The 57,671-nt window shown below is 57.5% G+C and carries 46 protein-coding genes, 4 tRNA genes and 2 rRNA genes (2 of these 52 only partly in view); 34 read left to right on the top strand and 18 right to left on the bottom strand.

Annotated features, from left to right (window positions below):
* The 16 genes from rlmE to LRO94_RS24375 all read left to right on the top strand — a co-directional run.
* Window positions 1-337, top strand: the 3' portion of a protein-coding gene (gene rlmE, locus LRO94_RS24450; RefSeq protein WP_003235041.1) for a 23S rRNA (uridine(2552)-2'-O)-methyltransferase RlmE. It extends 314 nt beyond the left edge of the window; only the last 337 of its 651 coding nucleotides appear in the window; its start codon lies off the left edge, out of view; its stop codon occupies window positions 335-337.
* A gap of 200 nt (window positions 338-537) precedes the next feature.
* Window positions 538-2,448 carry an ATP-dependent zinc metalloprotease FtsH gene (gene ftsH / locus LRO94_RS24445; protein WP_027605365.1) on the top strand — a complete coding sequence of 637 codons (1,911 nt, stop codon included), beginning with the start codon at window positions 538-540 and terminating at the stop codon, window positions 2,446-2,448.
* Window positions 2,449-2,456: 8 nt separating this feature from the next.
* Complete coding sequence (gene folP / locus LRO94_RS24440; protein WP_032884716.1) at window positions 2,457-3,308, top strand: dihydropteroate synthase; 852 nt, start codon at window positions 2,457-2,459, stop codon at window positions 3,306-3,308.
* A 16-nt stretch (window positions 3,309-3,324) separates the two neighbouring features.
* The gene (glmM, locus tag LRO94_RS24435; RefSeq protein WP_032884717.1) at window positions 3,325-4,662 is read left to right on the top strand and encodes a phosphoglucosamine mutase; all 1,338 of its coding nucleotides are present in this window, start codon (window positions 3,325-3,327) and stop codon (window positions 4,660-4,662) included.
* A 66-nt stretch (window positions 4,663-4,728) separates the two neighbouring features.
* Complete coding sequence (gene tpiA, locus LRO94_RS24430; protein ID WP_179179865.1) at window positions 4,729-5,484, top strand: triose-phosphate isomerase; 756 nt, start codon at window positions 4,729-4,731, stop codon at window positions 5,482-5,484.
* Between the two features lie 4 nt (window positions 5,485-5,488).
* Window positions 5,489-5,872, top strand: coding sequence for a preprotein translocase subunit SecG (secG, locus tag LRO94_RS24425; RefSeq protein WP_010206600.1), 384 nt, complete (start codon window positions 5,489-5,491; stop codon window positions 5,870-5,872).
* A 22-nt stretch (window positions 5,873-5,894) separates the two neighbouring features.
* Window positions 5,895-5,980, top strand: a tRNA-Leu gene (locus tag LRO94_RS24420).
* Between the two features lie 96 nt (window positions 5,981-6,076).
* Window positions 6,077-6,153, top strand: a tRNA-Met gene (locus LRO94_RS24415).
* Between the two features lie 140 nt (window positions 6,154-6,293).
* Window positions 6,294-6,752 (top strand): ribosome maturation factor RimP, encoded by a 459-nt coding sequence (rimP, locus tag LRO94_RS24410; protein WP_032884784.1) that lies wholly within the window; start codon window positions 6,294-6,296, stop codon window positions 6,750-6,752.
* 47 nt (window positions 6,753-6,799) lie between these two features.
* Window positions 6,800-8,281, top strand: a complete 1,482-nt coding sequence (gene nusA, locus LRO94_RS24405; RefSeq protein WP_003212187.1) for a transcription termination factor NusA — start codon at window positions 6,800-6,802, stop codon at window positions 8,279-8,281.
* Between the two features lie 27 nt (window positions 8,282-8,308).
* Window positions 8,309-10,834: a translation initiation factor IF-2 gene (gene infB / locus LRO94_RS24400; RefSeq protein WP_032884720.1), complete on the top strand. Its 2,526-nt coding sequence runs from the start codon at window positions 8,309-8,311 to the stop codon at window positions 10,832-10,834.
* A 159-nt stretch (window positions 10,835-10,993) separates the two neighbouring features.
* A complete protein-coding gene (gene rbfA / locus LRO94_RS24395; RefSeq protein ID WP_003176137.1) occupies window positions 10,994-11,389 on the top strand; it encodes a 30S ribosome-binding factor RbfA in 396 nt (131 codons plus the stop codon).
* A 3-nt stretch (window positions 11,390-11,392) separates the two neighbouring features.
* Window positions 11,393-12,310, top strand: a complete 918-nt coding sequence (truB, locus tag LRO94_RS24390; protein WP_032884721.1) for a tRNA pseudouridine(55) synthase TruB — start codon at window positions 11,393-11,395, stop codon at window positions 12,308-12,310.
* A gap of 115 nt (window positions 12,311-12,425) precedes the next feature.
* Window positions 12,426-12,695 (top strand): 30S ribosomal protein S15, encoded by a 270-nt coding sequence (rpsO, locus tag LRO94_RS24385; RefSeq protein ID WP_003177875.1) that lies wholly within the window; start codon window positions 12,426-12,428, stop codon window positions 12,693-12,695.
* Between the two features lie 196 nt (window positions 12,696-12,891).
* Window positions 12,892-14,997, top strand: a complete 2,106-nt coding sequence (gene pnp, locus LRO94_RS24380) for a polyribonucleotide nucleotidyltransferase (RefSeq protein ID WP_032884722.1) — start codon at window positions 12,892-12,894, stop codon at window positions 14,995-14,997.
* Window positions 14,998-15,291: 294 nt separating this feature from the next.
* The gene (locus LRO94_RS24375) at window positions 15,292-15,912 is read left to right on the top strand and encodes a BON domain-containing protein (RefSeq protein ID WP_032884723.1); all 621 of its coding nucleotides are present in this window, start codon (window positions 15,292-15,294) and stop codon (window positions 15,910-15,912) included.
* A gap of 154 nt (window positions 15,913-16,066) precedes the next feature.
* Here LRO94_RS24375 and LRO94_RS24370 read toward each other — a convergent pair whose 3' ends face one another.
* The 14 genes from LRO94_RS24370 to dksA form a co-directional block, all read right to left on the bottom strand.
* Entirely contained in the window at window positions 16,067-19,000 is a 2,934-nt protein-coding gene (locus tag LRO94_RS24370; RefSeq protein WP_095186252.1) for a DUF748 domain-containing protein, read from the bottom strand.
* An 87-nt stretch (window positions 19,001-19,087) separates the two neighbouring features.
* Window positions 19,088-20,104: a class I SAM-dependent rRNA methyltransferase gene (locus LRO94_RS24365; protein WP_032884726.1), complete on the bottom strand. Its 1,017-nt coding sequence runs from the start codon at window positions 20,102-20,104 to the stop codon at window positions 19,088-19,090.
* 55 nt (window positions 20,105-20,159) lie between these two features.
* The gene (locus tag LRO94_RS24360; protein ID WP_179179866.1) at window positions 20,160-21,029 is read right to left on the bottom strand and encodes an oxygenase MpaB family protein; all 870 of its coding nucleotides are present in this window, start codon (window positions 21,027-21,029) and stop codon (window positions 20,160-20,162) included.
* A gap of 16 nt (window positions 21,030-21,045) precedes the next feature.
* A complete protein-coding gene (gene acs, locus LRO94_RS24355) occupies window positions 21,046-22,983 on the bottom strand; it encodes an acetate--CoA ligase (protein ID WP_179179867.1) in 1,938 nt (645 codons plus the stop codon).
* Between the two features lie 105 nt (window positions 22,984-23,088).
* Window positions 23,089-24,753 carry a glucose-6-phosphate isomerase gene (pgi, locus tag LRO94_RS24350; RefSeq protein WP_095186254.1) on the bottom strand — a complete coding sequence of 555 codons (1,665 nt, stop codon included), beginning with the start codon at window positions 24,751-24,753 and terminating at the stop codon, window positions 23,089-23,091.
* 224 nt (window positions 24,754-24,977) lie between these two features.
* Window positions 24,978-25,829 carry a pantoate--beta-alanine ligase gene (panC, locus tag LRO94_RS24345; RefSeq protein WP_122681706.1) on the bottom strand — a complete coding sequence of 284 codons (852 nt, stop codon included), beginning with the start codon at window positions 25,827-25,829 and terminating at the stop codon, window positions 24,978-24,980.
* Window positions 25,826-26,626, bottom strand: a complete 801-nt coding sequence (gene panB, locus LRO94_RS24340; protein ID WP_032884735.1) for a 3-methyl-2-oxobutanoate hydroxymethyltransferase — start codon at window positions 26,624-26,626, stop codon at window positions 25,826-25,828. The genes panC and panB overlap by 4 nt, the downstream gene beginning before the upstream one ends.
* A 245-nt stretch (window positions 26,627-26,871) precedes the next feature.
* A complete protein-coding gene (gene folK / locus LRO94_RS24335; RefSeq protein ID WP_032884736.1) occupies window positions 26,872-27,351 on the bottom strand; it encodes a 2-amino-4-hydroxy-6-hydroxymethyldihydropteridine diphosphokinase in 480 nt (159 codons plus the stop codon).
* 2 nt (window positions 27,352-27,353) lie between these two features.
* Window positions 27,354-28,754 carry a polynucleotide adenylyltransferase PcnB gene (locus LRO94_RS24330; protein WP_032884738.1) on the bottom strand — a complete coding sequence of 467 codons (1,401 nt, stop codon included), beginning with the start codon at window positions 28,752-28,754 and terminating at the stop codon, window positions 27,354-27,356.
* Window positions 28,755-29,451: 697 nt separating this feature from the next.
* A complete protein-coding gene (locus LRO94_RS24325; RefSeq protein WP_032884739.1) occupies window positions 29,452-30,882 on the bottom strand; it encodes a sigma-54-dependent transcriptional regulator in 1,431 nt (476 codons plus the stop codon).
* 22 nt (window positions 30,883-30,904) lie between these two features.
* Entirely contained in the window at window positions 30,905-33,859 is a 2,955-nt protein-coding gene (locus LRO94_RS24320; protein ID WP_163033263.1) for a sensor histidine kinase, read from the bottom strand.
* Window positions 33,843-34,019 (bottom strand): hypothetical protein, encoded by a 177-nt coding sequence (locus LRO94_RS24315; RefSeq protein WP_003176118.1) that lies wholly within the window; start codon window positions 34,017-34,019, stop codon window positions 33,843-33,845. The genes LRO94_RS24320 and LRO94_RS24315 overlap by 17 nt, the downstream gene beginning before the upstream one ends.
* Before the next feature lie 62 nt (window positions 34,020-34,081).
* A complete protein-coding gene (gene gluQRS / locus LRO94_RS24310) occupies window positions 34,082-34,969 on the bottom strand; it encodes a tRNA glutamyl-Q(34) synthetase GluQRS (protein ID WP_032884742.1) in 888 nt (295 codons plus the stop codon).
* 83 nt (window positions 34,970-35,052) lie between these two features.
* A complete protein-coding gene (dksA, locus tag LRO94_RS24305; protein WP_032884743.1) occupies window positions 35,053-35,496 on the bottom strand; it encodes an RNA polymerase-binding protein DksA in 444 nt (147 codons plus the stop codon).
* A 318-nt stretch (window positions 35,497-35,814) separates the two neighbouring features.
* Here dksA and LRO94_RS24300 point away from each other — a divergent pair, with 318 nt between their 5' ends.
* Together LRO94_RS24300 and sfsA are read left to right on the top strand one after the other, a co-directional pair.
* Window positions 35,815-36,987, top strand: coding sequence for a pyridoxal phosphate-dependent aminotransferase (locus LRO94_RS24300; protein WP_032884745.1), 1,173 nt, complete (start codon window positions 35,815-35,817; stop codon window positions 36,985-36,987).
* A complete protein-coding gene (sfsA, locus tag LRO94_RS24295) occupies window positions 36,987-37,697 on the top strand; it encodes a DNA/RNA nuclease SfsA (RefSeq protein WP_032884747.1) in 711 nt (236 codons plus the stop codon). The genes LRO94_RS24300 and sfsA overlap by 1 nt, the downstream gene beginning before the upstream one ends.
* On the opposite strand, the gene LRO94_RS24290 is transcribed toward sfsA, so the two are convergent.
* A complete protein-coding gene (locus LRO94_RS24290) occupies window positions 37,694-38,011 on the bottom strand; it encodes a Rieske (2Fe-2S) protein (protein ID WP_032884749.1) in 318 nt (105 codons plus the stop codon). The two genes, sfsA and LRO94_RS24290, sit on opposite strands and share 4 nt — an antisense overlap.
* A gap of 155 nt (window positions 38,012-38,166) precedes the next feature.
* Between LRO94_RS24290 and LRO94_RS24285 the strand changes: the two genes are divergently transcribed.
* The 3 genes from LRO94_RS24285 to LRO94_RS24275 are packed head-to-tail and all read left to right on the top strand — an operon-like array spanning window position 38,167 to window position 40,846.
* Complete coding sequence (locus LRO94_RS24285) at window positions 38,167-39,045, top strand: heme/hemin ABC transporter substrate-binding protein (protein WP_032884750.1); 879 nt, start codon at window positions 38,167-38,169, stop codon at window positions 39,043-39,045.
* Between the two features lie 50 nt (window positions 39,046-39,095).
* Window positions 39,096-40,079 carry a FecCD family ABC transporter permease gene (locus LRO94_RS24280; RefSeq protein WP_163034915.1) on the top strand — a complete coding sequence of 328 codons (984 nt, stop codon included), beginning with the start codon at window positions 39,096-39,098 and terminating at the stop codon, window positions 40,077-40,079.
* On the top strand, window positions 40,079-40,846 hold the full coding sequence (locus LRO94_RS24275) for a heme ABC transporter ATP-binding protein (RefSeq protein WP_179179868.1): 768 nt from the start codon (window positions 40,079-40,081) through the stop codon (window positions 40,844-40,846). The genes LRO94_RS24280 and LRO94_RS24275 overlap by 1 nt, the downstream gene beginning before the upstream one ends.
* A gap of 244 nt (window positions 40,847-41,090) precedes the next feature.
* Here LRO94_RS24275 and LRO94_RS24270 read toward each other — a convergent pair whose 3' ends face one another.
* From LRO94_RS24270 to LRO94_RS24260, 3 genes are all read right to left on the bottom strand, one after another.
* A complete protein-coding gene (locus tag LRO94_RS24270; RefSeq protein ID WP_032884753.1) occupies window positions 41,091-41,363 on the bottom strand; it encodes a TfoX/Sxy family protein in 273 nt (90 codons plus the stop codon).
* Window positions 41,364-41,565: 202 nt separating this feature from the next.
* The gene (locus LRO94_RS24265) at window positions 41,566-41,910 is read right to left on the bottom strand and encodes a pentapeptide repeat-containing protein (RefSeq protein ID WP_032884754.1); all 345 of its coding nucleotides are present in this window, start codon (window positions 41,908-41,910) and stop codon (window positions 41,566-41,568) included.
* A gap of 93 nt (window positions 41,911-42,003) precedes the next feature.
* Complete coding sequence (locus tag LRO94_RS24260; RefSeq protein WP_032884755.1) at window positions 42,004-43,560, bottom strand: bifunctional aminoglycoside phosphotransferase/ATP-binding protein; 1,557 nt, start codon at window positions 43,558-43,560, stop codon at window positions 42,004-42,006.
* A gap of 118 nt (window positions 43,561-43,678) precedes the next feature.
* Between LRO94_RS24260 and mrcB the strand changes: the two genes are divergently transcribed.
* The 13 genes from mrcB to LRO94_RS24195 form a co-directional block, all read left to right on the top strand.
* Complete coding sequence (gene mrcB / locus LRO94_RS24255) at window positions 43,679-46,003, top strand: penicillin-binding protein 1B (RefSeq protein ID WP_032884756.1); 2,325 nt, start codon at window positions 43,679-43,681, stop codon at window positions 46,001-46,003.
* Between the two features lie 16 nt (window positions 46,004-46,019).
* Window positions 46,020-46,769, top strand: a complete 750-nt coding sequence (locus LRO94_RS24250) for a tetratricopeptide repeat protein (RefSeq protein ID WP_179179869.1) — start codon at window positions 46,020-46,022, stop codon at window positions 46,767-46,769.
* Window positions 46,769-47,098 carry a YqcC family protein gene (locus LRO94_RS24245; protein ID WP_032884758.1) on the top strand — a complete coding sequence of 110 codons (330 nt, stop codon included), beginning with the start codon at window positions 46,769-46,771 and terminating at the stop codon, window positions 47,096-47,098. The genes LRO94_RS24250 and LRO94_RS24245 overlap by 1 nt, the downstream gene beginning before the upstream one ends.
* 431 nt (window positions 47,099-47,529) lie before the next feature.
* Window positions 47,530-49,254 carry an acetolactate synthase 3 large subunit gene (locus tag LRO94_RS24240; protein ID WP_032884785.1) on the top strand — a complete coding sequence of 575 codons (1,725 nt, stop codon included), beginning with the start codon at window positions 47,530-47,532 and terminating at the stop codon, window positions 49,252-49,254.
* 2 nt (window positions 49,255-49,256) lie between these two features.
* Window positions 49,257-49,748: an acetolactate synthase small subunit gene (gene ilvN, locus LRO94_RS24235; RefSeq protein ID WP_003176102.1), complete on the top strand. Its 492-nt coding sequence runs from the start codon at window positions 49,257-49,259 to the stop codon at window positions 49,746-49,748.
* A gap of 47 nt (window positions 49,749-49,795) precedes the next feature.
* A complete protein-coding gene (gene ilvC / locus LRO94_RS24230) occupies window positions 49,796-50,812 on the top strand; it encodes a ketol-acid reductoisomerase (protein ID WP_003194132.1) in 1,017 nt (338 codons plus the stop codon).
* A 143-nt stretch (window positions 50,813-50,955) separates the two neighbouring features.
* Complete coding sequence (gene pssA, locus LRO94_RS24225) at window positions 50,956-51,813, top strand: CDP-diacylglycerol--serine O-phosphatidyltransferase (protein WP_032884759.1); 858 nt, start codon at window positions 50,956-50,958, stop codon at window positions 51,811-51,813.
* Window positions 51,814-51,876: 63 nt separating this feature from the next.
* On the top strand, window positions 51,877-52,890 hold the full coding sequence (gene msrP, locus LRO94_RS24220; RefSeq protein ID WP_032884761.1) for a protein-methionine-sulfoxide reductase catalytic subunit MsrP: 1,014 nt from the start codon (window positions 51,877-51,879) through the stop codon (window positions 52,888-52,890).
* The gene (msrQ, locus tag LRO94_RS24215; RefSeq protein WP_032884763.1) at window positions 52,890-53,510 is read left to right on the top strand and encodes a protein-methionine-sulfoxide reductase heme-binding subunit MsrQ; all 621 of its coding nucleotides are present in this window, start codon (window positions 52,890-52,892) and stop codon (window positions 53,508-53,510) included. Before msrP ends, msrQ begins: the two co-directional genes overlap by 1 nt.
* Window positions 53,511-53,998: 488 nt before the next feature.
* Window positions 53,999-55,535, top strand: a 16S ribosomal RNA gene (locus tag LRO94_RS24210).
* An 83-nt stretch (window positions 55,536-55,618) separates the two neighbouring features.
* Window positions 55,619-55,695, top strand: a tRNA-Ile gene (locus LRO94_RS24205).
* A gap of 30 nt (window positions 55,696-55,725) precedes the next feature.
* Window positions 55,726-55,801 (top strand) — tRNA-Ala (locus LRO94_RS24200).
* A gap of 247 nt (window positions 55,802-56,048) precedes the next feature.
* Window positions 56,049-57,671 (top strand): 23S ribosomal RNA (locus LRO94_RS24195) (it continues 1,269 nt past the right edge of the window).
* Together the 16S and 23S rRNA genes with 2 tRNA genes alongside form the textbook arrangement of a ribosomal RNA operon.

The following is a 57,671-nucleotide window of genomic DNA, read 5'->3' as shown; positions in this document are numbered from 1 at the left end:
GATTCTGGAGGCCGTGGGAAATTCGCAGGTAGACCTTGTGATTTCCGACATGGCCCCCAATATGAGTGGATTACCGGCCGTCGATATGCCGCGGGCCATGTTCCTCTGTGAATTGGCACTGGATTTGGCGGGCCGGGTGTTGCGTCCGGGCGGTGATTTCCTTGTGAAAGTCTTCCAGGGCGAAGGTTTTGACGAGTATCACAAGAACATTCGCAAGCTGTTCGACAAGGTGCAGACGCGAAAGCCGGACTCTTCCCGTGACCGGTCTCGCGAGCAATATCTGTTGTGCCGCGGGTTCCGCGGGGTTGAAGGTGCGGCGAGCGAAGAGCGTTTTTGATTTATTCGAGGAGGGCGATAGGTTTTTTTATGTCGCTTTCGTCACGAAGCTTTACGAATATTATGTAGTCAAAGTTTCACAAAGGGTTACAGACGGCGCCTGCCAGAGTTGTAGGTAATGTAGTAAGTTAGGCCGGTGAATATCATGCGAAGCGCGCGCCAGTAGCGGAGCTTGCTTCAGAGGGTAGTTAATTGAACGATATGGCAAAGAATCTGATCCTGTGGTTGATCATCGCGGCTGTCCTCGTGACGGTGATGAACAACTTCTCCAGTCCTAACGAGCCGCAGACCCTCAACTATTCCGACTTCATCCAGCAAGTTAAGGATGGCAAGGTCGAGCGCGTAGCGGTTGATGGCTACGTGATCACCGGCAAACGCAACGATGGCGATAGCTTCAAGACCATTCGTCCGGCAATCCAGGACAACGGTCTGATCGGTGACCTGGTGGATAACCACGTGGTTGTCGAAGGCAAGCAGCCTGAGCAGCAGAGCATTTGGACTCAACTCCTGGTGGCAAGCTTCCCGATCCTGGTGATCATTGCCGTGTTCATGTTCTTCATGCGCCAGATGCAGGGCGGTGCGGGGGGCAAGGGCGGGCCGATGAGCTTCGGCAAGAGCAAGGCGCGCCTGCTCTCTGAGGATCAGGTGAAGACCACCCTGGCTGACGTAGCAGGTTGCGATGAGGCGAAGGAAGAAGTCGGCGAGTTGGTGGAGTTCTTACGCGATCCAGGCAAATTTCAGCGCCTTGGTGGTCGTATTCCTCGCGGCGTGCTGATGGTCGGCCCTCCAGGTACCGGTAAAACCTTGCTGGCCAAGGCGATTGCTGGCGAAGCCAAGGTGCCGTTCTTCACGATTTCCGGTTCTGACTTCGTTGAAATGTTCGTTGGTGTCGGCGCCAGCCGCGTTCGCGATATGTTTGAACAGGCCAAGAAGCACGCGCCATGCATCATCTTTATCGATGAAATCGACGCCGTTGGTCGCCATCGTGGGGCCGGCATGGGTGGTGGCCACGATGAGCGTGAGCAGACTCTCAACCAGCTGCTGGTCGAGATGGATGGTTTTGAGATGAATGACGGCATTATCGTGATAGCCGCAACCAACCGTCCAGACGTGCTTGACCCTGCACTGCTTCGTCCGGGTCGCTTCGACCGTCAGGTTGTGGTTGGTCTGCCGGACATTCGTGGTCGTGAACAGATTCTGAAAGTGCACATGCGCAAAGTCCCAATGGGTGACGACGTAGCTCCGGCTGTGATTGCCCGTGGTACTCCAGGCTTCTCCGGTGCTGACTTGGCCAACCTGGTGAACGAGGCTTCGCTGTTTGCAGCCCGTACCGGCAAGCGCATTGTTGAAATGAAAGAGTTCGAACTGGCGAAAGATAAGATCATGATGGGCGCTGAGCGCAAATCCATGGTCATGTCCGAAAAAGAGAAGCAGAACACTGCTTATCACGAAGCGGGTCACGCCATTGTGGGGCGTGTCGTGCCTGAGCATGATCCAGTCTACAAAGTGTCGATCATTCCTCGTGGTCGCGCCTTGGGTGTCACCATGTTCCTGCCGGAAGAGGATCGTTACAGTCTCTCCAAGCGTGCGTTGATCAGTCAGATCTGCTCTCTGTACGGCGGTCGAATCGCTGAAGAGATGACATTGGGCTTCGACGGCGTGACCACTGGGGCTTCCAACGACATCATGCGCGCCAGTCAGATTGCGCGAAACATGGTGACCAAGTGGGGCTTGTCGGAAAAGCTCGGTCCTTTGATGTACGCCGAGGAAGAAGGTGAAGTATTCCTGGGTCGTGGCGGCGGTGGTCAAAACGCCAGTTTCTCCGGTGAGACAGCCAAGCTGATTGACTCCGAGGTGCGCAGTATCATTGACCAGTGCTATGGCACGGCCAAACAAATCCTGACCGATAATCGCGACAAGCTCGATGCAATGGCTGATGCATTGATGAAGTACGAGACCATCGATGCAGACCAGATCGACGACATTATGGCCGGTCGTGCACCTCGTGAGCCTCGTGATTGGGAAGGTGGTTCGGGTACTTCGGGCACCCCGCCTGTGGTTCAGAACGAGCGCCCTGAAACCCCAATCGGTGGCCCGGCAGCTGACCACTAAGGTTTGAAATGACTTTTGCTTCGTCCTCCCCCCGGTTGCCTTGCGGCAACCGGGTTCTTGATTTGGCCCATACACATGTTATGGGCATTCTTAATGTAACCCCTGACTCCTTTTCCGATGGTGGCCGCTTCAGCCAACTTGATGCTGCACTGCGTCACGCAGAAGCCATGGTGGCGGCCGGCGCGACCTTGATTGATGTCGGTGGTGAATCAACTCGGCCTGGTGCTCGCGTTGTTTCTCCTCTGGAAGAGTTGGAGCGCGTGGCGCCGATTGTCGAGCGCATCGCTCGAGAGTTGGATGTGATTATTTCGGTTGATACTTCCACCCCGGCCGTGATGCGTGAGACTGCGCGATTAGGTGCCGGCTTGATCAACGATGTGCGGTCCCTGCAGCGCGACGGCGCTCTGGATGCAGCTGCGGCTACCGGTTTGCCGGTGTGTTTGATGCATATGCTGGGTGAGCCCGGCAATATGCAGGACAGTCCGCACTATGATGACCTGGTTGGTGAGGTGAGTGGTTTTCTCTCAGAACGCGTTGCCCAATGCGCTGCGGTAGGTATTGCGCCGGAAAGGATCATCCTTGATCCGGGGTTTGGTTTCGCCAAGACCCTGCAACACAATTTAAGTTTGTTCAAACACATGGAGTCCTTGCATGCCCTTGGTCGGCCCCTGTTGGTCGGTGTATCGCGCAAGAGCATGATAGGGCTGGCATTGAGCCGTCCGGTGGGTGAGCGGTTGTATGGTGGCCTCGCACTGGCGGCACTTGCAGTGACCAAAGGCGCACGCATCTTGCGTGTGCATGACGTTGCAGAAACCGTGGATGTGGTGCGCATGATTGCCGCTGTAGAATCTGCCGAATAAGAATGATGGAGCACTTATGACAAAAAAATACTTTGGCACCGACGGGATCCGTGGTCGGGTCGGCGAGTTTCCGATTACTCCAGATTTCATGCTCAAGCTGGGTTGGGCGGCAGGCATGGCGTTCCGCAGCATGGGCGCATGCCGCATCCTGGTGGGCAAGGACACCCGGATTTCCGGGTACATGTTTGAGTCTGCGCTAGAGGCTGGCTTGTCCGCCGCAGGTGCTGATGTGATGTTGCTGGGCCCGATGCCGACTCCGGCGATCGCTTACCTGACGCGTACGTTTCACGCTGAAGCAGGTATTGTGATCAGCGCCTCGCACAACCCTCATGACGACAATGGCATCAAGTTTTTCTCGGGGCAGGGCACCAAATTGCCGGACGAGATTGAGTTGATGATCGAAGAGCTGTTGGATGCGCCGATGACCGTGGTCGAGTCCAGCAAGCTGGGCAAGGTGTCGCGGATCAATGACGCATCCGGTCGTTATATCGAGTTCTGCAAGAGCAGTGTGCCAACCAGTACCAACTTTGCCGGCCTGAAGGTTGTCGTCGACTGCGCCCATGGTGCGACCTACAAAGTCGCGCCAAGCGTATTTAAGGAGCTGGGCGCAGACGTGACTGTGCTGTCGGCTCAGCCCAACGGACTGAACATCAACGAGAACTGCGGCTCGACCCATATGGAGCAGCTGCAAGCTGCTGTCCTGGCCGAGCATGCCGACCTCGGTATTGCCTTCGACGGTGACGGCGACCGCGTGCTGATGGTTGACCACACGGGTGCCGTGGTCGATGGCGATGATCTGTTGTTTATCATTGCCCGCGACCTGCATGAGCGCAACAAGCTGCAAGGCGGTGTCGTCGGTACGCTGATGAGCAATCTTGGGCTTGAGCTTGCGTTGGCAGACCTGGGTATTCCTTTTGTTCGCGCCAATGTCGGTGACCGATATGTGATCGCCGAGCTGCTGGAGCGTAACTGGCAGGTAGGTGGTGAGAACTCCGGGCACGTGGTGTGCTTCCAGCACACCACCACCGGTGACGCGATTATTGCTGCGTTGCAGGTGCTATTGGCTTTGCGTCGCCGCGAAGAGAGCCTGGCTCAGGCTCGTCAGGCTTTGCGCAAATGCCCGCAAGTATTGCTTAACGTGCGTTTCGCAGGTGGAGAAAACCCGATCGACCACCCTGCTGTCAAAGAGGCTTGCGAGCGCGCGACCCTGGCAATGGCTGGTCGTGGACGGGTATTGCTACGTAAGTCCGGCACAGAGCCTTTGGTGCGCGTTATGGTCGAAGGTGACGATGAAATACAGGTTCGCGGCCACGCCGAAGACCTGGCAAAACTGGTAACTGAAGTTTGCGCCTGAATTCGGCTTGCCAGTGATGATGTGGTTGGGTAACATCTGCGCCCACTTTGACCGACGAGGTACAGCATGCGTCGCACTATGGTAGCTGGTAACTGGAAGATGCACGGTACCCGCGCCAGTGTCGCTGAGCTGATCAATGGCCTTCGTCACTTGGCCTTGCCTAGCGGTGTTGACATCGCGGTGTTCCCGCCTTGCTTGCATATCACCCAAGTGGTTGATGGCTTGAAAGGTAAGTCGATTCAGGTCGGCTCGCAGAATTCTGCGGTGGAAGCCATGCAAGGTGCGTTGACCGGTGAGATTGCACCGAGTCAGCTGGTTGATGCGGGTTGTTCCTATGTGCTTGTTGGGCACTCCGAGCGCCGTCAGATGATGGGCGAGCGTGATGGAACACTCAATCGCAAGTTCGCAGCTGCACAGGCTTGTGGCTTGATTCCGGTGCTGTGTATTGGGGAGACCCTTGAGCAGCGTGAATCTGGCAAGACTCTTGAGGTTGTCTCGCGTCAGCTTGGCAGCATCATCGAGGAGCTGGGTGTTGGTGCTTTCGCAAAGGCGGTAATTGCTTACGAGCCGGTCTGGGCCATTGGCACCGGGCTGACTGCTACACCGCAACAGGCGCAGGATGTGCACGCAGCCATCCGTGCGCAGTTAGCGGCAGAGAATTCTGAAATCGCACGAGGTGTGCGGCTTCTATACGGCGGCAGCGTGAAGGCGGCCAATGCGGTCGAACTGTTCGGCATGCCGGATATCGATGGGGGGCTCATTGGTGGAGCTTCCCTGAATGCAGATGAGTTCGGTGCGATTTGTCGCGCCGCGGGAAACTGAAAAAATGCTGGAAACAGTCGTAGTCGTTTTTCATCTGTTGGCAGCCCTGGGCGTAGTTGCCCTGGTTTTGTTGCAACAGGGTAAAGGTGCGGATGCTGGTGCGTCTTTTGGTGCAGGTGCTTCAAATACTGTATTCGGAAGCCAAGGTTCCTCTACCTTTCTTAGTAAGTTTACTGCTATACTTGCCGCCGGTTTCTTCATAACCAGCTTAGGGTTAGGTTACTTTGCTAAAGAGAAAGCTCATGTGCTGACTCAAGTAGGTTTGCCAAACCCAGCAGTGTTGGAAGTACCAAAAGCAAAACCGGCTTCTGATGATGTCCCGGTGCTTCAAGAGCAAAAGTCGGCTACTCCAGCGACTGACGTACCTCCAGCTCAAGAGCAGAAGTAAGAAGGGTTGTAAGCGCTGTATTGCCGAGGTGGTGGAATTGGTAGACACGCAACCTTGAGGTGGTTGTGCCCATAGGGTGTAGGGGTTCGAGTCCCCTTCTCGGTACCAATTATCAGGAGAGCCCGCTGTTGCGGGCTTTCTTGTAGGTGGAAGGTTACATTGACCCTGTAAGGGATCGGTCGTATACTTCCGCCCCAGCTTTGTCGCGGGGTGGAGCAGTCTGGTAGCTCGTCGGGCTCATAACCCGAAGGTCGTCGGTTCAAATCCGGCCCCCGCAACCAGTTTTAGCGGAGCCCCTTTTAAGGGGCTTTTTGTTAGCTGGACACTTTCAACGCCGCTGTTCGACGGCGTTTCAAGGATGGGCGTTTCGCCCATTTTTTTATTTTGCACAGCATGCACATACATGCACGAGGGGGTTCAGGTGTCGAGCAAGCTAGAAGAGTTGCAGGCCTTGTTGGCCCCGGTGGTCGTGGCCCTAGGCTATGAATGCTGGGGTGTTGAGTTTTCGGCTCAAGGTCGCCACTCAATGTTGCGCGTTTATATCGATAAAGAGGGCGGTGTGCTGGTGGACGATTGTGCCATTGTCAGCCGTCAGATCAGCGGTGTGCTGGATGTTGAAGATCCAATTTCCGTTGAATACACCCTCGAAGTTTCCTCGCCAGGCATGGAACGCCCACTGTTCACTATTGATCAGTTTGCAAAATTTGCCGGTGAACAAGTGAAGATCAAGCTGCGATCTCCTTTTGAAGGACGACGCAACTTTCAGGGCCTTCTGCGCGGTGTAGAAGAACAGGATGTCGTGGTGCAGGTAGAAGACCATGAGTTCCTGTTGCCGATCGATATGATCGACAAGGCCAACATTATTCCCAGTTTTGACTGAGACGCGGATCCCGCGGATCCAATGGCTTGCGAAAGGCGAGGCGTACGATGAGCAAAGAAGTACTGCTGGTTGTTGAGTCGGTATCCAATGAAAAGGGCGTACCGGCAAACGTGATTTTTGAAGCGCTGGAGTTGGCTCTGGCCACTGCTACCAAAAAGCGTTTTGAAGACGAAGTTGATCTGCGTGTGGAAATTAACCGCCACACCGGTGCCTATGAGACTTTCCGTCGCTGGACGGTCGTCGAAGAAGCCGATCTTGATGATCCGGCCATCGAAACCTGGCCAAGCAAGGTTGCCGAAACGCACCCAGGCGCCCAGGTTGGTGATGTCGTCGAAGAAAAGATCGAGTCCATCGAGTTCGGCCGCATTGCTGCACAGACCGCCAAGCAGGTCATCGTGCAGAAGGTTCGTGAAGCCGAGCGCGCTCAAGTCGTTGACGCCTATCGCGAGCGGCTGGGAGAAATTATCTCCGGCACTGTGAAAAAAGTTACCCGCGACAATGTGATCGTCGATCTGGGCAACAACGCCGAAGCGTTGCTGGCCCGCGAAGACATCATCTCTCGCGAAACCTTCCGTGTCGGCGTGCGTTTGCGTGCGCTGCTCAAGGAAATCCGCACCGAGAACCGTGGCCCTCAGTTGATCCTGTCGCGTACCGCGCCGGAAATGCTGATCGAGCTGTTCCGTATCGAAGTGCCGGAAATCGCCGAAGGCCTGATCGAAGTCATGGCTGCGTCCCGCGACCCGGGTTCGCGCGCCAAGATCGCGGTCCGTTCCAAGGACAAACGCATCGACCCGCAAGGCGCTTGCATCGGTATGCGCGGTTCGCGCGTCCAGGCAGTGTCGGGCGAATTGGGCGGTGAGCGTGTGGACATCGTCCTGTGGGACGATAACCCGGCGCAGTTCGTGATCAACGCCATGTCGCCTGCTGAAGTGGCGGCAATTATCGTTGACGAAGATGCCCATGCAATGGACATCGCCGTTGGCGCAGACAATCTGGCTCAGGCCATTGGTCGTGGTGGTCAGAACGTGCGTCTGGCCAGCCAATTGACCGGCTGGACCCTGAACGTGATGACCGAATCGGACATCCAGGCTAAGCAGCAAGCTGAAACCGGTGACATCCTGCGCAACTTCATTGACGAGTTGGAAGTCGACGAAGACCTGGCACAGGTGCTGGTAGATGAAGGCTTCACCAGCCTGGAAGAGATTGCCTACGTACCGTTGGAAGAAATGCTCAACATCGACGGCTTTGACGAAGACACCGTCAACGAGCTTCGCGCTCGGGCCAAGGATCGTTTGTTGACTAAAGCCATCGCTACTGAGGAAAAGCTGGCAGACGCCCATCCGGCCGAAGACCTACTCTCGCTTGAGGGTATGGACAAGGATTTGGCGATGGAACTGGCGGTGCGCGGCGTAATTACCCGCGAAGACCTGGCCGAGCAGTCTATTGACGATCTGCTCGACATCGACGGCATTGACGATGATCGTGCCGGCAAGTTGATCATGGCCGCCCGAGCCCATTGGTTCGAGTAATTAGGCGCGGCCTGAGGAGAGAAGTGCATGACGCAAGTCACGGTGAAACAACTGGCCGATGAGGTCAAAACACCGGTAGAGCGCCTGTTGCAGCAGATGCGTGAGGCAGGTCTGCCGCACACCGCCGCCGATGAAGGTGTGAGCGATAGTGAGAAGCAGTCTTTGCTGACTCACTTGAAGAGCAGCCACAAGGCGAAAGTGGAAGAACCGCGCAAGATTACATTGCAGCGCAAAACCACCAGCACCCTGCGTGTTGCTGGTAGCAAGAGCATCAGCGTTGAAGTACGCAAGAAGAAAGTCTTCGTACAGCGCAGCCCGGAAGAAATTGAAGCCGAGCGCAAGCGTGAACTGGATGAACGTCGCGCAGTAGATAATGCTGCTCGTCAGAAGGCTGAAGAAGAATCCAAGCGTCGCGCCGAAGAAGAAGCGCGTCGCCAGCCTGCTGCTGCGCAAACTGCTTCGGCTGATGCGGTCGCCGCGCCTAGCGCTCCTGTGGAAGCTGTGCGCGAGGCCGCTCCGGTTGCCGCTGCACCAGCACCTGCTGCTGATGCCCGTAAGCGTGAGGAACCTCGTCGTCCGGACAAACCACGTGCCGACGATAACAATCGTCGCGGTGGTGGTGGCGATGGCGAGCGCAAAAACGCTCCGCATCGTGCTTCGGTCAAAGAGAAAGCGCCTGCTCCACGCGTTGCTCCACGTACTACCGACGAAGAAAGCGATGGCTTCCGTCGCGGTGGTCGCGGCAAGGCCAAGCTGAAGAAGCGCAACGCCCACGGTTTCCAGAGCCCAACCGGTCCTGTCGTGCGTGATGTGCAGATTGGCGAGACCATCACTGTTGGCGATCTTGCCAATCAGATGTCGGTCAAGGCTGCTGAAATCATCAAGTTCATGTTCAAACTGGGTACTCCAGCGACCATCAACCAGGTGCTTGATCAGGAAACTGCTCAACTGGTAGCCGAAGAACTGGGCCACAAAGTGACCCTGGTCAGCGACACCGCCCTGGAAGATTCCCTGGCAGAATCCCTGAAGTTTGAAGGTGAGACGTTCTCCCGTGCGCCAGTCGTGACCGTAATGGGTCACGTTGACCATGGTAAGACTTCGCTACTCGACTACATTCGTCGTGCCAAGGTAGCTGCTGGCGAAGCCGGTGGTATCACTCAGCACATCGGTGCGTACCACGTTGAAACCGAGCGCGGCATGGTCACCTTCCTCGACACCCCAGGTCACGCCGCGTTTACCGCAATGCGTGCCCGTGGTGCTAAGGCGACTGACATCGTGATCCTGGTTGTTGCAGCGGACGACGGCGTGATGCCGCAGACCATTGAAGCTGTCCAGCACGCAAAAGCCGCTGGTGTTCCTCTGGTTGTTGCCGTGAACAAGATCGACAAGCCGGGCGCCGATCTCGATCGCATCCGCAGCGAACTGTCGGTTCACGGCGTGACCTCTGAAGAGTGGGGCGGTGATACGCCATTCGTTTCGGTTTCGGCGAAAGTCGGTACTGGCGTGGACGAACTGCTCGAAGCGGTCCTGCTGCAAGCTGAAGTACTCGAACTGAAAGCAACTCCATCGGCCCCTGGTCGTGGCGTTGTGGTTGAATCGCGTCTCGACAAAGGTCGTGGCCCGGTTGCGACCGTGCTGGTTCAAGACGGTACCCTGCGCCAAGGCGATATGGTGCTGGTCGGTTCGAACTATGGCCGTGTACGTGCCATGCTCGACGAGAACGGCAAGCCAATCAAAGAAGCGGGTCCTTCCATCCCTGTCGAGATCCTCGGCCTGGATGGTACCCCGGACGCTGGCGACGAGATGAGCGTGCTGTCCGACGAGAAGAAAGCCCGTGAAGTGGCTCTGTTCCGTCAAGGCAAGTTCCGTGAAGTCAAACTGGCTCGCGCTCACGCTGGCAAGCTGGAAAACATCTTCGAGAACATGGGCCAGGCAGAGAAGAAGACGCTTAATATCGTCCTTAAATCTGACGTTCGTGGTTCTCTCGAAGCGTTGAACGGCGCCTTGAATGGCCTGGGTAACGATGAAGTGCAAGTGCGTGTTGTCGGTGGCGGTGTCGGTGGTATCACCGAATCCGACGCCAACCTGGCACTGGCTTCCAACGCTGTACTGTTCGGTTTCAACGTGCGTGCTGATGCTGGCGCACGGAAGATCGTCGAGCAGGAAGGCCTGGACATGCGTTACTACAACGTCATCTACGACATCATCGAAGACGTCAAGAAAGCCCTTACCGGCATGCTTGGCAGTGACGTTCGGGAGAATATCCTGGGTATCGCCGAGGTACGTGACGTGTTCCGTTCGCCGAAATTCGGCGCGATCGCCGGTTGCATGGTTGTCGAAGGCACTGTGTACCGTAACCGTCCAATCCGTGTACTGCGTGAAGACATCGTTATCTTCGAAGGTGAGCTGGAATCCCTGCGCCGCTTCAAGGATGACGCTTCTGAAGTACGTGCCGGCATGGAATGCGGTATTGGCGTCAAGAGCTACAACGACGTCAAGGCTGGCGACAAGATCGAAGTCTACGAGAAGGTTCAGGTTGCTCGCAGCCTCTAACTCGCGCACTTCCGGAGCCACGCCGCGTGTGGGCATGCAAATGCCTCGCGCAGCGTACGGACTCTAAACGCAACGCCCGGTCTGGCTTTTGTCAGGCCGGGCGTTTGCCGCTTTCAGACCCCATGGGTTTCACCGTGTGGCAGTAACAGGTAACAAGACATGGCAAAAGAATACAGCCGTACCCAACGTATCGGCGATCAAATGCAGCGCGAGCTGGCCCAACTGATCCGTCGCGAAGTCAAAGACCCGCGCGTTGGCCTGGTCACCATCACCGCTGTTGAGGTGAGCCGTGACGTGGGTCACGCCAAGATTTTCATCACCGTGATGGGCCAGGACAACAGCGAAGAAATCGCACAAAGCATCAAAGTGCTCAACTCGGCTGCCGGCTTCCTGCGCATGCAGTTGGCCCGCGAAATGAAGCTGCGCAGTGTTCCGCAGTTGCACTTCCACTACGACGAAAGCGTCGTGCGTGGCGCGCACTTGTCTGCATTGATCGAGCGCGCCGTGGCTGAAGACAGCCAGCATCCGTCCACACCTGAAGACGCCAAGGAGTAAGCGGTGGCTCAGGTCAAACGTATCCGTCGCAACGTCAGCGGCATCATTCTGCTTGATAAGCCCATTGGCTTTACGTCCAATGCGGCGTTGCAGAAGGTCCGCTGGCTGCTCAATGCCGAGAAGGCCGGGCATACCGGTAGCCTCGACCCACTGGCCACCGGCGTACTGCCGCTGTGCTTTGGCGAAGCGACCAAGTTCTCGCAATACCTGCTTGATTCCGATAAGGGTTACGAAACCCTGATGCAACTGGGCAAGACCACCACCACGGCGGATGCTGAAGGTGATGTTTTACAGGTTCGCGACGTGACCGTTGGTCGTGCTGATATCGAAGCCGCTTTGCCCGCTTTTCGTGGGCAAATCAGTCAGATACCGCCGATGTACTCGGCTCTCAAGCGTGACGGGCAGCCACTTTACAAGCTGGCACGTGCCGGCGAAGTAGTGGAGCGTGAACCGCGTTCTGTTACTATTGCGCGCTTGGAATTGCTCGCTTGTGAGGGTGAAACCGCACGACTGGCCGTGGACTGCAGCAAAGGCACCTATATCCGTACCCTGGTGGAAGATATTGGTGAACAGCTCGGTTGCGGCGCGTACGTAGCAGAACTGCGACGCACTCAGGCCGGACCTTTCAGCCTGGCCCAGACGGTTACGCTGGAAGAGTTGGAAGCGGTACACGCCGAAGGCGGCAATGAAGCGGTTGATCGCTTCCTGATGCCATCGGACAGTGGTTTGCTGGATTGGCCATTGCTGCACTTCTCGGAGCACAGCGCGTTCTACTGGCTTAACGGCCAGCCGGTACGTGCCCCGGATGCCCCTAAGTTCGGCATGGTGCGAGTACAGGATCATAACGGTCGCTTTATCGGTATCGGTGAAGTGAGCGAAGACGGGCGCATCGCGCCACGTAGACTGATTCGGTCAGAATGACCGAACGAGTGTGGCTGTTAACAGGCACGGTCAACACTCATTTTTAGATACAGGGATTTGTCCCTGGCCTGTTGAGACTGCCCTTTGGGTGGTTTCCTGAAAAAAGGATTGCCTCATGGCTCTCGACGTTCAAGAAAAAGCACAAATCGTTGCTGACTATCAGCAAGCTGTTGGTGACACTGGTTCGCCAGAAGTGCAAGTTGCACTGCTGACCCACAACATCAACAAGCTGCAAGGTCACTTCAAGGCCAACGGTAAAGATCACCACTCCCGTCGTGGTCTGATCCGCATGGTAAACCAGCGTCGTAAGCTGCTGGATTACCTGAAAGGCAAGGATCTGGGTCGTTATCAGACTCTGATCGGTCGCCTGGGTCTGCGTCGCTAATAAGCGATTGCGCTAGAGGTTGGTTGTCTGCCGTGTGTCAGTGGGATTCCCGCTGGCCCATGGTAGGCTCCCAGCCTCAAGTTTTATCTGGATACACGTTTTACCCCCTGGACAAGGGTTGGGCCGATTCCCGACATTGCCCAAGAATTTCGTAAGAAAACAAGTTCCCCAAGAGCCACAAAGAAGGTAGGACACCGTGAACCCGGTTATCAAAAAATTCCAGTTCGGTCAGTCGACCGTTACCCTTGAGACAGGCCGTATCGCCCGTCAAGCCTCCGGCGCAGTGCTGGTTACCGTTGATGACGACGTCACCGTATTGGTGACCGTTGTTGGCGCCAAGACCGCTGACCCGAGCAAAGGCTTCTTCCCTCTTTCTGTTCACTACCAGGAAAAGACTTACGCTGCCGGTAAGATCCCTGGCGGTTTCTTCAAGCGTGAAGGCCGTCCTTCCGAGAAAGAAACCCTGACTTCCCGACTGATCGACCGTCCGATCCGTCCGCTGTTCCCAGAAGGCTTCATGAACGAAGTGCAGGTTGTTTGCACCGTCGTTTCCACCAGCAAGAAAACCGATCCGGACGTCGCTGCGATGATCGGTACTTCGGCTGCCCTGGCTATCTCCGGCATTCCTTTCGATGGCCCTATCGGCGCTGCCCGCGTTGCTTTCCACGAGAGCACCGGCTACCTGCTCAACCCAACTTACGAGCAACTGAAAGCATCGAGCCTTGACATGGTCGTTGCCGGTACTTCGGAAGCCGTATTGATGGTTGAATCGGAAGCTAAAGAGCTGACCGAAGACCAGATGCTGGGTGCTGTACTGTTTGCTCACGACGAATTCCAGGTTGTGATCAACGCCGTTAAAGAACTGGCTGCTGAAGCCGCCAAGCCTACTTGGGCCTGGGCTCCGCAAGCCGAAGCTACCGAACTGCTGGGCGCTATCCGCTCCGAGTTCGGCGCCGCCATTTCCGACGCCTACACCATCACCGTCAAGGCCGACCGTTACGCTCGCCTGGGCGAGCTGAAGGACCAGGTTGTTGCCAAGCTTTCGGGCGAAGAAGGTCAGCCATCTTCCAGCGAAGTCAAAGCTGCATTCGGTGAAATCGAATACCGCACCGTTCGCGAGAACATCGTTAACGGCAAGCCACGTATCGACGGTCGCGACACTCGCACTGTGCGTCCGCTGAATATCGAAGTTGGTGTTCTGCCGAAAACTCACGGTTCGGCATTGTTCACCCGTGGCGAAACTCAGGCTCTGGTAGTCGCGACCCTGGGTACTGCCCGTGACGCACAACTGCTGGACACCCTGGAAGGCGAGAAAAAAGACCCGTTCATGCTGCACTACAACTTCCCTCCGTTCTCGGTGGGCGAGTGTGGTCGTATGGGCGGCGCTGGTCGTCGCGAAATCGGTCACGGCCGTTTGGCGCGTCGTTCGGTTCAGGCCATGCTGCCTGCTGCTGACGTGTTCCCTTACACCATCCGTGTTGTGTCGGAAATCACCGAGTCCAACGGTTCCAGCTCCATGGCTTCCGTTTGTGGTGCTTCCCTGGCACTGATGGACGCTGGTGTGCCGATGAAGGCACCGGTTGCCGGTATCGCCATGGGTCTGGTTAAAGAAGGCGAGAAGTTCGCCATCCTGACCGACATCCTGGGTGACGAAGACCACTTGGGCGACATGGACTTCAAAGTAGCCGGTACCGCTAAAGGTGTTACCGCGCTGCAGATGGACATCAAGATCAAAGGCATCACCGAAGAAATCATGGAGATCGCTCTGGGCCAAGCCCTGGAAGCGCGCCTGAACATCCTCGGCCAGATGAACCAGATCATTGGTCAGTCTCGCACCGAGCTGTCGGAAAATGCTCCGACCATGATCGCGATGAAAATCGACACCGACAAAATCCGTGATGTTATCGGTAAAGGTGGCGCGACCATCCGTGCGATCTGCGAAGAAACCAAGGCTTCGATCGATATCGAAGACGACGGTTCGATCAAGATCTTCGGCGAAACCAAGGAAGCGGCTGAGGCAGCACGTCAGCGCGTTCTGGGTATCACAGCTGAGGCCGAGATCGGCAAGATCTACGTCGGTAAGGTTGAGCGCATCGTCGACTTCGGCGCATTCGTCAACATCCTGCCGGGCAAAGACGGTCTGGTTCACATCTCCATGTTGAGCGACGCTCGTGTTGAGAAAGTGACCGACATTCTGAAAGAAGGTCAGGAAGTGGAAGTGCTGGTGCTGGACGTGGACAACCGCGGCCGCATCAAGCTGTCCATCAAGGACGTAGCAGCAGCCAAGGCTTCGGGCGTTTAATTACCCCTGGCTTATGCTGAAAGAAAGGACCCTTCGGGGTCCTTTTTTTATGGGCGAGGGAAAGTGAAGTGAAATCAGCCGTTTAGCCCACTGCAAAAGCCGCAACTTGCATGCAGGCATGATGGGCTTCATGCAAGTTGCACGATTCCGGAAATTAGCATTATTGTTAAGTTGTTGTTTTATAAGGATTTAATTTATGGCTTCGACTTGGCACACTGCCTGCAATATCCCTGTTAACGCTGCAGCATCAAGGTTTACGTACTGCAGACTTTTAATAAAACAGGAGTTACTCGTATGAAGAAGTTCGCTCTCGCTACTGCTACCGCTCTGACTCTGGCCATGGGTGCTAACGTAGCCTTTGCTCAGACTTCCCAAGCCCCTATGACGTTGGCGGCTGGCGAAGCTACCAAGGCTAAGGAAAGCGTTTCGGATACTTGGATCACCACCAAAGTTAAATCCGACCTGCTGACCGAGAAGGGCATTCCTGGTTCGGACATCAAGGTTGAAACCAACAAAGGCGTGGTTTCCCTGTCCTCGACAGTCGCTATCTCTGACGCACAGAAAGCTACTGCTGTCTCGATCACCAAAAAGATCAAAGGCGTGACCGCTGTTTCCGCTGATGGCCTGATGGCTGGCGGTGCTACCAAAGCAGACGGTATCGATAAAACCAAAGGCGCCGCTCATGACGCCAAAGAAACCACCAGCGACACTTGGATCACCACCAAGGTAAAAGCTGACCTGGTTACCGAGAAAGGTATTCCTGGCACCGACATCAAAGTCGAAACCAACAAAGGCGTTGTTTCCCTGTCGTCGACTGTAGCTGTTACCGACGCACAGAAAGCCACCGCCGTAGCAATCACCAAGAAAATCAAAGGCGTTAAAGCTGTATCGGCCGATGGCCTGAAAGCAGAGTAACGCTCGACAGTTCGTTTGAATTAAGCGGCGGCCACGAGTGAGTTAGATATCCACTCAAATGCACCTCTAAGGTTCATGCGACTGACCATATGGATGTGGTCATTACAGGCCCCGGCACTTGTGTCGGGGCCTGTTCTATTTCTGGTGCCGGTGGTTATTCAGCATCCAGATGCATAGGCGTTACAACGCGACCATCTTTCTCCGCCTGTCCCAGGTGGGCATCAATGAAGTACACGCGGTCGTCTTCCAACTGGCCCTTATCCACCAAGTAGTCCTTGATGGTGCTTGCGCGGTCCTGACCGAGTTGGCGCAGTAGCACGTCGCTGTTGCTCCAGAACTTGATCACGCCGTCACGCAGCTTGGCCGTGCGGTCATCGCGGCTCAGGTCTTTCCACTCCGCCGGCGGCTGTTGTTTCACGCGGATGCGGTAGATGCCTTCGAGCAATGGCGCTTTTTCGCTTTCCGGGACTTCCAGCAAGGACGCCTGGGCCGGAACCTTGTCGCCACGGCGCTGCAGGATTTTGTAATAGTTGTACTGGTATTCACGTTCCAGACGTTGCGCTGCGAGGAAGGGGCCATCGCTGCTGGCAGCGGCCGTGCCTTCAATTTCCAGGCGTAGGGCAGGGCGTTCCTTCAGCGCTTTAGCCAGGGTGTTTAGCGCGCTTTCGGCGTCTTTGTTCAACTCACTTGAGCCGGCAGCGAAGGACACGTTGCTCAGATCTTCCGCTCCGCCGCCGGTGACCAGCCCGCCGATGAACTTGAACGGTGCGGTCGCTGCACGCACCACCAGGTTACGCAGGGTCTGCCACACAATCGGCATCACGCTGAATTGCGGGTTATTCAGGTCACCGGTCACCGGCAGTTCGATGGAGATCTTGCCGTCAGTGTCTTTAAGCAGGGCGATTGCCAAGCGAATCGGCAAGTCCACGGCATCGGCGCTGTCGACTTTCTCACCCAGTTGCAGTTGCTCGACCACCACTTTGTTCTCGGCCTTCAGCTGGCCCTTGGTGATCACATAGTGCAGGTCGAGGTTGAGGCGTCCCTTGCGGATACGGAAACCCGCGAACTTACCTGAGTAGGGCGTCAGGGTCGTCAGCTCGACACGCTTGAAGCTGGTGGCGATATCCAGCGCCGCCATCGGATCGAACGGGTTCACGCTGCCTTTGATCGTCACTGGCGCGTAACGGTCCACCTTGCCCTTGATGTCGACGCTGGCTGGTTTGGCCTGACGGCTGTCAATCGTGCCGATCTGCCCGTTGAGCTGTTGGATGGCTGTGGCGAAGTTGGGTGTCAGGCTGAAGTCGGCAAAGTTGGCCGAGCCATCGTTGATTGCAATCTGCCCGATACGAATGCCCAGGGGTTTATCTTTGCTCGCCGCAGGCTTGGGGGCCGACTTGGCGCCACTGTCGGCCGGCTGCGGGATCAGCAGGTCATCGACGTTGGTGGTGCGGTCATCGTTGATCATGAACCGCGCATATGGCTGCAGCAGGTTGACCTTGTCGATCGACAGGCTGTCGCCGTGCTGGTAGTTCAGGCCCTCGACGACCAGACGCTGCCATTTCAGGAAGTCACGTGTCTTGAGGGTGTCCAGGGTATGCAACTGGTCGACCTGCGCTCGGCCGGTAATCTGCAGCGCCAGGGGCTCGGTGCTCTTCAGGTTCACGTCGAGGTCACTGCCGAGCATGCCGCTACGCAGCTCCAAACGGATAAATGGGCTGATATAAGACTGGGCAACCCGTAGGTCAATATCTTTGGTGGTGACCTTCAGCTTGGCGCTGACTGGGTTGAGGTTGACCACGCCCGTTGCCTGAATCTTGCCTTGCTTGCCCAGGCCGCTGTCGACCTTGAGGTTAAAGGGGCTCTGGTTGAGGCTGTCGAAATTCTGTACATCCACATTCAACGGGCCCAGCTCCAGCGCTACCGCAGGTTTGGCCTGACGGTCGGCCAGATGTACTTGATAGTTGCGCAGTTGCACGTCTTTGAGCAGCACTTGCCAAGGCTTGCTTGGCGCAGTCGGTGCAGGCTTTGGAGAGTCGGCTGTAGCTGGCGCAGTGGCAGGCTCCGGCGCCTTGGCTGGTTTGCTCGGTTGGCTGGCGAACAGTTTCTGCCAGTCCAATTGCCCATCGGCCTCACGAGCAGCCCAGGTCTCCAGCTTATTACTGCGGATCTTGCCGACCACCACTTGCTGCTTGGCGAGGTCCACTGTGGTCTCGCTGACGTCCAGGCGTTCCAGGCGCACCAGTGGGCGGCCATCCGGTGCCTTTAAGGCGAACGGCGCGATGCTGGCGGCGGTGTTGGTCAAGTTCAGTTCGGTTTCTTTGGCCAGGCTGAATTTGTAGTCGGTGCTGAAATTGAGCACACCGTCTTCGAGTACCAGGGGGAGCGCGTCACGCACATATGGCCACCAGGCTTTCATCTTGCCGTCAGTGACCTTTAGCGTACCTTCGGACGTGATCGGCACCAGGCTGAAGTTGCCTTTCCAATCAATTTGACCACCTTCAGGGCCTGCCGCGACCAGGGTCATATCGGCGTTGTCTTCAGGCAAGGTGCTGAGGTTTTTCAGCTCGAAGTCGAGTTTGTTGTAGAGAAATTCGATAGGTTCGCTGGGGCGCAGATCTTGAAAGTGCACATAGCCGCCTGCCAGCTTGATGCTGTCGATACGCAGTGGGAACGGCTTGGCATTGGGGTCGGCAGGGGAGGGTTCGCTTGCAGGGAGCTTGAACAACTGCGCCAGGTTCAATTGGCCAGACTTGTCGAACAGCAGCTCCGTCTTGGGCTGATCCATTTGCACATCGGCCAAATGCAGTGCCCGGGTCCACAGGCTGTCAATCTGCAGATTGGCGTAAAGGCGCTCGAAGCCCACCTGTTCCTTGCCGGGTTCGCCAATCTTCAAGCCCCATGCGGTGACTTCCAGGCTGAAGGGATTGAGTTCAATGCGCTCAAGCCGCGCCGGCACCGTGGCGTAATGGGCCAATTGTTGGTTGGCAACGCGAAGGGCGATGCCCGGCAGAATCAAAAAGCCCAGCAAACTGTACAGGGCAAGGGCGGTCAACAAGGCGCCAGTGGCGCGAATCAATCCTTTGGGCATGGGGCGGCGCCATCTATATCGAACAGGAGTGCCTTGGAGTATGGCACGGGTTTTCGGTTCCGAAGAGCCGGGGCGTTGGGACGCTTCCTACAGCTGGAGTATCAGCGTTTTCAAGGGGGGCTGCTGATCCTGTGAGGGAAAATCCGCACCCGGCGTCATGATTTGCCAGTCGCGCACTGGGCGACCGGCTTTCTCCGCGCATCGCAGGACCTGCTCGCGCCAATCCTCCATGCTGACCTTTGCCAAGTTGTTACAGCAGATCAGCACACCGTTGTCGGCAGTCGCGAGAAGTGCGGGCTTGAGCAGGCTCTGGTAGTCGCGCAACAGGTCGACGGTGCCGAACGCGCTCTTGGCCCAGGCCGGAGGATCGAGCAGCACCAAGTCATATTGGCGCTGTTCAAGACGCGGGTAGCTCGGCAGTTTCTGCCCGCGCCGCTGGGTGATCGGCAGGCCGGCCAGTTGGCGAATCGCCGGAAAGTAGTCCGACTGCACGAACTCCATGCTCGGCAACTGTGGGTTGAGCTGGCCGTTTTCACGCCCGACCGCCAGGTTGCCTTCAGCGAAGTCCAAATTGCACACCTCACGCGCGCCGCCAGCGGCGGCGCTCAGGCCCACGCCGCAGGTGTAGGCAAACAGGTTCAGTACGCTTTTACCGGCGCTGTGATCTTTGACCCAGCCGCGGGTATTGCGCAGATCGAGGAACAGCAACGGATCCTGCCCGGCATGGCGCCCGCGAACACGGTAATTGAGGCCCCATTCGTGCCCGACCATGTCTTCCAGTGCTGCGGGTTCGGCTCGGTATACCGTGTCTTCGCGGTCGATCCGCGAATTGCCGCGGGAGCGGTCGTTGTACACGAGCAGCAACTCCAGGCCCAGGTACTGGTTAATCAGTTGATGCAGGTCCAGTAGGTCTGTGGTTTCCAGCGACTGGTGGAAGCTTTGCACCAGCAACTGCGGGCCATAACGGTCAATGGTCAGGCCGCCGGCGCCCTCCTGGCTGCCGTGGAACAGGCGATAGCAATCGGTGCCCTGGGCATGCAGCTCGTTGATCAGGTCTTGGCGATGATCGAGGGCGGCGCGCAGCGCCTGATTCAAGGGAGACATGGAGCGCGCCTGGCTGTAAATGAGGGCGCGAAGTTTAACAGCTATGGTGCCTTGCCTACACCAACCCCATCCGCCTGTGTGCCCGTTGCACCGAGCCATTGCGCATCGCCCAGCGCAATAACGGCGCGCTACGCTTGACCCCTGCACGGATCATCTGGCGTTGCAGCGGGTTCTGATGCTGATCGAGCATGGTGCTGGCCCAGTCTGGCAGCAGATCGATCCCGGCCTGCATCATCAAGACGCCAAACGGCTTGGCTAAAGTACTGGGCGAGGGGGCGTTCAGCAGCAGGCGCAGTACTTCGCGGCTGCGTTCGTCACACAGCAATTGCGGACGGATACGCTCCAGATAATCGGAAATTTCCTGCCGCGAGCGCGGTACATGCCGCGCCCCCAAGCGCTCCGCCACCAGGGCGATTTCGCTGTAGTAACGATCTTGATCGCGGCTCGACAGAGTCGGGTTGCGATAGCGCAAGTGAGCGGCCATAAAGTTGCTCACCTCGGCTACATGCACCCAAGTCAGTAGTTCGGGGTCGCTCGCCGCATAAGGCCGTCCATCCGGCGCATGCCCGACCACCTGCAGGTGGATGGTACGCACTTTTTCGATCAGCCAGTCGGCGTCTTTGCGCGAACCAAAGGTAGTACCTGAAATGAACTGCGAGGTACGCCGCAGGCGCCCGAGCATGTCCTGGCGAAAGTTCGAATGGTCCCAAACGCCGGCCAGGGCCAGTGGGTGCAAGGCTTGCAGCATCAATGCGCTGATGCCGCCGATCAGCATGCTGCTGAAGTCACCATGGACTTGCCAACTGACCGAGTCTGGCCCGAACAGGCCGGGATCGCCCTTGGGGTTTTCCAGGTCCAGTTGCCCCAGTGACAAGCCGGTGAGGCTCATCAGCTGGGTTTCGATACGGCTGCGGATAAATTCCATGGCGGCTCAGGTTTTCCTAGCGGTTCAGGCGTTTGTCGATCAGGCCGTCCACGACGCTGGGGTCGGCCAGGGTCGAGGTATCACCAAGACTGTCGAGTTCGTTGCAGGCGATCTTGCGCAAGATCCGGCGCATGATCTTGCCTGATCGGGTTTTCGGCAGGGCCGGTGCCCATTGGATCAGTTCCGGCTTGGCAAAGCTGCCGATTTCCTTGCTGACCAGCTCAAGCAGGTGTTTTTTCAGCGCATCGCTGGGTTCCACACCGTTCATGGGCGTGACGAAGGCGTAGATGCCCTGGCCCTTGACGTCGTGGGGGTAGCCCACCACAGCGGCCTCGGCCACTTGGTCATGCAACACCAGCGCACTTTCCACCTCGGCGGTACCGATACGGTGGCCGGACACGTTGATCACATCGTCGATACGCCCGGTGATCCAGTAGTCGCCGTCTTCATCGCGGCGCGCGCCATCTCCGGTGAAGTAGTAACCGGGGTAGGGTTTGAAATAGGTATCAATCATGCGCTGCGGGTCGCCGTACACGCTGCGGATCTGCCCCGGCCAGCTTGACTTAATGGCGAGTACGCCGCTGCCGGCACCGGTGATGACCTTGCCTTGCTCATCCAGCAACACCGGTTGCACACCAAACATCGGTTGGGTCGCGCAGCCCGGCTTGATCCGCTGGGCGCTGACTAACGGGCTGAGCATGATGCCGCCGGTCTCGGTCTGCCACCAGGTATCCACAATCGGGCAGCGTTGTTCGCCCACGGCGTTGAAGTACCAGTCCCAGGCTTCCGGGTTGATCGGCTCGCCCACGCTGCCCAATAAACGCAGGCTGGCGCGGGAGGTGCTTTCCAGTGGTCCGTGGCCCTCACGCATCAACGCGCGCAAGGCTGTCGGCGCGGTGTAGAAAATATTCACCTGGTGTTTATCGATCACCTGCCAGAACCGCGAGCTGTCCGGGTAGCTCGGCACACCCTCGAACATCAGCGAGGTCGCGCCATTGGCCAGCGGGCCATACACGATATAGCTATGGCCGGTGACCCAGCCTACATCGGCGGTGCACCAGAACACCTCGCCGTCACGGTAATCGAGTACGTACTTGAACGTCATCGCTGCCTGCAGCAGATAACCGCCGGTGGTGTGCAGCACGCCCTTGGGTTTACCGGTGCTACCGGAGGTGTAGAGGATGAACAGCGGGTCTTCGGCGTCCATCGGCTCTGGCGGGCAATCGTCGCTCGCAGCGTCAACGGCCTGCTGGTATTTGAGGTCGCGGCCTTCGCTCCAGTTCACGTCGGCACCGGTGCGTTGCACCACTAAGACGGTGCTGACATTCGGGCAACTGGCCAGGGCCTTGTCGACATTCTGTTTCAAAGCGACGGGCTTGCCGCCGCGCACGCCCTCATCGGCGGTGATCACGGTACGGCAGTCGGCGTCGAGAATGCGGTCGCGCAGGGCGTCCGGCGAAAAACCACCAAACACGACCGAGTGCACCGCGCCAATCCGCGTGCAGGCCAGCATGGCGTAGGCCGCTTCCGGGATCATCGGCATGTAGATGCACACCCGGTCACCTTTCTTCACGCCACGGCTTTTCAGCACGTTGGCCAGGCGGCAGACGTTTTGATGCAGTTGACGGTAGGTGATGTTGGAAGACTTTGTCGGATCATCGCCCTCCCAGATGAAGGCCGGCTGATCGGCGCGTTGTGCCAGGTGACGATCAATGCAGTTGTAGCTGACGTTCAGTTGGCCACCGGCAAACCATTGGGCGGCGCCAGTATTGATGTCCGAGTGTTGAACGGTGTGCCATGGGGTCATCCAGTCGAGAAAGCTCTTGGCCTGTTCAGCCCAGAAGGTGTCCGGCTGTTCGATGGATTGGCGATAGAGGCGGTGATAGTCCTCTTGACTGAGTTGCGCAGCCCGGCGGACGGCATCGGCGATGGGAAACGTGCTGATATCGAACATGAGCGATCCTTATTCTTGTTTTTGCGACAAGTCATAAAGATGCACCCTGTGTGGAGCGGGTTCAAGGCCAACGTCCAAAAGGACGTTGGCCTTGCTATACCTGCATCAGCCGCGGTGACGGCCGCGGAAGTAGTTGATCAGGCCCTGGGTCGAAGCGTCCTCAGCCAAGGTTTCTTCGGCGCCGGTCAGACGGTTGTAGACGCCTTTGCCGAGCTCTTTACCCAGTTCAACGCCCCATTGGTCGAACGCGTTGATGCCCCAGATCACGCTTTGTACGAACACTTTGTGCTCATACATGGCAACCAGCGCGCCGAGGCGACGCGGGCTGATGCGCTCCACCACCAGCGTGTTGCTCGGACGGTTGCCCGGGATCACCTTGTGCGGGGCCAGCTTCTGCACTTCGTCTTCCGGGATACCCTTGTCGCGCAGCTCGGATTCAGCTTCGCTGCGGGTCTTGCCGAGCATCAGTGCCTGGCTTTGGGACAGGCAGTTGGCGTACAGCCACTGATGGTGGTCGGACACCGGGTTGAAGCTGACGATCGGCACGATGAAGTCGGCCGGGATCAGTTGGGTGCCTTGGTGCAGCAACTGGTGGTAAGCATGCTGACCGTTGCAACCGACGCCACCCCAGATCACTGGGCCGGTGTCGGTGGACACTGGTTTGCCGTCCTGGCGCACGCTCTTGCCGTTGGATTCCATGTCCAGCTGTTGCAAGTGCTTGGTGATGTTACGCAGATAGTGGTCGTACGGCAGGATCGCATGGCTCTGCGCACCCCAGAAGTTGCCGTACCACACGCCCAGCAGGCCAAGCAGCACTGGCATGTTTTGTTCGAATGGCGCGTTCTGGAAATGCTGGTCCATGGTGTAGGCACCGGACAGCAGTTCCTTGAAGTTGGACATGCCGATGGCCAGTGCGATTGGCAAGCCGATGGCAGACCACAACGAGTAACGGCCGCCGACCCAGTCCCACATCGGGAAGATGTTTTCTTCGCGAATACCGAAGGCCACGGCTGCCGCGTTGTTGCTCGACACGGCGATGAAGTGGCGATACAGCTCAGCTTCCGAGCCACCTTGGGCCAAGTACCAGGCACGAGCGGCCTGGGCGTTTTTCAGGGTTTCGAGGGTGTTGAAGGACTTCGACGAAACGATGAATAGCGTGGTTTCGGCGCGCAGCTTCATGGTCAGCTCGTGGAACTCGCTGCCATCGATGTTCGCCAGGTAATGGCAGCGCACGCCTTTGTGGGCGTAAGACAACAGCGCTTCGGAGACCAGCTCCGGGCCGAGGAACGAGCCACCGATGCCGATGTTCACCACGTCGGTGATCGGCTTTTCGGTGTAGCCGCGCCACAGGCCGTCGTGGATGCGGCCGACCAGGTCGGTGATCTGGTTCAGCACCTTGTGCACGTCCGGCATGATGTTCACGCCATTGACCGAAAGCTTGTCACCCACTGGGCGACGCAGGGCGGTGTGCAGGGCCGGGCGGCCTTCTGACGAGTTGACCGGTTCGCCAGCGTAGAGCGAGTTGATCGCGTCCTTGAGGCCGACTTCCTCCGCCAGCCCTACCAGCAGGTCGCGGGTTTCGCTGGTGATCAGGTTTTTCGAGTAATCGAGGAAAAGTCCGCAGCTGCTCAAGGTGAATTGGGAAAAACGCTGAGGATCGGCATTGAACGCTTCACGCATGCTGAAATCCTGCATGGCTTGGCGATGTTGATTGAGCGCTTGCCAGGCGGGCAGAGCGGTAACGTCATGAGGGGTGCGGTAGTACGCCATCGCTGCGGGTTTCCTTTTATTACGGGGACTGCCTTTAGGACACTTCATAGCCCGGAACATCCAGTCTTATCTCAAGCATTGGGTTCCAGACAGCGCTAACTATAGCGCCGGGCGATTACATTAAACCTAGCGTGTCGATATGTCTTGGCTTTGTCTGCGCTGTGGCCGGTACTTTTTTATACCGGCACAGCGAGCAGGGCAACAGGCGGGGTGTTCAGCGAGGTTTAATTGAGGCTCAGATGCAGGTTGTCGATCAACCGAGTCGTGCCCAGGAAGGCTGCCACCAGGATCACGATGTCCTTGTCCTCAGGGGTTGCCGGGCGCAGATGCACGCCCTGGCGCACTTCGAGGTAATCCACGCGCAGCCCGGCAGCTTCGATCTGCTTGACCTGTTCGGCGCGCAGCGTGGCGAAGTTGTGGTCACCGTCCTTGATGGCTGCGGCAATCTGGCTGAGGCTGCGATACAGCACCGGCGCGATCCCGCGTTCCTCTTCGCTGAGAAAACCGTTGCGCGACGACAGCGCCAGGCCATCGTCGGCGCGTACGGTGGGCTCACCGATGATCTGAATCGGCATGTTCAGGTCATGGACCATGGCGCGAATCACGGCCAGTTGCTGGTAATCCTTTTGACCGAACACGGCCATGTCCGGCTGGACCATGTTGAACAGCTTGCTGACCACGGTCGCCACGCCTTCGAAATGCCCGGGACGGCTGGCGCCGCACAAGCCTTCGGACAGTTGCGGGACGCTGACGCGGGTCTGGCCGGTCATGCCGCCGGGGTACATTTCCTCGACGGTCGGTGCGAACAGCAGGTTGCAGCCGGCTTGCAGTAGCTTTTCCTGGTCGGCGGCGAGGGTGCGGGGATACTTGTCCAGGTCTTCACCCGCGCCAAATTGCAGCGGGTTGACGAAGATACTCGCGACGACAAAGTCCGCTTGCTGAACAGCCTTCGTCACCAGGGTTGCATGGCCGCTGTGCAGGTTGCCCATGGTGGGTACGAAGCCAATGCGTTTACCCGCCTTGCGGGCGTGGGCGACGGCGGCGCGTAGTTCGCGTACGGTTCTTACGGTGTTCATGCAGAGAATCCGTGTTCGGCGCCTGGGAAGGTCACGCCTTTGACTTCGGTAACGTACGCGCTCAATGCCGCGTGGATGCTGTCCTGGCCGGTCATGAAGTTCTTCACGAACTTCGGTACGCGACCCGTGATCGACAGGCCGAGCATGTCGTGCAGCACCAGCACCTGGCCATCAGTGGCCGAGCCCGCGCCAATGCCGATTACCGGCACTTTTACGGCTTGGGTGATTTCTGCGGCGAGTTCGCTGGGCACGCACTCAAGCAGGATCATTGCAACGCCGGCCTGTTCCAGGGCGATGGCATCGGCACGCATCTGGCGTGCCTGGGCTTCGTTGCGACCTTGTACCTTGTAGCCGCCGAGAAGGTTTACCGACTGTGGCGTCAGGCCCATATGTGCGCACACCGGCACGCCGCGTTCAGCCAGCAAGCGAATCGACTCGGCGAGCCACAGTGCGCCCTCCACTTTGACCATGTGTGCGCCGGCGCGCATCAGTTTGCCTGCGTTGAGGAAGGTCTGCTCAGTGGTGGCGTAATCCATGAACGGCAGGTCGGCGATGATGAAGGCGCCGTCGTTACCGCGCTTGACGCTGGCAGTGTGGTAAGCCAGGTCATCGGTGGTAACGGGCAGGGTGCTGTCATTCCCTTGAAGAACCATGCCCAGGGAGTCGCCTACCAGCAACACTTCAACCCCGGCTTGGCAGCTGGCGTGGGCGAAGGTGGCGTCATAGCAGGTCAGCATGGTGATTTTTTCACCTTTGAGCTTGAGGCTCTGCAAGGTGGTCAGGGTAATGTCTGGCATGAAAAGGGTCCTCGTTCAGGCGCTTGGAAACAGCGAGTTACGCGCGTGAGTCTTCGTTTATACAGGCGCACTGTCTTGAGAGCAGTGCTTATAAGGCCTGGATTGCGCCCTTTAGCGCCGGGTTGGCGGCAGCGGGACGCCTATAGTCGTGAGGAGGACACGGGAAGTCAATTGGATGTGTTACCGCATTGTTACGCGTGGGGTGTTACCGCTGTTACTGACGCGTTTCAGCTGTGTGAGCTGGCTTAAACAATGCGTTCCAGGCCGACGAATGGGCAGGCTTCGAGCAAATCGCGCAGTGCCCTGCCATCGGGTAGCTGCAGGGCCTCAGGTGCGAATTCGGACAAGGGGTAGAGCACAAATGCGCGCAGGTGCATCTGGTAGTGCGGCACCTTCAAACGCGGCTCGTCGATCAGGCGATCGCCAAACAGCAAGATGTCCAGGTCAAGCGTGCGCGGGCCCCACCGTTCAAGGCGTTCGCGGCCCTGGTCATTCTCGATGGCTTGCAGCGCATCCAGCAGGTCCAGGGGCGCCAGGCTGCTGTCCAGGGCGGCGACCGCATTGGTGTAGCGCGGTTGGCCCGGGAGCAGGGAGTCACTTTGATAGAAGGCAGAGACGCCGAAGACGGTGGTGTCTGGCAAACGCGCGAGCGCTTCGACAGCGCTGCGCAATTGTTGCTCCGGGGCAGCGAGGTTGCTGCCCATGCCTATGTAGATACGTTCCACGTTTATTCGCCAGCGGCGCCCGAGGCATCGGCGCTGCGTTTGCGCTTGCTGCCGCTGCGACGACGCTTTTTGGGCCCTTCGCTGGCTCCATCACCTTTGCTGCCGAGGTCGCGGATCATGTCGCGGCGCTGGCTGTCGTTGGCGTCCTGGTAGTCGGTCCACCATTCGCCCAGGCCGTCAGTCTGCTCGCCGGCACTCTCGCGCAGCAGCAGGAAGTCATAGCCCGCACGAAAACGCGGGTTGTCCAGCAGCAGGTCGGCGCGTTTGCCGCTGCGGCGGGGCAGGCGTTCCTGCATGTCCCAGATTTCGCGGATCGGCATGGTGAAGCGCTTCGGAATAGCGATGCGCTGGCACTGTTCGGTGATCAGTTCGTGCGCGGCTTCCTGCATTGCCGGAATCGGCGGCATGCCACGGTCCTGCAGGCGCAGTACGCGTTTTGGCAGGGCTGGCCACAACAGGGCGGCAAACAGGAACGCCGGGGTGACCGGTTTGTTCTGCTTGATGCGCAGGTCGGTGTTGATCAACGCTTCGCTGATCAGCGTGTGCGTATAGGTAGGGTTGTACTCCAGTGCTTCGGCGCTGGCCGGGAACAGTGGGTCGAACAGCTCCAAGTCCACGAGCATCTCGAAGGTGTCGGCGGCGTAGCCCGAGAGGAACAGCTTGAGCACTTCTTCGAACAGACGTGCCGAAGGGATTTCCCGCAGCATTGGTGCCAGTTCCCGAATCGGCGCGGCGGTGTGTTTCTCGATACCAAAGTTGAGCTTGGCGGCAAAACGCACGGCCCGCAGCATGCGCACCGGGTCTTCCTGATAGCGCTGTGTTGGGTCGCCGATGAGGCGAATCAGGTTGTTGCGGATGTCGTGTACGCCATTGGCGTAATCGAGGATGCGCTCGCTGACCGGGTCGTAATACAGGGCATTGATGGTGAAGTCGCGGCGTTGCGCGTCTTCTTCAAGAGTGCCATAGACGTTGTCGCGCAGAATGCGCCCGCTCTCGTTGCGGGAAGACTGATTGGTATCTTCCTCTTCATCGTTTTGCGGATGACCGGCGCGGAATGTCGCGACTTCAATGATTTCGCGACCAAAGTGGATGTGCACCAACTTGAAACGCCGACCGATGATGCGCGCATTGCGAAACTCGGCGCGGACCTGCTCGGGCGTGGCGCTGGTGGCGACGTCGAAGTCCTTGGGCGTGATATTGAGCAGCATGTCGCGTACGCACCCACCCACCAGATAAGCCTGGTAGCCGGCGTTCTGCAAACGTTCGACGATGTTCACCGCATAACGGCTGAACTGAGCGCGCTGCAATGAATGCTGATTGCTGTTAAGCACTTCAGGCGTGCTGCGAATGTGTTGCGTACGACGCAAGGGAGAACGGAATGACTGGAACAACTTCTTCAGCATGGGATGCACTGTTTGAAGGAATGTTCGGCCATAACGAAGAATGACCGCATGATGGGTCGGGATTCTAGCATTTAGTCAGGGGATGGTGTAGGAACAAGCTACAGGCATTGCGCCGCAAGCCTTTGAGCACCAAATTCCAGAAACTACAAGGGGAGCCGAAGCTCCCCCAGAAGTAGTTGCGTGCTCTATTTTTATTATTGGTTGCGGGCTTCTTGTTTTTGTTGATCGCCCTCGCCACGAAGCTTCACCTTCATGACACTCCCAATCGGGAGTCAAGAGCAAACGGATTGCTTTGGTCGCTGTGTTGCTGATCTATGATCCAACCAGTTCAGGCTCTGCCTTAGGGCAGTTTTTGTTGTTCTCGGCCTGGTTGCGGGGCAAGCCCCAAATGCAACGCCTCTCCAAAAGAATCAGTTAGCTGCGCCTCCGCCGTGTTGTTTTTATTATGCGTGAGTCGATTCGTCTTATTTTTATTGTCTTGTACAAAGCTTGTTATTGTTTTTGTACTAAGCATATAGCAGGGTGCGTGCCAACTTTCGCAGTGCCTAGTAAAACCGGGGGGTTGAGGGGGTTTCGGGTTTTTGACGGACCAAAAAAAGCCGGGGCTTCGTTACCGTAAGCCCCGGCTTTTGTTACGCAAAAAATCAGCGGTAACAGTTTTTTCACATCATTGGGTGTTACCTAAGGGGGCGCACCCTCAGCTTTCGCTGGCCACACCGGTCTTGCGTCGTGGAATACCCAGGCGCTGGCGCCGTTCCCACAGGCATTTACGGCTCACGCCCAGTTTGCGTGCCAGTTCGGTCTCGGTCATGTGGTCCTGATGCTCAAGGACGAAATGCTGGAAGTAGTCTTCCAGTGACAAATCTTCCGTCGGCTCATGGCTGGTATTGCTACCGCCGCCCGGTGTCGGGGCGAGGCCGATGAAGTCGTCATCCTCCAAGTCACTGAGTTCAATATCGATACCCAGCAGCTCGGCGGAAATTTCTGGGCTCTCCGACAGGATCACCGCGCGCTCCACCGCATTCTCCAGCTCCCGCACGTTACCCGGCCACGAGTAATGCCGAATCGCTTGCTCGGCGTCCGGCGCGAACTTGAGGTCGGTACGGTTGATGCGCGCACTCTGGCGCAGCAGGAACGCACTGGCTATCTCGTTGACGTCGGCGCCACGCTCACGCAGGGCTGGCAATTTGAGCGCGATCACATGCAGGCGGTAGTACAAGTCTTCACGAAACTGACCGATCTTGGCCAGGCTCTTCAGGTCTCGGTGCGTGGCCGCGATCAGACGCACGTCGACCTTCTGCGATTGCACCGAACCTACCCGGCGAATCTCGCCTTCCTGCAACACGCGCAGTAATCGCGCTTGTGCTTCCAGCGGCAGTTCGCCGATCTCATCGAGGAACAGTGTGCCCCCGTCCGCCGCTTCCACCAGGCCCGCGCGTCCGGCGCTGGCGCCTGTGAACGCGCCTTTCTCGTGGCCGAACAATTCGGATTCGATCAGGGATTCGGGGATCGCCGCACAGTTCACCGAGATCATCGGTGCTTTGGCGCGCTTGGAGAGGTTGTGCAGGGCGCGGGCCACCAGCTCCTTACCGGTGCCTGACTCGCCCTGGATCAATACATTGGAGTCCGTAGGTGCCACTTTGCGAATCTTGCTGTACAGGTCCTGCATCGGTGGGCAGGAGCCGATGATGCCGATTTCCCCATTGCTGTTGTCGACACCCGGTTTGTCGGCGGCTTTGCTGGCGGGGCGCTGCTCGGCAGGCGCGCTGCTGGCCGACTGACGGTCACGCAGGATGCGCGCGACGGCCTGGAGCATTTCATCGTGGTCGAAGGGTTTGGCGATGTAGTCCACCGCGCCCATCTTCATGGAGTCCACCGCAGAGCGCAGGCTCGCGTAGCTGGTCATGATCAGCACTGGGGTGCCCTGGCCAAGTTTGATCAGCTCGGTGCCCGGTGCGCCAGGCAGGCGCAGGTCACTAACAATCAGGTCGAACGTGGGAATGCTGAAACGCTCTTGTGCTTCCTGCACCGAGCCGGCTTCGCTGACTTGGTACTGGTTACGTTCAAGCAGGCGACGCAAGGCAGAGCGGATAATGGTTTCGTCTTCGACGATCAAAATGTGCGGCATTGATTCAATTCTCTCGACGGTCTCAGTTCACAGCGGACGTCGCTTCGACATGACGCGGCAAGGTCACCCGAATACGGGTGCCGCGTTGGCTTTCGGTGTCAGCCGGGCTGTCGATGGTGATTTGTCCATAATGCTCTTCAACGATGGAATAGACCAGTGCAAGGCCCAGACCTGTACCTTCACCTGGATCCTTGGTGGTGAAGAAGGGTTCGAACAATCTATCCATGATGTTCTGTGGAATACCGCTACCTTCATCTTCGACGATCAGATCGACCGTATGTTCGAAAGCCTCGGTCTTGACGCGTACCGCACCACCGGCCGGCGTCGCGTCGCGGGAATTGGACAGCAAGTTGATCAGTACTTGGGCCAGGCGTTGTGAGTCACCATCGACCCAATGGTCGGGGTCGCACAGATTGAAAAACTGCACCTCGAAATTGCGCCGGTTCAAGGCGAGCAACCCAATGGCGTCCTGCGCCACTTCGGCCAGGCAGACCGCTTCGTCCTGATTCTGATGGGCGCCCGCATGGGCAAAGCTCATCAATGACTGCACGATTCGCGATACGCGCTTGGTCTGTTCGAGAATTTGCCCGCTGATCTCGGTAATTTCCCCGTCCTCTTCACGCTCTTCCCGCAGGTTTTGCGCAAGACAGGCGATACCGGTGATCGGGTTGCCAATTTCGTGGGCCACCCCCGCCGCTAGACGCCCGATACTGGCCAGGCGCTCGGAGTGCACCAGCTTGTCTTCGAGCATCTGGGTTTCGGTCAGGTCTTCCACCAACAGCACCAAGCCGCTATTACCGGGGGCCAGTGGCTCATCGATGGCCGCTTTGTGCAGGTTGAGCCAACGGGTCTGACCGTCGAGGGCTAAGTGCTGCTTGTGCAAGTGTTCGTCGGGCAGGTTGATAAAGCCCTGCAGCAATTCTTTCCACGGATCGCCGAGTGTATTGAGGCGCGAACCCACCACGCGTTGCGCGGCGATACCGGTGAGTTCTTCCATGGCCTTGTTCCACATCAGGATCTCCTGATCCTTGGCCAGGGAGCACACGCCCATGGGCAACTCTTGCAGCGTCTGGCGATGGTAGCGGCGCAGCGCATCAAGCTCGGCGGCAAGGCCGGTGAGGCGGGAGTGGTAATCCTCCAGCCGGCTCTCGATGAAATGGATGTCTTCGGTGACGTAGTTTTCGCCACCGGCTTTATAGGGCAAAAACGTCTCTACCATGTCCTGGGACACGCTGGGGCCCATCAGGCCAGACAGGTTGGCCTCAATGCGGTCACGCAGACGGCGTAGCGCATACGGTCGGCGCTCGTCGAACGGCAAGTAGAGGTCGCGCAGCGCCTGCTCGACTTCCTTTTGCGCGGCCTTGGCACCCAGGGGCTTGGCCAGTTGGGTGGCGAACTCCTGGGGCGAGGCCGCGTGCAGTTCGCGGCGTTGCGGGCGACGTACGTTATCGACCGCGCAAGCCTCGGCGGCGCTGGTTTCTTCTGGGCTGACATTGGTGAACAGTGAGATCAGGGTGAACATCAGGACGTTGGCGGCCAAAGAAGCAATCGCGGCCATGTGCCAACTGGTGTCGTCCAACACGTAAATCATGTTTAGCAGCGGGATGTAGAAGCCCTGCAGGTTGCCGACCAGCGGTAACAGCATGGTGACGATCCACACCAGGATCCCGGCGAGCAGACCCGCGATAAAACCTCGGCGATTGGCCGTCGGCCAGTACAGCACCGACAGTACCCCCGGCAGGAACTGCAAGGTGGCGACAAACGCGACGATACCCAGGTTGGCCAGGTCTTGCCCGGCGCCGAGCAGCAGGTAGAAACAGTAACCGGCCATGATGATTGCGACGATCAGCGCGCGGCGAGTCCACTTCAGCCAGCGGTAGATATTGCCTTCGGCCGGTGGCTGGTACAGCGGCAGCACCAGGTGATTGAGGGCCATGCCCGATAGAGCCAGCGTCGTGACGATAATCAGCCCGCTGGCAGCAGACAAACCGCCGACGTAAGCCAGCAGCGCCAACGCCGGGCTATTGGCGGCGATACCGATACCCAGGGTGAAATACTCCGGGTTGGTGGTGGCCCCCAGTTTCAGGCCGGCCCACAGGATCAGCGGCACCGCGAGGCTCATCAACAGCAGGAACAGCGGCAAGCCCCAGCTGGCGCTTACCAGCGAGCGCGGGTTGAGGTTCTCGGTAAAGGTCATGTGATACATGTGCGGCATCACAATCGCCGAGGCGAAAAACACCAGGAGCAGCGTTCGCCATGGACCTTCCTGCAACGGAGTGTGCAGGGCGGCGAGGGCGGTCTGGTTTTGCAGCAGCCACAGTTCCAGCTGTTGAGGGCCGTCGAACACACCATACAGCGCATAGAGGCCGACGCCGCCGATGGCGATCAGCTTGATCACCGACTCGAAAGCAATCGCAAACACCAGGCCTTCGTGTTTCTCGCGGGTGGCGATATGGCGTGAGCCGAAAAAGATGGTGAACAGGGAGATCAGTGCACAGAACGCCAGAGCCACCCGATGCTGTACCGGCTCACGGGTGAGGATACTGATGGAGTCGGCCACCGCCTGGATTTGCAGAGCCAGCAGGGGCAGCACGCCGATCAGCATGAACACCGTGGTCAAGGCCCCGGCCCATGTGCTGCGGAAGCGGAAGGCGAACAGGTCGGCCAGGGACGACAGCTGATAGGTGCGGGTGATTTTGAGGATCGGGTACAGCAATACCGGCGCCAGCAGAAACGCGCCGGATACCCCCAGGTAGCTGGAGAGAAAGCCGTAACCGTACTGATAGGCCAGGCCCACGGTGCCATAGAACGCCCAGGCGCTGGCGTATACGCCCAGGGACAAGGTGTAGGTCAACGGATGGCGAATGATCGCCCGCGGAATCATTCCGCGCTCACTGATCCAGGCAACCCCGAACAGCGCGGCCAGGTAGGCGGCGCTGATCAGCAGCATCTGAGTGAGGCTAAAGCTCATCGGCATCTTTTTGGCTCTGCAGGATGAAGGTCACGACGATCAGGATCAGCCACAGCAGATAAGGGCGATACCAAGCGCCCGTGGCATCGATCCACCAATCCATGATGGCGGGAGAAAACAGGTAGATCCCGACGACCAACAGCAGGACCAATCGATAGATGTACATGTTGGCCTCTGATTAGAAAACTGCGGCGATGGTAACGGATGCTTGGCAAGCTGCAAGCGCCTTCAGTTCAATTGCGCTTCGGCCAGGGTGAGTGTGCGCGGGATCTGTGTGGCATCCCAGTGCCGAATGCCCCAATCCAGCAGTTCCCTAGGGCTGGCGTGAAGCAATTCGCTGCCGGGTTGCTGGCCAAGGGCGCGGAGTGCTCTCAATAGCAAAGGTGTGGCCTGGTCGGGCGTCAACGGCGGCGAACGGTAAGACTTGCCTAGTTTGTTACCGTCCGGCTGGATGATCAGGGGCACGTGCAGGTAGCGCGGTTGGCGTAGGCCCAGCAGTTCTTGCAGATACAGTTGGCGCGGGGTGGAGTCGAGCAAATCGGCACCCCGCACGATATCGGTAACACCTTGCCAGGCGTCATCCAGGACCACGGCCAGTTGATAGGCATAAAGGCCGTCGCGGCGTCGGATGACGAAATCGCCTGCTTCGCGCCCCAGGTGTTGTCTGAACTCACCCTGCACACGGTCAGTAAAGTGGTACGAAAGCTCAGGTACACGTAAGCGGATGGCTGCATCTTGCTGCTCGTGACCGGCGTTGCGGCACAAGCCTGGGTAAATCCCATTGTAGGGTTCCAGTTGCTTGCGTGAGCAGGTGCAGGCGTAGGCCAAGCCGTGGTTGAACATGTCGTTCAGCACTTTGGCGTAGGCCTCGTGCCGCTCGCTTTGTCGGACCAGTTCGCCGTCCCACTCAAAGCCATAGCTTTCCAGGGCATGCAGGATCGCCGCCTGTGCACCGGGCTCTTCGCGGGGGGGGTCGAGGTCTTCCATGCGCATCAGCCAGCGACCGTGGTTGGCGCGGGCATCAAGGTAGGAGGCGAGGGCGGCGACCAGGGAGCCGAAGTGCAAATGGCCGCTGGGCGTGGGGGCGAATCGCCCGATATAGGTAGAGGCTGTCATGGGCCGGATACTACTGGAAAATCGGTAAACGCCAGAAACAAAAATGGAGCGTTTACACGCTCCATTCGTTCAGCTCGACAGGATTACTTGCCGACCTGTTTTTCCTTGATTTCAGCCAAGGTCTTGCAGTCTACGCACAGGTCCGCGGTTGGGCGGGCTTCCAGGCGGCGAATACCGATCTCGACCCCGCAGTTTTCGCACCAGCCGTACTCTTCGTCTTTGATCAGTTGCAGTGTCTTGTCGATCTTCTTGATCAACTTGCGCTCGCGATCACGGGCGCGCAGTTCAAGGGCGAACTCTTCTTCCTGGCTGGCACGGTCGGCCGGGTCAGGGAAGTTGGCTGCTTCGTCCTTCATATGGTCAACGGTACGGTCGACCTCCTGCATCAAGTCCTGTTTCCACTTGCTCAGGATCTTGGTGAAGTGCTCGCGCATGGGCTCGCCCATGTACTCCTCACCTTTCTTCTCTACGTAAGGTTCGAAGCCATTGAGGCCTTGAGTCTGCTGTTGCTTTGCTTGGGTGGACATGAATAGACCGCCTCTCACTCTTCTAATCCATTGCGCAGGATTGCAACGTCACCGACACCTGCCGGCCCTGCGGCTGCAAGCGGGCGAACTTACCAGATAGATTCGGGGTGCGCCACTCCCGGTTGTCGAGCCTGTCGCGTCGGGGTTGCAAACTGCAGAGGCCCGTCGTGGCTGGGTATGTTTCGGCTCGAATGTTGATTTTAGTCGTTTTGCGCGCGCTTGCCCGCACCGCACAGGTGGCCGGGCAGGCAATAGAACATGTTTTACCGCGCGGGTTCGGTAGAATCCCGATTTTATCCTCACCGTTAAGGAAGGCTAATGGCTCAGCCCTACAGTGCGCGCAGTCGCGCCATCGAACCTTTTCATGTCATGGCGTTGCTGGCGCGGGCCAATGAGCTGCAGGCCGCCGGCAATGACGTGATTCACCTGGAAATTGGCGAGCCCGATTTCACAACGGCGGAGCCGATCATCCAGGCCGGTCAGGCGGCGCTCGCCAATGGCAAGACTCGCTATACCGCAGCCCGAGGCCTGCCTGAATTGCGTGAAGCCATCAGCGGTTTCTACCAGCAGCGCTACGGGTTGAATGTAGATCCCGAGCGTATTCTGATCACTCCGGGAGGCTCTGGCGCGTTGTTGCTGGCCAGCAGCCTGCTGGTGGACCCGGGCAAGCATTGGCTGCTGGCAGACCCGGGTTATCCCTGTAACCGACACTTCCTGCGCTTGGTGGAAGGCGCCGCGCAACTGGTGCCGGTAGGCCCTGAAGTGCGTTATCAACTGACCGCTGACCTAGTGGCCAGATACTGGGATCAAGACAGTGTGGGCGCGTTGGTTGCCTCCCCTGCAAATCCCACCGGCACGATCCTCACGCGCGATGAATTAGCCGGGCTTTCCGAAGCAATCAAGGCGCGTAACGGCCATTTGGTGGTGGATGAGATCTATCACGGCCTAACCTACGGCACTGATGCCGCCAGCGTGCTGGAGGTCGATGATGACGCCTTCGTTCTGAATAGTTTTTCGAAGTATTTCGGCATGACCGGCTGGCGGCTGGGTTGGCTCGTGGCGCCGCCGGCTGCAGTGAGTGAATTGGAGAAGCTGGCGCAAAACCTTTATATCAGTGCGCCGAGCATGGCCCAATATGCGGCGCTCGCCTGTTTTACCCCGCAAACACTGAGCATTCTGGAGGAGCGTCGTGCCGAGTTTGGCCGTCGTCGCGACTTCCTGCTGCCCGCCTTACGCGAATTGGGCTTTGGCATTGCCGTAGAGCCGGAAGGGGCGTTCTATTTGTACGCCGATATCAGCGCATTCGGCGGTGATGCCTTCGCGTTTTGCCGGCACTTTCTCGAAACCGAGCATGTTGCGTTTACGCCCGGCTTGGATTTTGGTCGCTATCAAGCGGGCCATCATGTGCGTTTTGCCTACACGCAAAACCTCGATCGGTTACAGGAAGCGGTGGAACGCATCGCCCGTGGCTTGCGGAGCTGGCAAGGCTGATGCGCTTTTATCCTCCCCTCGAAGAAGGTCGACTGATTCGCCGATACAAGCGTTTTCTCACCGATATCGAAACTGTTACCGGCGAGTTGTTGACTATTCACTGCCCAAACACCGGTTCCATGCTCAATTGCATGGTGGAAGGCGGGCAAGTTTGGTTCAGTCGCTCCAACGACCCCAAGCGTAAGCTGCCCGGCACCTGGGAGATTGCCGAAACGCCTCAGGGCCGCTTGGCGTGCGTGAACACGGCGCGCGCCAATCAGTTGGTCGAAGAGGCGTTACTGGCTGGTGTGATCACGGAGCTCAATGGCTTTACCGCACTGAAGCGCGAAGTGCCTTACGGTCAGGAGAAAAGCCGTATCGACTTTCGGCTGGAGTATCCAGAGGGTGCGGCCTATGTCGAAGTCAAAAGCGTCACCCTAGGCTTTGATAACACCCGGGTTGCCGCCTTCCCCGACGCAGTGACCCAGCGTGGCGCCAAGCATCTGCGGGAGCTGGCCCACTTGGCGCGCGAAGGTGTGCGAGCGGTGCAGTTGTACTGCGTCAACCTCTCTGGGATTGACGCCGTGCGCCCAGCTTTGGAAATCGATGCTTTCTATGGCGCTGCCTTGCGTGAGGCTAAAGCTGCTGGAGTGGAAGTATTGGCGTACGGCGTGCGCGTGACGTCCGAGGAAATTTGCGTGGATCGCCGGTTGGACGTGCTGCTCGATTAGAGCTCTACCCACAGGCCCTGTTCGTCTTCGCGGCCGCGCAGGGCTTGGAGGCTTTTACCGGAGCACGGCCCGGCAATGCACTCACCGCTTTCGATCAGGAACAGAGCGCCGTGGGTGGCGCATTGGATCAGGCTGGCGCTCTCGTCGAGGAACTTATCGGGTTGCCATTCAAGCGGTATGCCGCGATGAGGGCAGCGGTTGATATAGAAGTAGGCAATGCCGTCCCGGCGTACCGCGAATAATTTGCAACCATCGATTTCAAAACCGAGGCTGCTGTCTGGCGCGAGGCTAGAGGAGGGGCAGAGAAACTTCATTTCAATCCTTAAGTGCCTTGACGTTCAAATGCAAACAATTATCAAATGCCGGCTCGCCCGTTAGCTGACTGGGTGCTCAGTTCGATGCGCGGCAGGGGGTAACTGTCACATCAATGAGTGCCCGAAAGGCCCCGCCTTAGGAAGGAAACCCTGTTATGCGCCTGAGTGCCAGCGCTATTGCGCTTGTTGTCGGACTGCTGGTCAACCCTGGGGCGCACGCCTCTGAACTGCCACAGCGTTGGGTGAGTGCCGGTGGGGCGCTGTCGGAGTGGGTGGCGGCTCTGGGCGGTGAGCCGAAGTTGGTCGGCGTGGATACCACGAGCCAGCATCCAGAGTCTCTAAAAGCGTTGCCAAGTATTGGCTATCAGCGGCAATTGTCGTCCGAAGGCATTCTCAGCCTGCGCCCGCAGGTGCTGGTAGGCACTGAAGAGATGGGCCCGCCGCCGGTACTGGCGCAGATTCGCAGCGCGGGGGTTCGGGTTGAAATGTTCTCGGCGCAGCCGGATTTACCGACCTTGAAAGGCAATCTTCAGCACTTGGGCAAGTTGCTGGGTGATGAGGCTAAAGCCGACGAATTGTTTACCTGGTACGAGAATGCCCTCAGTCAGCAGAAAAGTTGGGTCGCGAAGGCCCAGGCTTCTCAAAAGACCCCTGGTGTCTTGCTACTGATCGGTCACGCCGGCGGCAAGCCGCTGATCGCTGGCAAGGACACGGCCGGAGATTGGATGGTGCAGCAGGCGGGCGGTAAAAACCTGGCCACGCACACCGGTTACAAGCCGTTTTCGGTGGAGTCGTTGGCAGGGTTGAGCCCGGATGTACTGGTATTCGCTGACCGTGCCCTCACAGGTGATGCGGCCCGTGCGGCGCTGTTCAAAGAGAATCCTATCCTGGCGTCGACGCCAGCCGCCAAGAGTGGACGTGTATTTGAGCTGGACCCGACATTGTTGGTGGGAGGGCTCGGGCCGCGCCTGCCGCAAAGCCTGGTGAAGTTGTCCGCCGGGTTATATCCGGCCCAGGCTAAACCAGCCCTATGACCACGCTGGTTAAGCCAAAAACGCTGTTTATCGGGCTGACGCTGTTGTGTGTGTTGGCGATCTGGCTTTCGTTGGCGTTGGGGCCGGTGAGCCTGCCGTTACTCGACACGCTTAAGGCGGCTTTGCGTTTGGTCGGCGTGCCAATTGAAGCGCAGGGCTTGGAGCAGGCCGAGCTTATTCTTGGGCAGATTCGTTTGCCGCGTACCTTGCTGGGCCTGGCGGTGGGCGGCGTATTGGCATTGTCGGGCGTCGCCATGCAAGGGCTGTTTCGCAACCCGTTGGCCGATCCGGGACTGGTGGGGGTGTCGAGTGGTGCGGCGCTCGGGGCCGCCGTCGCCATCGTCGGTGGTGCGTTTTTTGGTGGTTTGCCGGATGCATTCGGGCCGTATCTCCTGTCGCTGTGCGCATTTCTTGGCGGGTTGGGCGTTACCGCGCTGGTCTATCGACTGGGGCGGCGTAATGGCCAGACCAATGTGGCGACGATGCTGCTCGCCGGTATTGCCCTCACTGCACTGGCCGGCTCGGCGGTGGGCCTTTTTACTTACTTGGCTGACGACGCCACCCTGCGGACCCTGGCGTTCTGGAACTTGGGCAGCCTCAACGGCGCGAGCTATTCCCGCCTGTGGCCGTTGTTGATGGTCAGCGCGGGTGTGGCGCTGTGGTTACCGCGCCGGGCGAAGGCACTGAATGCGCTGCTGCTCGGTGAGTCCGAGGCCAGTCACCTGGGTATTGATGTCGAAGCACTCAAGCGCGAGTTGGTGTTCTGCACCGCATTAGGTGTCGGCGCGGCGGTCGCGGCAGCCGGAATGATTGGTTTTGTGGGGCTGGTGGTGCCGCATCTGGTCAGATTGCTCGCTGGGCCTGATCACCGCGTGTTACTTCCGGCTTCAATTTTGGCGGGCGCGAGTCTGCTGCTGTTAGCTGACTTGGTCGCACGGCTGGCTTTGGCGCCCGCGGAGTTGCCGATTGGGATTGTGACGGCGTTCATTGGTGCGCCGTTTTTTCTTTACCTGTTGTTACGGGGGCGTGCCTGATGCTGCGTGTTGAAAACCTGCATATCAGCCGCGGTCGAAAAACCGTGTTGGCGGATGTCACTTTGGACTTGCTGCCAGGCGAAGTGCTCGGCGTGCTGGGGCCCAATGGCGCCGGCAAAAGCACGTTGCTGGGGGCGTTGTGCGGTGAGTTGCATCCCGATCACGGCAAGGTCTGGCTGGGGCAGCAGGCGCTGAGAGACTGGAGCGGATCGCAGCGCGCCCAGCGACTGGCGGTGTTGCCACAAACCTCGACCCTGGACTTTGCATTCCGCGTAGAGGAGGTCGTCGGGATGGGGCGTCTGCCCTATCAGACCGGACGCATGCGGGATGACGAAATCATCGATGCAGCCTTGCAAGCAGCAGATGTTGCGCACTTGAGCGGTCGCAGCTACCTGGCGTTATCCGGTGGCGAGCGCCAGCGCGTGCACTTGGCGCGGGTGCTGGCGCAGCTATGGCCGGGGGAGGAGGGGCAGACGTTGCTGCTGGATGAGCCTACGTCAATGTTGGATCCCCTGCACCAGCACACGACTTTGCAAACTATTCGGACTTTCGCAGATCGGGGCGCGGCGGTGCTGGTGATCCTCCATGATCTGAATCTGGCGGCGCGCTACTGTGATCGTATTCTGCTGCTTGACGGGGGGCGCCCCCACGCTCTGGATACGCCCGTGCGGGTGCTGCGTCCAGAACCGCTTAAAGCCGTGTTTGGTTTGGATGTGCTGGTACAGCCACACCCGGAGCGCGGGCATCCGCTGATCATTGCGCGTTAAAGTCTGCTTTCTTACAGACAAAAAAAGACCCGGCAAGAGCCGGGTCAAATAACCGTGATTAGCCTGATGAGGAGATAATCTGAGAGTCCGAACCAATGGTCTTTCAGTTATCGGCTGATCTCGCGACCAGTTGTGATAATCATAACGATTCTCATTTGATAGTCAACAATTGTTTTTACGTGACCATCCGCTTTCCTTAAACAGATGTTCGAAACCTACGTAAATATTGAGTGTTTTGGTCGATCTAATTCTTCTGGCGCGTTGAGATTGCATCCAGTTGCCGGTTCAACGCTTCCTTACGCTCAACGGGGATGTCGTTCCAGTGCACATCCATCAGCGCCCCTTCGATGGCATACAGCAAAACTTTCGATGCGCGGAAGCCGCGAGTCCTTACAGCTCGATACGCATCGACCGCGCCCAAGCGCCGCAAGTCGGACGCGCTGTGGATGCCCACCGCATGCAGCCACTGCGCTGACGTCTTGCCAAGGTTTTTCAGGTGTTGCAGCTCATCGTTCATCAAGCCTCCTTGCGACGGCCGAATGGTGCGGTGGGTATTCGTGACCAGGCAAGCCTGAACAGGAGTGTAGCGTTCAGTAGGAAAAGCGTGGTTCTTTGGTCCGAAACGGCCAAAAAGCTTATAAGAATGGCGCGGGGATTTTGACGGTGAGCAGGCGTGAGCTGCCCGCTACACGTTGCACGTAGCGGGCTTGAGGCGTGTGTTACTTGGTACGGTAGCGCAGACGCGTGCCGAAATTGACCGACATGAGAATTTCGTCGGCGGTCAACTCAGGCGGAAAGTAAGTGCCCGAAATCTGCGCATGGGCCAGGCTGGCGCCCTCCAGCGAGCAGTCGCGCAAATCCAACCCGCGCAAGTCGGTGGAGCGGAAATACGCGTCGGTAAAATCTACGCCGGTGACATTCAGCTCGCGTAAGTCCAGCCCACGGAAGTCGCCTCCGCGCATGTCGATAGCGCCGTCTTTCGGACGCTCCTGGTTGAAACCGCGAACATCGTCTTTATGCAGGAGCGAGTAGAGCGGGGTATCAAGAAGCTTGGGCTGACTCATGACAACGAACTCCTGTTGGATTTATGGCGCCATTATAGTGCCACTATTGCTCGGCCGTGCGCCCAAGTAGACGACACGACCAAGAAATTTTTCTTACAGGCCTGGCAGGCGCTGACGAATTTGCGCGACCACAGCGTCGAGGGTCCCGCTTTGATTGGTCTCGACGCGTTTGCTCAGCAACAGTTCTTCAGCTGTGAGGGGGTCACGGTTGGCCTGCTGTGCTTCGATAACGGCCAGAGTAGCGTCGGACGGATCGTTTTTGTCTGCCTGACGTTGTGCCAGCCAACTGCTGATAACGGCCTGTGGTGCGTTGCAGTCCAGAATAAGGAAGGGCGCACCGGTGGCTTCGGCAACCTTGGCGGCGGCTTCACGTTGTTCGCGTTTCAGGAAGGTGGCATCCAGTACCACCGGGAAGCCGGCGCGCAGCACGGTATCTGCGAGGTCGTTCAAACGAGCGTAGGTTGCTGTGCTGGCGTCTGCTGCATAGATACCGGCCTGCAGCGTGTTTTCAACTTGCTGCTCGCCGAACAGGCGTTTGCGTTCCACGTCCGACCGCAGGCGCACGGCACCAAGCGCTTCCACGAGGCGCATGGATACGTGGCTTTTGCCCACAGCCGAGACGCCGTGGGTAATCGCCAGGAAGCGTGAAGGAATAGTGCTGTAGCTTTCTGCCAGGTTCGCGTAGTTGCGGTACTGGCGCAGAGTGGTGGCGCGTTGTACCGGGCTTGCTTCGCTCGGCATGCTGAACAACGACACCTTGGCGCGTACCAGGGCGCGGTAGGCTTTATAGAAGTTCAGCACTTCAAGGCCCTGATAGTCGCCGGTCAGTTCCAGGTATTGGCTGATGAAGCGGCGGGCCAGGGACTTGAGTCCGCGGTCTTCCAGGTCCATTGCCAGGAAGCCGGTGTCGGCATACACGTCGGTGAAGCGAAACGGTTCGTTAAACTCGATGCAGTCGAAAATCACCACTTGGCCGTCGATCAAGGTGGCGTTACCGAGGTGGATATCACCGTGGCATTCGCGGGTGAAACCGTCGAGCTTGCGCTGTGCCAGCAGTGGCTTGAGGCGTTCGAAGCTGCTTTCGGCCCAGGCTTGCAAGGCTTCGAGTTGAACCAGGTCTGCCTTATCGCTTAGGAACGGACGGATCTGGTCGAAGTTCTGCCGTACCGGTGCCATCACTTCGTCAGGAGTGCCTGCCGGATGCGTTTGCGGGACTTTCGGTGCCGTGAGATGGAAGTGTGCAATTTGCTTGGCCATTTCATCAATGTGCGCTGCAGTCAGTTCGCCATTGGCTTGCAGGGTGCTGAGCAGTTGGCTTTGCGGGAACTGGCGCATCTTTAGTGCGTATTCGATCACCGGGCCGTCGCCGCCCAATTGAGGCGCTTCGGCAGTGCCGGTAATCGGCAACACGTCCAGATACAAATCGTTCGTCAGACGCTGGTTCAGACGCAGCTCTTCGTTGCAGAAGTGTTCGCGCTTTTCCAGGTCGGTGAAGTCCAGAAACCCGAAATTCATCGGCTTTTTCAGTTTATAGGCGTAAGGGCCGGTCAATACGACCCATGAAATATGGGTCTCGATGACTTGGAACGCTTCAACCGGATGAGGGTACAAAGCCGGGTTTTGCAGGGCGGCGATCAGTGACTGGCTCACGGGCGATCCTTCAGAGTCTGGGGGAAATCATGGCGCGCATTATGGCTGCTACGGACGGTCGTGCAAACCGCTGTCCGGCTCATGTTGATCATCAATAAAGTGCGTATAATCCGCCGCCATGACTCGAACCCGATCTCCCCGTTCCCGTAAAAAACCTCCTTCCCGCGGCCTGCGCCCTTGGCTTGGCTGGGCGCTCAAGCTCGGCCTCGTAGGCCTTGTGGTACTCGCCGGCTTCGCCGTGTACCTCGACGCTGTGGTCCAGGAGAAGTTCTCCGGCAAGCGCTGGACCATTCCTGCAAAGGTGTACGCGCGCCCGCTGGAATTGTTCAGCGGCCAGAAGCTGAGCAAGGATGACTTCCTTACCGAGCTCGATGCCCTCGGCTACCGCCGCGAACCCGTGAGCAACGGCCCGGGTGCGGCCGCTGTCAGCGGAAACACTGTCGACCTGAATACCCGTGGCTTCCAGTTCTATGAAGGCCTGGAAAAAGCCCAGCCGGTCCGCGTGCGCTTTTCCGGTGATTACGTCGCCGAGTTGTCCTCCCTCAACGGCTCGAAATTGCCGGTGGTACGTCTTGAACCGTTGATGATCGGCGGGATTTACCCGAAAAACCTTGAAGATCGCATCCTGATCAAGCTTGATCAGGTGCCTCCGTACCTGCTGGAAACTCTGGTTGCGGTAGAGGATCGCGATTTTTATAGCCACTGGGGTGTTTCGCCGAAGTCGATTGCCCGTGCGGTTTGGGTGAACACGTCCGGCGGCAAGATGACCCAGGGCGGCAGTACGCTGACTCAGCAGTTGGTGAAGAACTTCTACCTCACCAACGAGCGCAGTCTGACCCGAAAGCTCACCGAAGCGATGATGGCTATGCTGCTTGAGCTTCACTACAGCAAGCAGGAAATCCTTGAGGCATACCTCAACGAGGTCTTCGTCGGGCAGGATGGCCAGCGCGCGGTACATGGCTTCGGTCTGGCCAGCCAGTTCTTCTTCGGTCAGCCGCTGTCTGAGTTGAAGCTGCATCAAGTGGCCTTGTTGGTGGGGATGGTCAAGGGGCCTTCCTACTACAACCCGCGTCGCAATCCTGAGCGTGCGCTTGAGCGCCGTAACTTGGTGCTGGATGTGCTTGAGCAGCAAGGCGTGGCCACGGCTGAACAGGTGGCCGCAGCGAAGAAAATGCCGCTGGGTGTGACAACTCGCGGCAAGTTGGCGGACAGTTCATTCCCAGGCTTTATCGATCTGGTTAAACGTCAACTGCGTGAAGACTACCGCGACGAGGACTTGACCGAAGAAGGTTTGCGAATTTTCACCAGTTTTGACCCGATTTTGCAGATGAAGGCCGAAGCGTCAGTCAGCGATACCTTCAAGCGTCTGACGGGTCGTAAGGGCTCCGACGAAGTAGAAGCCGCAATGGTGGTCACCAATCCGGAAACCGGTGAAGTCCAAGCCATGATCGGCAGTCGCCAGGCGAGTTTTGCCGGATTCAATCGTGCTTTGGATGCGGTGCGGCCGATTGGTTCGCTGGTCAAGCCTGCGGTCTACCTCACTGCGTTGGAAAAACCGAGCAAGTACACCCTGACGAGCTGGCTGTCGGATGATCCGCTGTCGGTCAAAGGCGGGGACGGCCAGGTGTGGACCCCACAGAACTTCGATCGCCGTTCCCACGGCACGGTGTTCCTGTATCAAGGCTTGGCGCACTCCTACAACATCTCTACATCTCGGCTTGGCCTGGAAGTCGGCGTGCCGAATGTCCTCAAGACGCTGGCTCGACTGGGCATCACCCGCGAATTCCCGTCGTTCCCATCGATCCTGTTGGGCGCCGGCGCCATGACGCCGATGGAAGTCGCGACCATGTACCAGACCCTCGCCAACGGTGGCTTCAACACTCCGATGCGCGGGATCCGCAGTGTACTGACGGCTGAGGGTGAGCCGCTCAAGCGCTACCCGTTCCAGATCCAGCAGCGCTTTGACGCTGGCTCTATCTACCTGATCCAGAACGCCATGCAGCGCGTGATGCGTGAAGGTACCGGTAGCTCGGTCTATAAGGTGCTTCCGTCCAACCTGACGCTGGCGGGCAAGACCGGTACCAGTAACGATTCGCGCGATAGCTGGTTTGCAGGTTTCGGTCAGGATGTACTGGCCGTGGTGTGGCTCGGTCGAGACGACAACGGTAAGACGCCTTTTACCGGTGCTACCGGTGCGTTGCAGGTCTGGACCAGTTTTATGCGCAAGGCCGACCCGTTGCCATTGAATATGCCGCAGCCGGATAACATTGTGCAGGCCTGGATTGATCCGCATACCGGCCAGGGTTCCGACGCTAACTGTCCGGGCGCAGTACAGATGCCGTATATTCGCGGCAGCGAGCCACCACCCGGTGCTGCGTGCGGCGGCGGTGCCCCTGCGGACGCGGAATCGGTGATGGATTGGGTCAAGGGCTGGATGAATTAAGCAAAGAGGGTTTCAAGTGAACAAGTGGTGTATTCCAGCGATTACAGCTCTGGCTTTGCTCAGCGGTTGCTCCAGCGTGCAGCGCGGCTCCATTCCCGTGGTGGATTCGAGCACTGCCGTCTCCAATAGCGACCGGATCTCGGCCAATGGCGGTTTCCGCCAGACCGTGACCAACCGTCCGGCGCAGGCCAAGCCTCAGGCCGTGCCGCAAGATTCGGGCGTGGTGGTGATGGTGCCGGGCGGCAGCGCCGCTACGTCCGCACCGATCAGTGCCGAGCCATGGACTCCAGGTCCAAGCACCTCCGGACCGATTGAGTCCGCGCCGATTCAGACCGCGCCGATTCAGACCGCGCCGATCAATCAGGGCACTTACAACATGCCGTCGACGCCGAGTGGCATTCCATCTTCCTCCAGTGGCGGCGGCCTTTCGGCTGACGAGCAACTGGACGGTCCGGTGCTGGCCTTGCTGACTACGGCGCAGCAACAACAGGCCGGTGGCGACCTGAACGGCGCTTCATCGAGCCTTGAGCGGGCGCAGCGAGTTGCACCTCGTGAACCGCAAGTACTGTATCGCCTGGCACAGGTACGCATGGCCCAAGGCGATGCGCCTCAGGCCGAACAGTTCGCCCGTCGTGGCCTCACGCTGGCCAACGGTCGTCCCGATCTGCAGGCCAGTCTTTGGGCGTTAATCGGAGATGCGCGCGCCGCACAAGGTGATGCCGCTGGCGCTGCTCAGGCCCGGCAGAAAGCCAAGGTCAGCCTCTGATGGATGTACGGTTTCCCGCGATTGCCGAACAGTTATTGCTGATTGAGCGCGAACTGCGCATACAAGGCTGGTGGGATGAGGTGTCCCCCAGCATCGAGGCGCTCAGCAGTGTTGAGCCGTTTTCGGTGGATACCCTGGACTTTCACCAGTGGCTGCAATGGATTTTCCTGACGCGCATGAAGCAGATCCTCGAACAGGACCTGCCACTGCCCAATGCGTCAGGGATTCTGGAGATGGCCGAGATGGTGTACGCCGATCGGCCGCGCGAGAGCCTCGGTTTACGCAATGCGCTGAAAAAGTTCGATCAATTGATCGTCGACGCTCGTTAATTGCCTGACTGCCGGTTTTTTCGGCAGTCTTGCGCATATTTCTACCGCTTGACGACATTCAGGCGAGTTTTATCCCTCCTCAAAGCCCTTTCTTCTACGTTCTCATGCGCTTAGTTGGAAAAAAGCGCAATTATTGCTTGACTTGAACGGCCTGAAACAGAAGAATCCAAAGTCCGCTGTATCGGGACTGCCAGAAGCAGGCCCGCTCAGCAGATCATGAGGCGCACATCCGCGCCGACCTGTTACACCCGCAACGCGTTACCTCGCGCTGGGTGGGAAAAGCCCGCAACACTTGGGACGATCCCAATACTTGCTCAGTCAGTGCTGACGTAGTCGGCGACCACCGTCGCTCATGCTCTGTTGAGAAGTAAACCTATTAAGACCCGTCGGTTTTCAACGGACGGTATTCTGGCGTTTTAGAGGTGAACAACGTGGAGCTTTTATCTGGCGGTGAGATGCTCGTCCGCTTTTTGCGTGACGAAGGCGTCGACTATATCTACGGGTACCCAGGTGGTGCTCTGTTGCATGTTTACGACGCACTGTTCAAGGAGCCGGCTGTTACCCACATCCTGGTTCGCCACGAACAAGCCGCGACCCATATGGCTGACGGTTACGCCCGTGCCACCGGTAAAGCCGGCGTGGTGCTGGTAACGTCCGGCCCAGGCGCAACGAATGCCATTACCGGCATTGCGACTGCTTATATGGACTCCATCCCGATGGTGATCATTTCTGGCCAGGTGCCAAGCACCATGGTCGGTACCGATGCATTCCAGGAAACCGACATGATCGGTATCTCCCGGCCGATCGTGAAACACAGCTTCATGATCAAGCATGCGTCGGAAATCCCGGAAGTCATGAAAAAGGCGTTCTACCTCGCGCAGTCCGGTCGCCCGGGCCCTGTCGTGGTCGATATCCCGAAAGACATGACCAACCCGGCTGAGAAATTCGAATACGTCTTCCCGAAGAAAGCCAAGCTGCGCTCCTACAGTCCGGCCGTTCGTGGGCACTCGGGGCAAATTCGCAAGGCGGCAGAAATGCTCCTGGCAGCCAAGCGCCCTGTGTTGTACTCGGGTGGCGGTGTGATCCTCGGCGGGGGCTCCGCCCCATTGACCGAGTTGGCCAAGCTGCTCAACCTGCCGGTCACTAACACCCTGATGGGCCTCGGCGCCTTTCCGGGTACGGACCGTCAGTTCGTCGGCATGCTCGGCATGCACGGCAGCTACACCGCCAACCTGACCATGCACCACGCCGACGTGATCCTGGCTGTGGGTGCGCGTTTTGATGATCGTGTGATCAACGGCGCGAGCAAATTCTGCCCGAACGCGAAGATCATCCACATCGATATCGATCCAGCGTCCATCTCCAAGACCATTAAGGCCGACGTGCCAATTGTAGGTCCTGTGGAAAGTGTGCTGACCGAAATGGTCGCTGCGCTTAAGGACATCGGTGAGACGCCGAACAAGGAATCCGTCGCCAGCTGGTGGAAGCAGATCGACGAATGGCGCGGTGGCCGCGGCCTGTTCCCTTACGACAAGGGCGACGGCAGCATCATCAAGCCTCAAACCGTGATCGAGACCCTGTGCGAAGTGACCAAGGGCGACGCCTTTGTGACCTCCGACGTGGGTCAGCACCAGATGTTCGCCGCGCAATACTACAAGTTCGACAAGCCTAACCGCTGGATCAACTCCGGTGGTCTGGGCACGATGGGCTTTGGTTTTCCTGCGGCCATGGGTGTGAAGCTGAGCTTCCCGGACAGCGACGTCGCGTGCGTTACCGGTGAAGGCAGCATCCAGATGAACATTCAGGAACTGTCGACGTGCCTGCAGTACGGTCTTCCGGTGAAGATCGTCTGCCTGAACAACGGCGTGCTGGGTATGGTTCGTCAATGGCAGGACATGAGCTACGGCAGCCGTCACTCTCATTCCTATATGGAATCGCTTCCGGATTTCATCAAGTTGGTTGAAGCCTATGGCCACGTCGGCATTCGCATCACCGATCTGAAAGATCTGAAGCCGAAGATGGAAGAGGCGTTCGCCATGAAGGACCGCCTGGTGTTCCTCGATATTCAAGTGGATACCAGCGAGCACGTTTATCCGATGCAGATCAAAGACGGCTCTATGCGCGACATGTGGCTGAACAAGACGGAGCGTACTTAATCATGCGGCACATTATCTCCCTGCTTCTGGAGAACGAACCCGGCGCTCTGTCTCGTGTTGTCGGCCTGTTTTCGCAACGCAACTACAACATCGAAAGCCTGACCGTGGCTCCGACCGAAGACCCGACTCTGTCGCGCCTGACGTTGACCACCGTGGGCCACGATGAGGTGATCGAGCAGATCACCAAGAACCTCAACAAGCTGATCGAAGTGGTCAAGCTGGTCGACCTGTCGGAAAGTGCCCACATCGAGCGCGAGCTGATGCTGGTAAAGGTCAAGGCTACGGGTGCCCAACGTGCCGAAATCAAGCGGACTACCGACATCTATCGCGGGCAGATCGTCGATGTGAGCGCCAGCGTTTATACCGTGCAACTGACCGGTACAAGCGACAAGTTGGACAGCTTCATCCAGTCGATCGGGACGGCCTCGATTCTGGAAACGGTACGCAGTGGTGTCACCGGGATCGCCCGTGGCGACAAAGTACTCAGCATCTAACCCAAATTAGTGAATGGCCTTACGGCCTGGATATATAGAGGAACCTCATGAAAGTTTATTACGATAAAGATTGTGACCTGTCGATCATCCAGGGCAAGAAAGTCGCCATCATCGGCTACGGCTCCCAGGGTCACGCGCAAGCTTGCAACCTGAAAGACTCCGGCGTTGACGTGACTGTTGGTCTGCGTAAAGGCTCGGCCACCGTTGCCAAGGCGGAAGCTCATGGCCTGAAAGTGACTGACGTTGCTTCCGCTGTTGCTGCTGCTGACCTGGTCATGATCCTGACCCCGGACGAGTTCCAGTCCTCGTTGTACAAAAACGAAATCGAGCCGAACATCAAGAAAGGCGCCACCCTGGCCTTCTCCCACGGCTTTGCGATTCACTACAACCAGGTTGTGCCGCGCGCAGACCTGGACGTGATCATGATCGCGCCAAAAGCGCCAGGTCACACCGTACGCTCCGAGTTCGTCAAAGGCGGTGGTATCCCTGACCTGATCGCGATCTATCAGGACGCATCCGGCAATGCCAAAAACGTTGCACTGTCCTACGCTGCTGGCGTCGGTGGTGGTCGTACCGGCATCATCGAAACCACCTTCAAGGACGAGACCGAAACCGACCTGTTCGGCGAGCAAGCCGTTCTGTGCGGCGGTACCGTTGAGCTGGTTAAAGCCGGTTTCGAAACCCTGGTTGAAGCTGGCTACGCGCCGGAAATGGCCTACTTCGAATGCCTGCACGAACTGAAGCTGATCGTTGACCTCATGTACGAAGGCGGTATCGCCAACATGAACTACTCGATCTCCAACAACGCCGAATACGGCGAGTACGTGACTGGCCCAGAAGTGATCAACGCCGAGTCCCGCCAGGCTATGCGCAACGCCCTGAAACGTATTCAGGACGGCGAATACGCCAAAATGTTCATCAGTGAAGGCGCTACCGGCTACCCTTCGATGACCGCCAAGCGTCGTAACAACGCTGCTCACGGTATCGAAGTCATCGGCGAGCAACTGCGTTCCATGATGCCGTGGATCGGTGCCAACAAGATCGTCGACAAAGCTAAAAACTAAGTCGTACGCATCAAGAGAAAACGCGGCTTAGGCCGCGTTTTTTCGTTTGGGGGCGGGTTCTGGTATAAAGCTGCATCGTTTGCGAGCGAACACTCGCCGCAAGTATTGGTCGAATTTTTTCACACCGTTGCAAGGTAAAGTCCATGAGCGAACGTCCCGAAGAGCCTAACCAGGCTCCTGACGCCGAAAGCCTGCTACCGATCGATGAACATGTCGAAGAAGGGCATGACGCTGAAGGCCGCAAGGTCCGGCATCGTGGCATCTATTTGCTGCCCAATCTGTTCACTACGGCAAACTTGTTTGCCGGTTTCTATTCCATTATCAACTCCATGAGTGCCCAAAGTGCGCTGGCGGCGGGTGATGCGGCGAGTGCCAGCAAGTACTTCGGTTTTGCGGCCATTGCCATTTTCGTGGCCATGGTACTCGACGGTTTGGATGGTCGTGTTGCACGTATGACCAATACCCAAAGTGCTTTCGGTGCCGAGTACGATTCGCTGTCTGACATGGTTGCATTTGGGGTCGCGCCGGCGCTGTTGGCATTTGCTTGGGCGTTGGGTGACATGGGGAAGGTTGGCTGGATGGTTGCCTTCATCTATGTCGCGGGCGCCGCTTTGCGTCTGGCGCGCTTCAACACTCAGGTGGGTACTGCTGATAAACGTTACTTCATCGGGTTGGCCAGTCCGGCAGCGGCGGGTGTCGTGGCGGGTATCGTCTGGGCATTCAGTGATTACGGCATCCAGGGCTCGAAAATGTCTTTCCTGGTGGCGTTAATGGTTGCCGCTGCCGGAATGCTGATGGTCAGCAACATCAAGTACAACAGCTTCAAGGAGCTTGATCTCAAAGGGCGAGTACCTTTCGTGGCAATCCTGGCAGTGGTGCTGGTGTTTGCGGTGGTCTTCAGTGATCCGCCTCGGATTCTGCTATTGGCCTTCTTGGTCTACGCCGCTTCTGGGCCAGTTCAGTACTTGCTACATATGCGCCGGGACAAAACGTTGCCTTAATGTAATTTCCCCCATACTCCGCAGTCTATTGGTGCATCAGTCCTCCAATGCTGCGGAGTTGCCATGTTAATCAAATTGCCTAAAGCGTCCGATTGCCATGAATCGGATGTCACCTCTGAATCCGTCTATCTTTCTCGCCGTAGCTTGATCGGTGGTGCGCTTGCGGGCATTGCTGCCAGCGGCCTGCCGCGTTGGGCCAGTGCAGATGACGCTGCGCGATATGCCGATGTTGAGCCGGGGAAGGCGCCGGGCTGGTTTGCTGGCAAGCTGCCTGCTACTAAATGGCAGGCTGTGACGGTTGAAGGTGAGGCTATCACCCCGTTCAAGGACGCAACCCACTACAACAACTTCTATGAATTCGGCACTGACAAAGGGGATCCGGCGAACAACGCGGGTTCACTCAAGACCGAACCTTGGAGTGTCGTGATTGATGGTGAGGTTGCCAAGCCGGGGCGTTATGCCTTGGAGGACTTCATGAAGCCCTATCAGTTGGAAGAGCGGATCTACCGGTTGCGCTGCGTCGAGGCTTGGTCGATGGTCATTCCATGGATGGGCTTTCCGATCTCCGCGTTGCTCCAGCAGGTTGGGCCAACCTCCAAGGCCAAATACATCCGCTTTGAAACACTCCAGGATTCCAAGAGCATGCCGGGGCAGCGTTCGAGTTTTGGCTTGATCGATTGGCCTTATGTTGAAGGTTTGCGCCTGGATGAGGCGATGAATCCTTTAGCGATTCTTGCCGTTGGGATGTATGGGCGCGAGTTGCCCAATCAGAACGGCGCGCCGTTACGTCTCGTCGTGCCTTGGAAGTACGGTTTCAAGAGTGTGAAGTCGATCGTGCGGATCAGCCTTGTGAGTGAGCAGCCGAAAACCACGTGGCAGAGTATTGCGGCGGATGAGTATGGGTTCTATGCCAATGTGAACCCTACAGTGGACCATCCGCGTTGGACTCAGGCGCGTGAGCGTCGTCTGCCAAGTGGTTTGTTCAGTCCGAATGTACGTGAAACGCAGATGTTCAATGGTTACTCGGATGAGGTTGCTTCTTTATATGCCGGTCTCGACCTGCGGAAGAACTACTAATGCGCTACCCCATCTGGCGCATCGGCGTTTTTATAGTCGCGGCAGTGTGGCCTTTGTTATGGCTATATGAGGCGTGGAGTTTTGTTCTTGGGCCAGATCCAGGAAAGGTACTGGTTGATCGACTGGGGTTGGGCACTTTGATCCTGCTGTTGATCACGCTGGGGATGACCCCGCTGCAAAAGTTGAGCGGCTGGGCGGGGTGGATAGCGGTGCGCCGACAGCTAGGGTTGTGGTGCTTTGCTTATGTGGTACTGCATCTGGCGGCCTATTGTGTGTTTGTTCTGGGTCTGGATTGGTCTCAGCTTGGGGTCGAGCTACGTAAGCGGCCTTATATTATTGTGGGTACGTTAGGGTTCTTGTCGTTGCTGGTGTTGGCGGTGACGTCTAATCGCTATAGCCAACGTCGACTGGGCAGTCGTTGGAAGAAGCTGCATCGCCTGGTATATGTGATTCTTGGGCTTGGACTGCTGCATATGTTGTGGATCGTGCGAGCTGATCTAAAGGAGTGGGTAATTTATGCATCTGTAGGTGCGCTGCTGCTGGTGTTGCGTTTACCACCGGTGATGCGCCGAATCCCACGGCTTATTGCGAAAAAAGCACCTTCTGCAACAAAAGCGTAATTAACGCTTGACCGCAGATTCTGGGAGCCTATAATTCGCCCCACTTCCGGCGCAGTCGAAACGGAAAACTCCTTGTTAAACAATGGGTTGCGCAGTTTTCGGCCGTGAGTTGCTTCAGTTCATCGAAGCCAAAAGGAAGTTGAAAAAGAGGTGTTGACAGCAGCGTGTAACGCTGTAGAATTCGCCTCCCGCTGATGAGAGATCAGAAGCGCAAGTGGTTGAAGTTGTTGAAGAAATCTTCGAAAGCTTCTGAAAATAATCACTTGACAGCAAATGAGGCTGCTGTAGAATGCGCGCCTCGGTTGAGACGAAAGATCTTAACCAACCGCTCTTTAACAACTGAATCAAGCAATTCGTGTGGGTGCTTGTGGAGTCAGACTGATAGTCAACAAGATTATCAGCATCACAAGTTACTCCGCGAGAAATCAAAGATGTAACCAACGATTGCTGAGCCAAGTTTAGGGTTTCTTAAAAACCCAAAGATGTTTGAACTGAAGAGTTTGATCATGGCTCAGATTGAACGCTGGCGGCAGGCCTAACACATGCAAGTCGAGCGGTAGAGAGAAGCTTGCTTCTCTTGAGAGCGGCGGACGGGTGAGTAATGCCTAGGAATCTGCCTGGTAGTGGGGGATAACGTTCGGAAACGGACGCTAATACCGCATACGTCCTACGGGAGAAAGCAGGGGACCTTCGGGCCTTGCGCTATCAGATGAGCCTAGGTCGGATTAGCTAGTTGGTGAGGTAATGGCTCACCAAGGCGACGATCCGTAACTGGTCTGAGAGGATGATCAGTCACACTGGAACTGAGACACGGTCCAGACTCCTACGGGAGGCAGCAGTGGGGAATATTGGACAATGGGCGAAAGCCTGATCCAGCCATGCCGCGTGTGTGAAGAAGGTCTTCGGATTGTAAAGCACTTTAAGTTGGGAGGAAGGGCAGTTACCTAATACGTGATTGTTTTGACGTTACCGACAGAATAAGCACCGGCTAACTCTGTGCCAGCAGCCGCGGTAATACAGAGGGTGCAAGCGTTAATCGGAATTACTGGGCGTAAAGCGCGCGTAGGTGGTTTGTTAAGTTGGATGTGAAATCCCCGGGCTCAACCTGGGAACTGCATTCAAAACTGACTGACTAGAGTATGGTAGAGGGTGGTGGAATTTCCTGTGTAGCGGTGAAATGCGTAGATATAGGAAGGAACACCAGTGGCGAAGGCGACCACCTGGACTGATACTGACACTGAGGTGCGAAAGCGTGGGGAGCAAACAGGATTAGATACCCTGGTAGTCCACGCCGTAAACGATGTCAACTAGCCGTTGGGAGCCTTGAGCTCTTAGTGGCGCAGCTAACGCATTAAGTTGACCGCCTGGGGAGTACGGCCGCAAGGTTAAAACTCAAATGAATTGACGGGGGCCCGCACAAGCGGTGGAGCATGTGGTTTAATTCGAAGCAACGCGAAGAACCTTACCAGGCCTTGACATCCAATGAACTTTCTAGAGATAGATTGGTGCCTTCGGGAACATTGAGACAGGTGCTGCATGGCTGTCGTCAGCTCGTGTCGTGAGATGTTGGGTTAAGTCCCGTAACGAGCGCAACCCTTGTCCTTAGTTACCAGCACGTAATGGTGGGCACTCTAAGGAGACTGCCGGTGACAAACCGGAGGAAGGTGGGGATGACGTCAAGTCATCATGGCCCTTACGGCCTGGGCTACACACGTGCTACAATGGTCGGTACAGAGGGTTGCCAAGCCGCGAGGTGGAGCTAATCCCATAAAACCGATCGTAGTCCGGATCGCAGTCTGCAACTCGACTGCGTGAAGTCGGAATCGCTAGTAATCGCGAATCAGAATGTCGCGGTGAATACGTTCCCGGGCCTTGTACACACCGCCCGTCACACCATGGGAGTGGGTTGCACCAGAAGTAGCTAGTCTAACCTTCGGGAGGACGGTTACCACGGTGTGATTCATGACTGGGGTGAAGTCGTAACAAGGTAGCCGTAGGGGAACCTGCGGCTGGATCACCTCCTTAATCGACGACATCAGCTGCTCCATAAGTTCCCACACGAATTGCTTGATTCATTGAAGAAGACGATAAAGAAGCAGCCCGAAATTGGGTCTGTAGCTCAGTTGGTTAGAGCGCACCCCTGATAAGGGTGAGGTCGGCAGTTCGAATCTGCCCAGACCCACCAATTTTGTGTGGGAAACGCCTGTAGAAATACGGGGCCATAGCTCAGCTGGGAGAGCGCCTGCCTTGCACGCAGGAGGTCAACGGTTCGATCCCGTTTGGCTCCACCACTACTGCTTCTGTTTGTTGAAAGCTTAGAAATGAGCATTCCATTGTGATGATGGTGAATGTTGATTTCTAGTCTTTGATTAGATCGTTCTTTAAAAATTTGGGTATGTGATAGAAAGATAGACTGAACGTTACTTTCACTGGTAACGGATCAGGCTAAGGTAAAATTTGTGAGTGGCTCGAAAGAGCCAAATCGAATTTTCGGCGAATGTTGTCTTCACAGTATAACCAGATTGCTTGGGGTTATATGGTCAAGTGAAGAAGCGCATACGGTGGATGCCTTGGCAGTCAGAGGCGATGAAAGACGTGGTAGCCTGCGAAAAGCTTCGGGGAGTCGGCAAACAGACTTTGATCCGGAGATGTCTGAATGGGGGAACCCAGCCATCATAAGATGGTTATCTTACGCTGAATACATAGGCGTAAGAGGCGAACCAGGGGAACTGAAACATCTAAGTACCCTGAGGAAAAGAAATCAACCGAGATTCCCTTAGTAGTGGCGAGCGAACGGGGACTAGCCCTTAAGTGGCTTTGAGATTAGCGGAACGCTCTGGAAAGTGCGGCCATAGTGGGTGATAGCCCTGTACGCGAAAATCTCTTAGTCATGAAATCGAGTAGGACGGAGCACGAGAAACTTTGTCTGAATATGGGGGGACCATCCTCCAAGGCTAAATACTACTGACTGACCGATAGTGAACTAGTACCGTGAGGGAAAGGCGAAAAGAACCCCGGAGAGGGGAGTGAAATAGATCCTGAAACCGTATGCGTACAAGCAGTGGGAGCCCACTTTGTTGGGTGACTGCGTACCTTTTGTATAATGGGTCAGCGACTTATTTTCAGTGGCGAGCTTAACCGAATAGGGGAGGCGTAGCGAAAGCGAGTCTTAATAGGGCGTCTAGTCGCTGGGAATAGACCCGAAACCGGGCGATCTATCCATGGGCAGGTTGAAGGTTGGGTAACACTAACTGGAGGACCGAACCGACTACCGTTGAAAAGTTAGCGGATGACCTGTGGATCGGAGTGAAAGGCTAATCAAGCTCGGAGATAGCTGGTTCTCCTCGAAAGCTATTTAGGTAGCGCCTCATGTATCACTGTAGGGGGTAGAGCACTGTTTCGGCTAGGGGGTCATCCCGACTTACCAAACCGATGCAAACTCCGAATACCTACAAGTGCCGAGCATGGGAGACACACGGCGGGTGCTAACGTCCGTCGTGAAAAGGGAAACAACCCAGACCGTCAGCTAAGGTCCCAAAGTTATGGTTAAGTGGGAAACGATGTGGGAAGGCTTAGACAGCTAGGAGGTTGGCTTAGAAGCAGCCACCCTTTAAAGAAAGCGTAATAGCTCACTAGTCGAGTCGGCCTGCGCGGAAGATGTAACGGGGCTCAAACCATACACCGAAGCTACGGGTATCACGTAAGTGATGCGGTAGAGGAGCGTTCTGTAAGCCTGTGAAGGTGAGTTGAGAAGCTTGCTGGAGGTATCAGAAGTGCGAATGCTGACATGAGTAACGACAATGGGTGTGAAAAACACCCACGCCGAAAGACCAAGGTTTCCTGCGCAACGTTAATCGACGCAGGGTTAGTCGGTCCCTAAGGCGAGGCTGAAAAGCGTAGTCGATGGAAAACAGGTTAATATTCCTGTACTTCTGGTTATTGCGATGGAGGGACGGAGAAGGCTAGGCCAGCTTGGCGTTGGTTGTCCAAGTTTAAGGTGGTAGGCTGAGATCTTAGGTAAATCCGGGATCTTAAGGCCGAGAGCTGATGACGAGTTAACTTTTAGTTAACGAAGTGGTTGATGCCATGCTTCCAAGAAAAGCTTCTAAGCTTCAGGTAACCAGGAACCGTACCCCAAACCGACACAGGTGGTTGGGTAGA

This window comes from Pseudomonas sivasensis (genome assembly GCF_021391435.1).
Taxonomy (GTDB): Bacteria; Pseudomonadota; Gammaproteobacteria; order Pseudomonadales; family Pseudomonadaceae; genus Aquipseudomonas; species Aquipseudomonas sivasensis.
The sequence above is the reverse complement of the archived record's forward strand: the minus strand, read 5'-3'. Positions and strand labels throughout refer to the sequence as shown.

Excerpts from the sequence above, each read along its gene's own strand:
- ftsH (WP_027605365.1), top strand. The coding sequence starts at position 538 with ATGGCAAAGAATCTGATCCTGTGGTTGATCATCGCGGCTGTCCTCGTG.
- folP (WP_032884716.1), top strand. The coding sequence starts at position 2,457 with ATGACTTTTGCTTCGTCCTCCCCCCGGTTGCCTTGCGGCAACCGGGTT.
- glmM (WP_032884717.1), top strand. The coding sequence starts at position 3,325 with ATGACAAAAAAATACTTTGGCACCGACGGGATCCGTGGTCGGGTCGGC.
- tpiA (WP_179179865.1), top strand. The coding sequence starts at position 4,729 with ATGCGTCGCACTATGGTAGCTGGTAACTGGAAGATGCACGGTACCCGC.
- secG (WP_010206600.1), top strand. The coding sequence starts at position 5,489 with ATGCTGGAAACAGTCGTAGTCGTTTTTCATCTGTTGGCAGCCCTGGGC.
- nusA (WP_003212187.1), top strand. The coding sequence starts at position 6,800 with ATGAGCAAAGAAGTACTGCTGGTTGTTGAGTCGGTATCCAATGAAAAG.
- infB (WP_032884720.1), top strand. The coding sequence starts at position 8,309 with ATGACGCAAGTCACGGTGAAACAACTGGCCGATGAGGTCAAAACACCG.
- rbfA (WP_003176137.1), top strand. The coding sequence starts at position 10,994 with ATGGCAAAAGAATACAGCCGTACCCAACGTATCGGCGATCAAATGCAG.
- rpsO (WP_003177875.1), top strand. The coding sequence starts at position 12,426 with ATGGCTCTCGACGTTCAAGAAAAAGCACAAATCGTTGCTGACTATCAG.
- LRO94_RS24375 (WP_032884723.1), top strand. The coding sequence starts at position 15,292 with ATGAAGAAGTTCGCTCTCGCTACTGCTACCGCTCTGACTCTGGCCATG.
- LRO94_RS24370 (WP_095186252.1), bottom strand. The coding sequence starts at position 19,000 with ATGCCCAAAGGATTGATTCGCGCCACTGGCGCCTTGTTGACCGCCCTT.
- LRO94_RS24365 (WP_032884726.1), bottom strand. The coding sequence starts at position 20,104 with ATGTCTCCCTTGAATCAGGCGCTGCGCGCCGCCCTCGATCATCGCCAA.
- LRO94_RS24360 (WP_179179866.1), bottom strand. The coding sequence starts at position 21,029 with ATGGAATTTATCCGCAGCCGTATCGAAACCCAGCTGATGAGCCTCACC.
- acs (WP_179179867.1), bottom strand. The coding sequence starts at position 22,983 with ATGTTCGATATCAGCACGTTTCCCATCGCCGATGCCGTCCGCCGGGCT.
- pgi (WP_095186254.1), bottom strand. The coding sequence starts at position 24,753 with ATGGCGTACTACCGCACCCCTCATGACGTTACCGCTCTGCCCGCCTGG.
- panC (WP_122681706.1), bottom strand. The coding sequence starts at position 25,829 with ATGAACACCGTAAGAACCGTACGCGAACTACGCGCCGCCGTCGCCCAC.
- panB (WP_032884735.1), bottom strand. The coding sequence starts at position 26,626 with ATGCCAGACATTACCCTGACCACCTTGCAGAGCCTCAAGCTCAAAGGT.
- LRO94_RS24330 (WP_032884738.1), bottom strand. The coding sequence starts at position 28,754 with ATGCTGAAGAAGTTGTTCCAGTCATTCCGTTCTCCCTTGCGTCGTACG.
- LRO94_RS24325 (WP_032884739.1), bottom strand. The coding sequence starts at position 30,882 with ATGCCGCACATTTTGATCGTCGAAGACGAAACCATTATCCGCTCTGCC.
- LRO94_RS24320 (WP_163033263.1), bottom strand. The coding sequence starts at position 33,859 with ATGCCGATGAGCTTTAGCCTCACTCAGATGCTGCTGATCAGCGCCGCC.
- LRO94_RS24315 (WP_003176118.1), bottom strand. The coding sequence starts at position 34,019 with ATGTACATCTATCGATTGGTCCTGCTGTTGGTCGTCGGGATCTACCTG.
- gluQRS (WP_032884742.1), bottom strand. The coding sequence starts at position 34,969 with ATGACAGCCTCTACCTATATCGGGCGATTCGCCCCCACGCCCAGCGGC.
- dksA (WP_032884743.1), bottom strand. The coding sequence starts at position 35,496 with ATGTCCACCCAAGCAAAGCAACAGCAGACTCAAGGCCTCAATGGCTTC.
- LRO94_RS24300 (WP_032884745.1), top strand. The coding sequence starts at position 35,815 with ATGGCTCAGCCCTACAGTGCGCGCAGTCGCGCCATCGAACCTTTTCAT.
- sfsA (WP_032884747.1), top strand. The coding sequence starts at position 36,987 with ATGCGCTTTTATCCTCCCCTCGAAGAAGGTCGACTGATTCGCCGATAC.
- LRO94_RS24290 (WP_032884749.1), bottom strand. The coding sequence starts at position 38,011 with ATGAAGTTTCTCTGCCCCTCCTCTAGCCTCGCGCCAGACAGCAGCCTC.
- LRO94_RS24285 (WP_032884750.1), top strand. The coding sequence starts at position 38,167 with ATGCGCCTGAGTGCCAGCGCTATTGCGCTTGTTGTCGGACTGCTGGTC.
- LRO94_RS24275 (WP_179179868.1), top strand. The coding sequence starts at position 40,079 with ATGCTGCGTGTTGAAAACCTGCATATCAGCCGCGGTCGAAAAACCGTG.
- LRO94_RS24270 (WP_032884753.1), bottom strand. The coding sequence starts at position 41,363 with ATGAACGATGAGCTGCAACACCTGAAAAACCTTGGCAAGACGTCAGCG.
- LRO94_RS24265 (WP_032884754.1), bottom strand. The coding sequence starts at position 41,910 with ATGAGTCAGCCCAAGCTTCTTGATACCCCGCTCTACTCGCTCCTGCAT.
- mrcB (WP_032884756.1), top strand. The coding sequence starts at position 43,679 with ATGACTCGAACCCGATCTCCCCGTTCCCGTAAAAAACCTCCTTCCCGC.
- LRO94_RS24245 (WP_032884758.1), top strand. The coding sequence starts at position 46,769 with ATGGATGTACGGTTTCCCGCGATTGCCGAACAGTTATTGCTGATTGAG.
- ilvN (WP_003176102.1), top strand. The coding sequence starts at position 49,257 with ATGCGGCACATTATCTCCCTGCTTCTGGAGAACGAACCCGGCGCTCTG.
- ilvC (WP_003194132.1), top strand. The coding sequence starts at position 49,796 with ATGAAAGTTTATTACGATAAAGATTGTGACCTGTCGATCATCCAGGGC.
- pssA (WP_032884759.1), top strand. The coding sequence starts at position 50,956 with ATGAGCGAACGTCCCGAAGAGCCTAACCAGGCTCCTGACGCCGAAAGC.
- msrP (WP_032884761.1), top strand. The coding sequence starts at position 51,877 with ATGTTAATCAAATTGCCTAAAGCGTCCGATTGCCATGAATCGGATGTC.
- msrQ (WP_032884763.1), top strand. The coding sequence starts at position 52,890 with ATGCGCTACCCCATCTGGCGCATCGGCGTTTTTATAGTCGCGGCAGTG.